50 protein-coding genes (2 of these 50 running past the window's edge) are annotated in these 56,197 nt (G+C 71.1%); 19 read left to right on the forward strand and 31 right to left on the reverse strand.

The window, feature by feature from the left end:
• On the forward strand, positions 1–169 hold the final stretch of the coding sequence (gene pdxR, locus ACWEVP_RS13795; RefSeq protein ID WP_452062879.1) for a MocR-like pyridoxine biosynthesis transcription factor PdxR. Its footprint begins 1,202 nt before the window's first position; only the last 169 of its 1,371 coding nucleotides appear in the window; its start codon lies off the left edge, out of view; its stop codon occupies positions 167–169.
• Positions 170–577: 408 nt separating this feature from the next.
• Here the strand turns inward: pdxR and ACWEVP_RS13800 are convergent, their stop codons facing one another.
• The 3 genes from ACWEVP_RS13800 to ACWEVP_RS13810 all read right to left on the reverse strand — a co-directional run bounded on the left by ACWEVP_RS13800 (position 578) and on the right by ACWEVP_RS13810 (position 3,837).
• Positions 578–1,303, reverse strand: coding sequence for a peptidylprolyl isomerase (locus ACWEVP_RS13800; protein ID WP_452062880.1), 726 nt, complete (start codon positions 1,301–1,303; stop codon positions 578–580).
• A gap of 380 nt (positions 1,304–1,683) precedes the next feature.
• Positions 1,684–2,649 carry a methylmalonyl Co-A mutase-associated GTPase MeaB gene (gene meaB / locus ACWEVP_RS13805; RefSeq protein ID WP_452062881.1) on the reverse strand — a complete coding sequence of 322 codons (966 nt, stop codon included), beginning with the start codon at positions 2,647–2,649 and terminating at the stop codon, positions 1,684–1,686.
• Positions 2,650–3,837 (reverse strand): acetyl-CoA C-acetyltransferase, encoded by a 1,188-nt coding sequence (locus tag ACWEVP_RS13810; RefSeq protein ID WP_452062948.1) that lies wholly within the window; start codon positions 3,835–3,837, stop codon positions 2,650–2,652.
• A gap of 137 nt (positions 3,838–3,974) precedes the next feature.
• On the opposite strand from ACWEVP_RS13810, the gene mce reads away from it, so the two are divergent.
• Positions 3,975–4,430 carry a methylmalonyl-CoA epimerase gene (mce, locus tag ACWEVP_RS13815; protein WP_364457701.1) on the forward strand — a complete coding sequence of 152 codons (456 nt, stop codon included), beginning with the start codon at positions 3,975–3,977 and terminating at the stop codon, positions 4,428–4,430.
• Between the two features lie 625 nt (positions 4,431–5,055).
• On the opposite strand, the gene ACWEVP_RS13820 is transcribed toward mce, so the two are convergent.
• Together ACWEVP_RS13820 and ACWEVP_RS13825 are read right to left on the reverse strand one after the other, a co-directional pair.
• Positions 5,056–5,628: a TetR/AcrR family transcriptional regulator gene (locus tag ACWEVP_RS13820; RefSeq protein WP_452062882.1), complete on the reverse strand. Its 573-nt coding sequence runs from the start codon at positions 5,626–5,628 to the stop codon at positions 5,056–5,058.
• Between the two features lie 17 nt (positions 5,629–5,645).
• Positions 5,646–6,014, reverse strand: a complete 369-nt coding sequence (locus tag ACWEVP_RS13825) for an SPW repeat protein (protein WP_452062883.1) — start codon at positions 6,012–6,014, stop codon at positions 5,646–5,648.
• A 202-nt stretch (positions 6,015–6,216) separates the two neighbouring features.
• On the opposite strand from ACWEVP_RS13825, the gene ccrA reads away from it, so the two are divergent.
• The 4 genes from ccrA (at position 6,217) to ACWEVP_RS13845 (ending at position 10,568) form a co-directional block, all read left to right on the forward strand.
• Positions 6,217–7,557: a crotonyl-CoA carboxylase/reductase gene (gene ccrA, locus ACWEVP_RS13830; protein WP_452062884.1), complete on the forward strand. Its 1,341-nt coding sequence runs from the start codon at positions 6,217–6,219 to the stop codon at positions 7,555–7,557.
• Positions 7,558–7,699: 142 nt separating this feature from the next.
• On the forward strand, positions 7,700–8,905 hold the full coding sequence (locus ACWEVP_RS13835) for a chromosome segregation protein (protein ID WP_452062885.1): 1,206 nt from the start codon (positions 7,700–7,702) through the stop codon (positions 8,903–8,905).
• A 93-nt stretch (positions 8,906–8,998) separates the two neighbouring features.
• Entirely contained in the window at positions 8,999–9,451 is a 453-nt protein-coding gene (locus ACWEVP_RS13840; RefSeq protein ID WP_364457711.1) for a universal stress protein, read from the forward strand.
• A gap of 4 nt (positions 9,452–9,455) precedes the next feature.
• Positions 9,456–10,568 carry an adenylate/guanylate cyclase domain-containing protein gene (locus ACWEVP_RS13845; RefSeq protein ID WP_452062886.1) on the forward strand — a complete coding sequence of 371 codons (1,113 nt, stop codon included), beginning with the start codon at positions 9,456–9,458 and terminating at the stop codon, positions 10,566–10,568.
• On the opposite strand, the gene paaE is transcribed toward ACWEVP_RS13845, so the two are convergent.
• Genes paaE through paaZ form a run of 6 tightly spaced genes read right to left on the reverse strand, consistent with a single transcriptional unit; the run spans position 10,569 to position 16,271 of the window.
• Positions 10,569–11,618 (reverse strand): 1,2-phenylacetyl-CoA epoxidase subunit PaaE, encoded by a 1,050-nt coding sequence (paaE, locus tag ACWEVP_RS13850; RefSeq protein ID WP_452062887.1) that lies wholly within the window; start codon positions 11,616–11,618, stop codon positions 10,569–10,571.
• 1 nt (position 11,619) lies between these two features.
• On the reverse strand, positions 11,620–12,108 hold the full coding sequence (paaD, locus tag ACWEVP_RS13855) for a 1,2-phenylacetyl-CoA epoxidase subunit PaaD (RefSeq protein WP_452062888.1): 489 nt from the start codon (positions 12,106–12,108) through the stop codon (positions 11,620–11,622).
• Entirely contained in the window at positions 12,102–12,959 is an 858-nt protein-coding gene (gene paaC / locus ACWEVP_RS13860) for a 1,2-phenylacetyl-CoA epoxidase subunit PaaC (protein ID WP_452062889.1), read from the reverse strand. The genes paaD and paaC overlap by 7 nt, the downstream gene beginning before the upstream one ends.
• Positions 12,956–13,270, reverse strand: coding sequence for a 1,2-phenylacetyl-CoA epoxidase subunit PaaB (gene paaB / locus ACWEVP_RS13865; RefSeq protein ID WP_452062949.1), 315 nt, complete (start codon positions 13,268–13,270; stop codon positions 12,956–12,958). Before paaB ends, paaC begins: the two co-directional genes overlap by 4 nt.
• A 38-nt stretch (positions 13,271–13,308) precedes the next feature.
• Positions 13,309–14,244: a 1,2-phenylacetyl-CoA epoxidase subunit PaaA gene (paaA, locus tag ACWEVP_RS13870; protein ID WP_452062890.1), complete on the reverse strand. Its 936-nt coding sequence runs from the start codon at positions 14,242–14,244 to the stop codon at positions 13,309–13,311.
• A complete protein-coding gene (paaZ, locus tag ACWEVP_RS13875; protein WP_452062891.1) occupies positions 14,241–16,271 on the reverse strand; it encodes a phenylacetic acid degradation bifunctional protein PaaZ in 2,031 nt (676 codons plus the stop codon). Before paaZ ends, paaA begins: the two co-directional genes overlap by 4 nt.
• 169 nt (positions 16,272–16,440) lie before the next feature.
• On the opposite strand from paaZ, the gene paaI reads away from it, so the two are divergent.
• From paaI to ACWEVP_RS13890, 3 genes are read left to right on the forward strand one after another with little or no spacing between them, the layout of a single operon-like run.
• Positions 16,441–16,857, forward strand: coding sequence for a hydroxyphenylacetyl-CoA thioesterase PaaI (gene paaI, locus ACWEVP_RS13880; protein WP_452062892.1), 417 nt, complete (start codon positions 16,441–16,443; stop codon positions 16,855–16,857).
• On the forward strand, positions 16,854–18,131 hold the full coding sequence (gene paaK, locus ACWEVP_RS13885) for a phenylacetate--CoA ligase PaaK (RefSeq protein ID WP_452062893.1): 1,278 nt from the start codon (positions 16,854–16,856) through the stop codon (positions 18,129–18,131). Before paaI ends, paaK begins: the two co-directional genes overlap by 4 nt.
• The gene (locus tag ACWEVP_RS13890; RefSeq protein ID WP_086675234.1) at positions 18,128–18,721 is read left to right on the forward strand and encodes a TetR/AcrR family transcriptional regulator; all 594 of its coding nucleotides are present in this window, start codon (positions 18,128–18,130) and stop codon (positions 18,719–18,721) included. Before paaK ends, ACWEVP_RS13890 begins: the two co-directional genes overlap by 4 nt.
• Before the next feature lie 30 nt (positions 18,722–18,751).
• Here ACWEVP_RS13890 and ACWEVP_RS13895 read toward each other — a convergent pair whose 3' ends face one another.
• Positions 18,752–19,063 carry a hypothetical protein gene (locus ACWEVP_RS13895; RefSeq protein WP_452062894.1) on the reverse strand — a complete coding sequence of 104 codons (312 nt, stop codon included), beginning with the start codon at positions 19,061–19,063 and terminating at the stop codon, positions 18,752–18,754.
• Positions 19,064–19,234: 171 nt separating this feature from the next.
• Between ACWEVP_RS13895 and ACWEVP_RS13900 the strand changes: the two genes are divergently transcribed.
• Positions 19,235–19,906 (forward strand): TetR/AcrR family transcriptional regulator, encoded by a 672-nt coding sequence (locus ACWEVP_RS13900; RefSeq protein ID WP_452062895.1) that lies wholly within the window; start codon positions 19,235–19,237, stop codon positions 19,904–19,906.
• Here ACWEVP_RS13900 and ACWEVP_RS13905 read toward each other — a convergent pair.
• Positions 19,827–20,882 (reverse strand): AraC family transcriptional regulator, encoded by a 1,056-nt coding sequence (locus ACWEVP_RS13905; protein WP_452062896.1) that lies wholly within the window; start codon positions 20,880–20,882, stop codon positions 19,827–19,829. The genes ACWEVP_RS13900 and ACWEVP_RS13905 overlap by 80 nt on opposite strands.
• Before the next feature lie 79 nt (positions 20,883–20,961).
• Between ACWEVP_RS13905 and ACWEVP_RS13910 the strand changes: the two genes are divergently transcribed.
• The 3 genes from ACWEVP_RS13910 (at position 20,962) to ACWEVP_RS13920 (ending at position 25,250) form a co-directional block, all read left to right on the forward strand.
• Positions 20,962–22,056: a winged helix DNA-binding domain-containing protein gene (locus tag ACWEVP_RS13910; RefSeq protein ID WP_452062897.1), complete on the forward strand. Its 1,095-nt coding sequence runs from the start codon at positions 20,962–20,964 to the stop codon at positions 22,054–22,056.
• Positions 22,057–22,131: 75 nt separating this feature from the next.
• Positions 22,132–23,592 (forward strand): flavin-containing monooxygenase, encoded by a 1,461-nt coding sequence (locus tag ACWEVP_RS13915; RefSeq protein WP_452062898.1) that lies wholly within the window; start codon positions 22,132–22,134, stop codon positions 23,590–23,592.
• Positions 23,592–25,250: a GMC oxidoreductase gene (locus ACWEVP_RS13920; RefSeq protein WP_452062899.1), complete on the forward strand. Its 1,659-nt coding sequence runs from the start codon at positions 23,592–23,594 to the stop codon at positions 25,248–25,250. Before ACWEVP_RS13915 ends, ACWEVP_RS13920 begins: the two co-directional genes overlap by 1 nt.
• Before the next feature lie 56 nt (positions 25,251–25,306).
• On the opposite strand, the gene ACWEVP_RS13925 is transcribed toward ACWEVP_RS13920, so the two are convergent.
• A complete protein-coding gene (locus ACWEVP_RS13925; RefSeq protein WP_452062900.1) occupies positions 25,307–26,785 on the reverse strand; it encodes a chitinase in 1,479 nt (492 codons plus the stop codon).
• A gap of 145 nt (positions 26,786–26,930) precedes the next feature.
• Between ACWEVP_RS13925 and ACWEVP_RS13930 the strand changes: the two genes are divergently transcribed.
• Entirely contained in the window at positions 26,931–29,297 is a 2,367-nt protein-coding gene (locus tag ACWEVP_RS13930; RefSeq protein WP_452062901.1) for a Tex family protein, read from the forward strand.
• A gap of 52 nt (positions 29,298–29,349) precedes the next feature.
• Here the strand turns inward: ACWEVP_RS13930 and ACWEVP_RS13935 are convergent, their stop codons facing one another.
• The 3 genes from ACWEVP_RS13935 to ACWEVP_RS13945 are packed head-to-tail and all read right to left on the reverse strand — an operon-like array spanning position 29,350 to position 32,251.
• Positions 29,350–29,751 (reverse strand): hypothetical protein, encoded by a 402-nt coding sequence (locus ACWEVP_RS13935; protein WP_452062902.1) that lies wholly within the window; start codon positions 29,749–29,751, stop codon positions 29,350–29,352.
• Positions 29,748–30,512 (reverse strand): 2-keto-4-pentenoate hydratase, encoded by a 765-nt coding sequence (locus ACWEVP_RS13940; protein ID WP_452062903.1) that lies wholly within the window; start codon positions 30,510–30,512, stop codon positions 29,748–29,750. The genes ACWEVP_RS13935 and ACWEVP_RS13940 overlap by 4 nt, the downstream gene beginning before the upstream one ends.
• 32 nt (positions 30,513–30,544) lie before the next feature.
• Positions 30,545–32,251 carry an acyl-CoA dehydrogenase gene (locus ACWEVP_RS13945; protein ID WP_452062904.1) on the reverse strand — a complete coding sequence of 569 codons (1,707 nt, stop codon included), beginning with the start codon at positions 32,249–32,251 and terminating at the stop codon, positions 30,545–30,547.
• A 234-nt stretch (positions 32,252–32,485) separates the two neighbouring features.
• Between ACWEVP_RS13945 and ACWEVP_RS13950 the strand changes: the two genes are divergently transcribed.
• Positions 32,486–34,087, forward strand: a complete 1,602-nt coding sequence (locus ACWEVP_RS13950) for a DEAD/DEAH box helicase (protein WP_452062905.1) — start codon at positions 32,486–32,488, stop codon at positions 34,085–34,087.
• Positions 34,088–34,150: 63 nt separating this feature from the next.
• Here ACWEVP_RS13950 and ACWEVP_RS13955 read toward each other — a convergent pair whose 3' ends face one another.
• The 4 genes from ACWEVP_RS13955 to ACWEVP_RS13970 all read right to left on the reverse strand — a co-directional run bounded on the left by ACWEVP_RS13955 (position 34,151) and on the right by ACWEVP_RS13970 (position 37,937).
• Entirely contained in the window at positions 34,151–35,092 is a 942-nt protein-coding gene (locus ACWEVP_RS13955) for an acyl-ACP desaturase (protein WP_452062906.1), read from the reverse strand.
• Between the two features lie 101 nt (positions 35,093–35,193).
• Positions 35,194–36,078 carry an ABC transporter permease gene (locus ACWEVP_RS13960; protein ID WP_452062907.1) on the reverse strand — a complete coding sequence of 295 codons (885 nt, stop codon included), beginning with the start codon at positions 36,076–36,078 and terminating at the stop codon, positions 35,194–35,196.
• Positions 36,065–36,856: an ABC transporter ATP-binding protein gene (locus tag ACWEVP_RS13965; RefSeq protein ID WP_452062908.1), complete on the reverse strand. Its 792-nt coding sequence runs from the start codon at positions 36,854–36,856 to the stop codon at positions 36,065–36,067. The genes ACWEVP_RS13960 and ACWEVP_RS13965 overlap by 14 nt, the downstream gene beginning before the upstream one ends.
• A gap of 19 nt (positions 36,857–36,875) precedes the next feature.
• Positions 36,876–37,937 (reverse strand): ABC transporter substrate-binding protein, encoded by a 1,062-nt coding sequence (locus tag ACWEVP_RS13970; RefSeq protein WP_452062909.1) that lies wholly within the window; start codon positions 37,935–37,937, stop codon positions 36,876–36,878.
• 281 nt (positions 37,938–38,218) lie between these two features.
• Here ACWEVP_RS13970 and ACWEVP_RS13975 point away from each other — a divergent pair, with 281 nt between their 5' ends.
• Positions 38,219–38,608 (forward strand): hypothetical protein, encoded by a 390-nt coding sequence (locus tag ACWEVP_RS13975; protein WP_452062910.1) that lies wholly within the window; start codon positions 38,219–38,221, stop codon positions 38,606–38,608.
• 486 nt (positions 38,609–39,094) lie between these two features.
• Here the strand turns inward: ACWEVP_RS13975 and ACWEVP_RS13980 are convergent, their stop codons facing one another.
• From ACWEVP_RS13980 to ACWEVP_RS13990, 3 genes are read right to left on the reverse strand one after another with little or no spacing between them, the layout of a single operon-like run.
• On the reverse strand, positions 39,095–40,081 hold the full coding sequence (locus tag ACWEVP_RS13980) for an S-adenosylmethionine:tRNA ribosyltransferase-isomerase (protein WP_452062911.1): 987 nt from the start codon (positions 40,079–40,081) through the stop codon (positions 39,095–39,097).
• Positions 40,078–40,749, reverse strand: a complete 672-nt coding sequence (locus ACWEVP_RS13985) for an SDR family NAD(P)-dependent oxidoreductase (protein WP_452062912.1) — start codon at positions 40,747–40,749, stop codon at positions 40,078–40,080. Before ACWEVP_RS13985 ends, ACWEVP_RS13980 begins: the two co-directional genes overlap by 4 nt.
• 44 nt (positions 40,750–40,793) lie before the next feature.
• Positions 40,794–42,155, reverse strand: a complete 1,362-nt coding sequence (locus ACWEVP_RS13990) for a purine-cytosine permease family protein (protein ID WP_452062913.1) — start codon at positions 42,153–42,155, stop codon at positions 40,794–40,796.
• A gap of 172 nt (positions 42,156–42,327) precedes the next feature.
• On the opposite strand from ACWEVP_RS13990, the gene ACWEVP_RS13995 reads away from it, so the two are divergent.
• Entirely contained in the window at positions 42,328–43,854 is a 1,527-nt protein-coding gene (locus ACWEVP_RS13995) for a sensor histidine kinase (RefSeq protein ID WP_452062950.1), read from the forward strand.
• Positions 43,855–43,903: 49 nt separating this feature from the next.
• On the opposite strand, the gene ACWEVP_RS14000 is transcribed toward ACWEVP_RS13995, so the two are convergent.
• Both ACWEVP_RS14000 and ACWEVP_RS14005 read right to left on the reverse strand, forming a co-directional pair.
• Positions 43,904–45,835: a S53 family peptidase gene (locus tag ACWEVP_RS14000; protein ID WP_452062914.1), complete on the reverse strand. Its 1,932-nt coding sequence runs from the start codon at positions 45,833–45,835 to the stop codon at positions 43,904–43,906.
• 304 nt (positions 45,836–46,139) lie between these two features.
• Positions 46,140–47,270, reverse strand: coding sequence for an ROK family protein (locus ACWEVP_RS14005; RefSeq protein WP_452062915.1), 1,131 nt, complete (start codon positions 47,268–47,270; stop codon positions 46,140–46,142).
• A gap of 59 nt (positions 47,271–47,329) precedes the next feature.
• Here ACWEVP_RS14005 and ACWEVP_RS14010 point away from each other — a divergent pair, with 59 nt between their 5' ends.
• Positions 47,330–48,562: an MGH1-like glycoside hydrolase domain-containing protein gene (locus ACWEVP_RS14010; protein WP_452062916.1), complete on the forward strand. Its 1,233-nt coding sequence runs from the start codon at positions 47,330–47,332 to the stop codon at positions 48,560–48,562.
• Here ACWEVP_RS14010 and ACWEVP_RS14015 read toward each other — a convergent pair.
• A complete protein-coding gene (locus tag ACWEVP_RS14015; protein WP_452062917.1) occupies positions 48,541–50,313 on the reverse strand; it encodes a discoidin domain-containing protein in 1,773 nt (590 codons plus the stop codon). The genes ACWEVP_RS14010 and ACWEVP_RS14015 overlap by 22 nt on opposite strands.
• Before the next feature lie 392 nt (positions 50,314–50,705).
• Between ACWEVP_RS14015 and ACWEVP_RS14020 the strand changes: the two genes are divergently transcribed.
• Positions 50,706–51,893 (forward strand): glycoside hydrolase family 88/105 protein, encoded by a 1,188-nt coding sequence (locus ACWEVP_RS14020; RefSeq protein WP_452062918.1) that lies wholly within the window; start codon positions 50,706–50,708, stop codon positions 51,891–51,893.
• Between the two features lie 55 nt (positions 51,894–51,948).
• On the opposite strand, the gene ACWEVP_RS14025 is transcribed toward ACWEVP_RS14020, so the two are convergent.
• From ACWEVP_RS14025 to ACWEVP_RS14040, 4 genes are all read right to left on the reverse strand, one after another.
• Entirely contained in the window at positions 51,949–53,430 is a 1,482-nt protein-coding gene (locus tag ACWEVP_RS14025) for a glycoside hydrolase family 28 protein (protein WP_452062919.1), read from the reverse strand.
• A gap of 300 nt (positions 53,431–53,730) precedes the next feature.
• Positions 53,731–54,357 carry a TetR family transcriptional regulator gene (locus ACWEVP_RS14030; protein ID WP_452062920.1) on the reverse strand — a complete coding sequence of 209 codons (627 nt, stop codon included), beginning with the start codon at positions 54,355–54,357 and terminating at the stop codon, positions 53,731–53,733.
• 24 nt (positions 54,358–54,381) lie between these two features.
• A complete protein-coding gene (locus tag ACWEVP_RS14035) occupies positions 54,382–55,953 on the reverse strand; it encodes an alkaline phosphatase D family protein (protein WP_452062921.1) in 1,572 nt (523 codons plus the stop codon).
• A gap of 26 nt (positions 55,954–55,979) precedes the next feature.
• Positions 55,980–56,197, reverse strand: the final stretch of a protein-coding gene (locus tag ACWEVP_RS14040; RefSeq protein ID WP_452062922.1) for an SH3 domain-containing protein. The gene runs 439 nt beyond the window's last position; 218 of the gene's 657 nt are visible here — the last part of the coding sequence; the start codon falls outside the window, past its right edge; the stop codon is at positions 55,980–55,982.

A 56,197-nucleotide genomic window follows, 5' to 3' on the forward strand; every position in this document is an offset into this window, starting at 1 on the left:
GCTGGCGGCGTGCCGCCGGAGGGCGATCGGCATCGAGGGGCTGAGTGGGTACTGGATGGATCCGGGCCGCCCGGGAGGCTTGATCGTGGGTTACGCGGCGACACCGAAGCACGCGTTCGCGGGCGCGACCCAGACGCTGGTGGAAGCGCTGTGGGAGATCACCGCTTGACCGCGGGCGGGCAGTGAGCCACCCAAGCCGCCGCTGCAGGTGCCACCTTCCAGCGCCGGCTACCTCTTCGGCCGCCTACCCGCGCTCACCACCGCGCCAACCCCGACCCCGGCCGTCTGCGGGCCACCCTGCCGAGCCGCCTCACTCCCAGCCGCCCGCACGCCACCCCGCCAAGCTGCCCTCCCCAGGCCGCACCCCGCCAAACCGCCTCACCCGCGGCCGTCCGCGGGCCACCCTGCCGAGCCGCCCCACCCCCAGCCGCCCGCACGCCACCCCGCCAAACCACCCTCCCCAGGCCGCACTCCGCCAAGCCGCCCCACCCCCAGCCGTCAGCGAACCGCGCCGCCAAGCCACCCCGTCCCCGGCCGTCCGCGGGCCACCCCTTCCGGAGCGGCCCGCGGGCAACCGTCAGAACCAGCAGCCGGGCCGGACCCGGATCAGCTCGGTTCGCAGCACCGGCGTCCCGTCGACCGGCGCGGGGTCCTCCGCCGTCGGCTGGATCCCGCCCGCGGCCACATTGTCGAGTGTCTTCAGCCCTTCGGCCCCGACCGTGCCGAACACCGTGTAGTTCGGCCGCAGCGCGGAATCGCCGTACACGACGAAGAACTGCGAACCGTTCGTGTCCGGGCCCGCGTTGGCCATCGCCAGCAACCCGCGCGCGTACACCCGCCGCGCGCCGGTCGGGTCGGTCGGTGCCGGCGGCAGGTCCACCGGCAGCTCGTCCTTGTACTTGTACCCCGGCCCGCCCTCGCCGGTCGCGCTCGGGTCGCCGCACTGCAGGACCTTCAACGTCGGGTAAGCGGTCAGCCGGTGGCACACCGTGTGGTCGTAGAACCGGTGCCGCGCCAGGTGCAGGAAGCTCTGCACGGTGCACGGCGCCTTCGCGCGGTCGAGGGTCAGCGGCAGCGCGCCCTGGCTGGTCGGGACGGCGACGTCGACCTTCCCGCGGCTCGGTGTGTGCCGCGGATCGGGCGGCAACGGCACCGGCCGAGCGGCCGGCTCGTCCGGCGTCTCGGTGTACTGGCACGGCCCGTGCGTCGTCTTCGGCGGCGGCGCGTCGGCCGCGGCGGCGACGCCGTTGCCCGCCACGAACAACGCGCCGGCCGCCAGCGCGGTGACGAGTGACTTCTTCATCCTGCACGCCCTCCCAGTGATCGCCCGGTTCCGGAGCGTTCCGCAGTCTAGGGCCCGGCACCGACAGGAATAACCGGCGAAAGTCGCCCATGTCAGCCCATCGGGTGAATCGAGCGGGCGGCCCCCGGAAATTGTCGGCCCCCCGGCGCACGATGGGGATCACGCGGCGAACCCGTCGCGACGAGAAGGGGGAAGTCATGGCTCACCGTCGAAGAACCGTTGTGGTGGCTGCGTTTTCGACGCTGCTCGGGATCGCGGTGGCGTTCCGGAAGCGGCGACAGCCTCCGCAGGTTGCCTGCGACAGTCCCGCCGATGAGCCCTCGCCCGGCGCAACCTCGACCCGGCAGCCCCACAGCCCGCAGGCCCCGCCCGGCGGGACCTCAACTCCGCAGGTCGGCGATCAGCTCATCCGCGGCGGCGAACGGGTCGAGCTCCCGCGCCACCACCCGCTCGGCCACCCCGGCCAGCCGCCCGCCGCCGCGCAGATCCGCCAGCTCGGCCCGCAACCGCCGCAGCGCGATGGCCTCGACTTCGTCGCGTGCCCGCGCGATCCGGCGCCGGGCCAGCTCGTCGTGGGCCACCAGCCAGTCGTGGTGCGCGGCCAGCGCCGCCACCACCTCGTCGACACCTTCGCCCTTCGCCGCGACAGTCCGCACGATCGGCTGGCGCCAGCTCGCGCCCCGGATCTCGCGGCGTGCCAGCGAAATCATCTGCTTGAGGTCGTGCACCGTCGCGTCGGCACCTTCGCGGTCGGCCTTGTTCACGACGAAGACGTCCGCGATCTCCAACACCCCGGCTTTCGCGGCCTGGATCCCGTCGCCCATCCCCGGCGCGAGCAGCACCACCGTGGTGTCGGCCAGCTTCACGACGTCCACTTCGGACTGTCCGACGCCGACGGTCTCGATCAGCACGACGTCGAAGCCGGCGGCGTCGAGCACACGCACCGCCTGCGGGGTCGCCCACGACAGCCCGCCGAGGTGCCCGCGGGTGGCCATCGAGCGGATGAACACGCCGGGGTCGGTGGCGTGCTCGGTCATCCGGATCCGGTCTCCGAGCAGCGCTCCGCCCGAAAACGGCGAAGACGGGTCGATGGCGAGGACCCCGACCCGCTTGCCCTCCGCGCGCAGCGCGGTGAGCAGCGCCGACGTCGAGGTCGACTTGCCGACGCCCGGCGGGCCGGTGAGCCCGACGACCCGGGCTCGCCCGGTGTGCGGGGTCAGCGCCCGCGCGATCTCGGCGACGCGGGGGTGGGCGTCTTCGACGAGAGACAGCAGCCGCGCGACGGCACGGGGTTGCCCGTCCCGTGCGCGGCCGACCAGGTCGTCGAGGTCGAGTGCACCGGCCACTTACGCGGAGGGCACCCGCAGCAGGAGGGCGTCGCCCTGGCCGCCGCCACCGCACAGGGCGGCCGCGCCGAGCCCGCCACCGCGGCGGCGCAGCTCGTGGATGAGGTGCACGGCGAGCCGGGCACCGGAGGCGCCGATCGGGTGGCCGAGGGCGATGGCGCCGCCGTTGACGTTGACCTTCTCCGGGTCGAGGCCGAGCTTCTCCGTCGAGACCAGCCCGACGGCGGCGAAGGCCTCGTTGATCTCGACGAGGTCGAGCGCGTCGGCGGTGAGGTTCGCCTTCGCGAGGGCGGCGAGGATGGCGTTCGACGGCTGCTCGTGCAGGCTGGCGTCCGGCCCGGCGACGACACCGTGCGCGCCGATCTCGGCGAGCGGCGTGAGGCCGAGCTCCTCGGCCTTGGCCTTACTGGCCACGACGACCGCGGCGGCGCCGTCGGAGATCTGCGAGGCCGAGCCCGCGGTGATCGTGCCGTCGGAGGCGAAGGCGGGGCGCAGCTTCGCGAGGCCGTCGGCGGTGGTGTCGGCGCGGACGCCCTCGTCGGTGTCGAAGACCACCGGGTCGCCCTTGCGCTGCGGGATGGAGACCGGCGCGATCTCGTCGGCGAAGTAGCCGTTCTTGATCGCCTCGGCGGCACGCTGGTGCGAGCGGGCGGAGAACGCATCCTGCTGCTCGCGGGTGACGCCGTAGCGGGAGTTGTACTTCTCCGTCGAGGCGCCCATGGCGACCTGGTCGAAGGCGCAGAAGAGCCCGTCGTAGGCCATGTGGTCGACGAGCGTCGTGTCGCCGTACTTGAAGCCGGAGCGGGACTTGGCCAGCAGGTGCGGCGCCTGGGTCATCGACTCCTGGCCGCCGGCGACGACGAGGTCGAACTCGCCGGCCCGGATGAGCTGGTCGGCGAGCGCGATGGCGTCGAGGCCGGAGAGGCAGACCTTGTTGATCGTCAACGCGGGCACGCTCATCGGGATGCCCGCGGCGACCGCGGCCTGGCGGGCCGGGATCTGGCCGGCGCCGGCGGTGAGCACCTGGCCCATGATCGTGTACTGCACCGCGTCCGGGGCGACCCCGGCGCGTTCGAGGGCCGCCTTGATCGCGACCCCGCCGAGCTGTGCCCCCGTGAAGTCCTTGAGGGAGCCGAGCAGGCGCCCGATCGGCGTACGGGCGGCACCCAGGATCACGGAACCGGACACGGCGTCCTCCAAGCTTCGGCGCATGGGCAGTTTTTCCGACCATACCCGGAGGGCGGGCATCTTGATGGAGCCAGTGTGAGGCGGGGCACGCGAACAATCGGGGTCGACGCCGGCGGGGAGCGCCCTATCCTGCCTCCATGAATGACGCCCTGCGGCCGTTCGTGACGGCCATCGACCACGTCGGCATCGCGGTCCCGGACCTGGACGCGGCCATCGAGTTCCACCGCACGCACTTCGGCCTGGAAGTGGCGCACGAGGAGGTGAACGAAGAGCAGGGGGTGCGCGAGGCGATGCTGCGCGCGCCGGGAACGGCGGGCACGGAGACGCAGATCCAGCTGCTGGCACCGCTGCGCGACGACTCGGCGATCGGCAAGTTCCTGGCGAAGAGCGGCCCGGGCCTGCAGCAGCTGGCGTACCGCGTGTCCGATGTGGACGCGGCGGCGGCCGCCCTGCGCGAGCAGGGCCTGCGCCTGCTGTACGAGGCGGCGAAGCGCGGAACGTCCAACAGCCGGGTGAACTTCGTCCACCCGAAGGACGCGGGCGGAGTCCTGGTCGAACTGGTGGAGCCGGCGAAGGACGGCACCGCGCACTGACGCGAACCGTCCGGGCGCAACAACTCCGGTCCGCGCGAACCGCACGCCGGTGACAACCGAACAAGACGAGGCGGCGGGGGGGGGGAGGGCGGGGCGGGGCCCACAGGCAAGCCGACTGGGCGCTCCTCCTGGCCGCGCACCGATCAGACGCCGTTCCGCCGGCGCCGGCGGCACCCACGCCACTGCGCGCCCCAGTAAGGCGAGCCGCCCCGCGCCCCTCCATGCCGCAAGGCGAGCCGCACCCGCGCCCTTCCATGTCGGCAAGGCAAGCCACACCCGCCGCGCCGCGCACTTGGCAAGGCCCATCAAGCGCGAACCACCCCGGCCGCACGCCGGCAAGGCCGCGCACTCCAGAGCCGTGCAACCCCGCCCCGTTTCGCCGACGCCAGCGTCACCCACGCCACTGCGCGCGCCAGCGAAGCGAGCCGCACCCGCGCCCCTCCGTACCGGCAAGGCGAGCCACACCCGCCGCGCCACGCACTCGACAAGGTGAGCCACACCCGCCGCGCCGCGCACCCGGCAAGGCCCATCGAGCACGAACCACCCCAGCCGCACGCTGGCAAGGCCGCGCACCCCAAAGCCGTGCAACCCCGCCCCGTTCCGCCGACGCCAGCGCCGGCGGCACCTAAGCCGGCGCGGTCTTCGAGGCGAGAGCGTCGGCGATGAACGTCAGCTCGCCGTCGAATTCGGCGGGCAGGTCGTCGTCCGAATGGCGGGCCGTCGCGTGGCGGTGGCTGACCGCGCGGGCCAGCAGCCCCGATGCCCGCTCGACGTCCGCGGACGGCACCGCGCCGCCCGTCGCCGCCAGGATCACCGCGCGGACCTGGCGCACCAGCACCTGGAAGCGTTCGTGGAGGGCGTCGCGGACGACGTGGTGGGTGTCGGCTTCGCGCCACAGCAGGTGCGAGAGACCGAGCGACCGGCTGAAGCCGTGGTCGAGTTCGCGGACCAGGCGCCGCAGGCTGCCCGCCAGATCTCCGGGGACGACGACCACGGCCGGCTCGATGCGCTCGTCGGGCAGCCGCTCGACGAGCGCGGTGAGCAGGTCCGCCTTGTGCCGGAAGTAGTAGTGCACCAGCCCCTTCGGCACCCCGGCCCGCTCCGCGATGCGGGAGGTCGGGGTGGCGTCGAAGCCGGACTCGGCGAAGAGCGCCTCGGCGGCGCAGAGGATGCGCTCCCTCGCCGAATCCTCGGTCATGCGTGCCTCCTGCGGCGTCAGTGCTGGCCGGCGGTGCGGTGCGCGGCGTTCGCGACCGGCATCGCTGCCGCTCCGGCGACTACCGTCAGCACCCCGGCGATCCAGGACGTCCAGGAAGCGCCGTTGAACTCGGTGTACCCCATCACCCACGGCGCGATGAACAGCAGCACGCCGAGCGCGATCTGGATGCCTTCGCCGTAGACCATGCCCGGCATCGCCAGCGAGACCAGGCCGTCGAGTGCGATCAAGGCGCCCAGGACGACCATCGTCCACATCGCGGTCGTGTCCGTGCTCAGCCAAAGGGGTGAAAGAGCGGCGACCACCCCGATGACGACCTCGGCCCAATCGTGGGGCCGGGTCCACGCGCGCGTAGAGACTTCACTCATTCGTGCTCACCTCCGTAGGTGAAACTGCTGGTCGGGTGGGTGTACCCACCGCCGATGATCCGCTTGACTGGCCGGCCGGTCAAGACTGGTCGGTCACAGTTCGACGTGTAATCGTGCTGTCCGTCTCGTACAGTTGTGGGCCCGTGTTACCCGCGAGTAATTTCTGCCGCCAACGCACCCCACGTCTCCCGCGGAGGAACCGATGACGCAGCTCGGCGAGATCCAGCAGGCCATCCTGAACGGCGAGTCCGCCGCGGTCGGGTCCTTGCCCGTGCCCGAGAGCTACCGCGGGGTGACCGTGCACGCCGACGAGGTCGACATGTTCGAGGGCCTCGAAAGCCGGGACAAGGACCCGCGCAAGTCGCTGCACGTCGACGACGTCCCCGTCCCCGAGCTGGGCCCGGGCGAGGCGCTGGTCGCCGTGATGGCCAGCGCCATCAACTACAACACCGTGTGGACGTCGATCTTCGAACCGATCCCCACGTTCAAGTTCCTGAAGAAGTACGGGAAGCTCTCGCCGCTGGCCAAGCGGCACGACCTGCCCTACCACGTGGTCGGCTCGGACCTGTCCGGCGTCGTGCTGCGGACCGGCGTCGGCGTGCACAACTGGAAGCCGGGCGACGAGGTCGTCGCGCACTGCCTGAACGTCGAGCTCGAAGGCCCGGACGGGCACAACGACACGATGCTCGACACCGAGCAGCGGATCTGGGGCTTCGAGACGAACTTCGGCGGGCTCGCCGAGGTCGCGCTGGTCAAGGCCAACCAGCTGATGCCGAAGCCGGACCACCTGACCTGGGAGGAAGCCGCCTCCCCCGGGCTGGTCAACTCGACCGCCTACCGCCAGCTCGTCTCGCGCAACGGCGCGGACATGAAGCAGGGTGACGTCGTCCTGATCTGGGGCGCTTCCGGTGGCCTCGGCTCCTACGCGACGCAGTACGCGCTGAACGGCGGCGCGATCCCCGTCTGCGTCGTCTCCAGCCCGGAGAAGGCCGCGATCTGCCGCAAGCTCGGCGCCGAGCTGATCATCGACCGCAGCGCCGAGGACTACAAGTTCTGGAAGTCCGACACCGAGCAGGACCCGAAGGAGTGGCAGCGCTTCGGCGCGAAGATCCGCGAGCTGACTGGCGGCGACGACCCGGACATCGTGTTCGAGCACCCGGGCCGGGAGACGTTCGGCGCGTCCGTCTACGCCGCGCGCAAGGGCGGCACGATCGTCACCTGCGCCTCGACGTCGGGGTACATGCACCAGTACGACAACCGCTACCTGTGGATGAACCTCAAGCGGATCATCGGCTCGCACTTCGCGAACTACCGCGAGTCCTGGGAGGCCAACCGCCTGATCGCGAAGGGCCTGATCCACCCGACGCTGTCGAAGACGTACTCGCTCGAAGAGACCGGGCAGGCCGCCCTCGACGTCCACCGCAACGCCCACCAGGGCAAGGTCGGCGTGCTCGCGCTCGCTCCGCAGGAAGGCCTCGGCGTCCGCGACGAAGAGAAGCGTGCGAAGCACATCGAGGGGATCAACGCCTTCCGCGGCGCCTGAGTTCGCCGGGCCGGCCCCGGTGGCGGAAACCGCCGGGGTCCGGCCCGATCGGGCCAGTTCCTCCCGCCGCACCACACGGCTCGTTCGGCGCACCGCACGGGTGCTCACCCTTCCGTGACCCGGCTGCGACTACGGTAGGCCCATGAGCCTTGGCGATGAACGGGAGCTTGTGCCGCTGGGAGCCGGCTTCGACGTGGCGAAGCGCGGGTACAGCCGAGCGCAGGTCGACGAGCACCTCGAACGGCTGGACGCCGACCTCAAGATGCTCACCGCCGACCGGGACGCGGCCATCGCGCAGGCCGGCGACCTGGCCCGGCAGCTGGAGATCGCGCGCGGCGAGATCGCGGACCTGCGCGGGCAGGTCGACCGGCTCGCCCAGCCGCCGACGAGCGTCGAAGGCCTCTCCGAACGGCTGCAGCGGATGCTGCGCCTCGCGCAGGACGAGTCCGCCGACACGCGGGCCCGCGCCGAGGCCGAGGCCGGGCACATCCGGGCCAAGGCCGAGACGGACGCGAGCGCCATGCGTGCGCGGTACGAGCAGCTGCTCACCGAGCTCGACCTGCGCCGCAAGGAGATGGAGGCGGAGCACCGCAAGGTGCTCGAGGACGCCCGCGCCGAGGCCAAGAAGATCACCGACGAGGCCGAGGCCGAGCGCAAGCGGCTCGACACCGAGTCCTCCGACCGCCGCACGAAGGTCGAAGAGGACTTCGAGATCGCGATGGCCTCGCGCCGCACCGAGGCGATGCGCGTGCTGGCCGAGCAGGAGGCCGCGAGCAAGGCCGAGGCCGCCCGCCGCGTCCAGGAGGCGACGCAGGACGCCGCCGACATCCGCGCGAAGGTCCTCGAAGAGGAAAAGGCCGCGAAGGCGGACATCGAACGCCGTCAGCGCGAGTCCGTAGCGGAGGCGAACAAGCGCCGTCAGGACTCGATCACCGAGGCGAACGCCCGGCTCGCGGAGGCCGCCGACGAGGCGCGGCGCCGCGTGACGACGGCGACCGAGGAGTCGAACCGGCGGATCACCCAGGCCAACGAGCGCGTCGACGCGCTGCGGAAGGTGCGCGGCGGGCTGGCCGAGCAGGTCCGCGCGGCGCGGGCGGTGCTGGCCGAGGCGCACACCGTCCTCGGCGACGAGGTCAAGGTCCCCGCGGACGTCACCGCCGATCTGAAGGCCGAAGACCTCAAGGCGGCCGACACCGGGAAGACGGCGCCGGTGGGTGACGTCGAGGAGACGATCCGGATCAAGGCGTCCGACGTCCCGAAGCCGAAGCAGGCCCCCAAGCCGGCTCCCAAGCCCGCGCCGAAGCCGGCTCCGCGGGCGAGCGGAGCGCAGAAAGCGACTGGCGAGTAACCTTCCACCCGACACGGGCGCGGACGAGCCTGCGCGGTCGGTACCGACCGGTTATCGTCCCTGCTCACGCGGGAAAACGTGGAGGTTTTGCGCATGGGTGCGGCATATCGGACCGTGGTGGTGGGCACGGACGGCTCGGAGTCCTCGTTCGCGGCGGTGGACCGCGCGGCGGCGGTGGCCGGCGATGCGGGCGCCACGCTCGTCATCGCGTGTGCGTACTACCCGGCCAGCAAGTCCGACGTCGACAAGGCCCAGGACGTCCTCGGCGACGAGGCGTACCAGGTCGTCGGCTCGGCCCCGGCCGAGGACACGCTGCAGTCGGCGCGGGACCGCGCCACGAAGGCGGGCGCGGAGAAGATCGACACGGTCGCGGTCAAGGGCGACCCGGTCGACTCGCTGCGCAAGGTCGTGCACGAGCGCGAGGCCGACCTGCTGGTGGTCGGCAACCGCGGGCTGAACACGATCGCCGGCCGGATCCTGGGCTCGGTGCCGTCGGAGGTGGCGCGCAAGTCCGGTGTGGACGTGCTGATCGTCCACACGACCTGAGCCGGTGACCGAACCGAGCGAGGAGCTCCAGCAGCGGCTCGAGCGCGTCCTGCTCGGCGGCAGGCGGAAGTACACCCGGCTGGAAGTGGCCGAAAAGGCCGGCGTGCCCGACGAACGGTCACGCCGGCTCTGGCGCGCGCTGGGGTTCGCGACGGTCCGCGACGACGAGGTCGTCTTCACCGACGCCGACGTCGAGGCGATGCGGACGGCGGACCAGCTGGTCCAGTCGGGACTGATCGACCCGAGCATCGAGGTGTCGGTGACGCGCGCGCTCGGCCAGCACCTGTCGCGGCTGGCCGAGTGGCAGGTCGACATGCTGTGGCAGCTGATCGAGGAGCAGCCGGAGCTGGGGCGCAGCGAGCGCCAGGTGACGCGCCTGGTCGACCGGCTGCTGCCGGAGCTCGAGCGGGTCCAGAACTTCGTCTGGCGCCGTCACCTGGCGGCGTACGCGGGCCGGGCGTTCGCGGCCGCGGGCGACAACGTGGAGGCGCGCACCGAGGTGGTCGGGTTCGTCGACATGGTGGGCTACACGCGCCTGACGCGCCAGATCGACGAGGAGGAGCTGAGCCGGGTCCTGGACGCGTTCGAGACCCTGGCGACGGAGGTGATCGCCGAGCACCACGGCCGCGTGGTGAAGATGATCGGCGACGAGGTCCTGTTCGTCGCCGATTCGGCGGTCGACGCGGCGGAGATCGCGCTGACGCTGACGGAGCGCACGTCGGCGGACGAAACCCTGCCGGCGGTCCGGGCGGGAATGGCGTCGGGCCGGATCCTGTCCCGCTTCGGCGACGTGTACGGCTCGGTGGTCAACCTGGCGGCCCGCCTGACGTCGGTGGCCCGCCCGGGGACGATCCTGGTGGACCGGGAGCTGGCTTCGGAGCTTTCGGAGGAGAAGGCGTACGAGCTGAGAATGCGCCGTCCGGTGACGGTCCGCGGGTACAACCGCCTGCGCCCGGCAGCGCTTCGGCGGGCGAGTGAGGCGCCGAGCGGGATGTTCGCGAGTTCGCAGCAGCTGGCGGCGGAGATGCTGGGGTTGACGGACCCGACAGCCCCGCAGGTCACGGAGGAGGAGCCGGAGTCACGCCCCCGCCGCCGTCGGCGAGGGCGTATCCGCTGATCAGGCGTCGAAGTCGACGGTGACTTCCTCCGAGACCGGGTACGACTGGCACGTCAGCACGAACCCCGCCTCGACCTCCGACTCCTCCAGTGCGAAGTTACGCCGCAGGTCCACCTTTCCCTCCGTCACCCGCGCCCGGCAGGTTCCGCACACTCCGCCCTTGCACGCGAACGGCAGGTCCGGGCGGAACTTCTGGGCTCCGTCCAGCACCGACGACGTCCGCGGCAGGGTCATCGTCGACGAACGGCCGTCCAGGACCACCTTCACCTCGGACGACTCCCCCGCCACCGCGGGGTCGAGGTGCTCCACCGGGGCCGGTGGCGTGTCCACGTAGAACAGCTCCTGGTGGATCCGCGCGCGGGGCACGTCCAGCGATGCCAGCAGCTCCTGGGCACCGGACACCATCTCGAACGGGCCGCACAGCCACCAATGGTCCACTGAGGACACCGGGACCAACGACGAAAACAGCGCACGCAGCTTGGGCACGTCCAGGCGGCCCGTGAACAGCTCCGCCTCGCGGGGCTCGCGCGACAGCACGTGGATCAGCTCCAAGCGCGAGGGCGCCCGGTCCTTCAGGTCCGCCAGCTCGTCCGCGAACATCACCGTGTCCGTGCGGCGGTTGCCGTACAGCACCGTCACCGTCGCGTCCGGTGTGTCCAGCAGCGAGGACACGATCGACAGCACCGGCGTGATGCCCGAGCCCGCCGCGATCAGCACGTGGTGACCACCCGCGGATAGGTCCGGCGTGAACGATCCCGTCGGGGTGGCCACCTCGATCGTGTCGCCCGGGCGAACCTCGTTGACCAGCCACGACGAGAACAAGCCGTCCGGGACCAGGCGGACGCCCACCCGCGGCGCCGCTCCCGCCGGGGCGCAGATCGAGTACGACCGGCGCTCGTCGCGGCCCTCGATCGACCGTCGCAACGTCAGCGACTGGCCCGGCTTGAACGCGAATTCCGACGCCAACGACGACGGCACGTCGAACGTCACCGCGACCGCGTCGTCGCACAACCGCGTGACGCCCGCGACCTTCAGGGGATGGAACGCCACCTCAGATCTCCTTGACGTGTTCGAACGGCTCGGAACACGAACGGCAGCGCCGCAGCGCCTTGCACGCCGTCGCGCCGAAGCGGGACTGCTCCTCGGTGTCCGAAGATCCGCACAGCGGGCAGGAAATCCGCGAGACCGGCGCCGACAGCGTCAGCGGGATCGGACCCGACCGCCGCGGCGCCGCACCCGGGGGCGCGATCCCGGCCGCGGCCAGCTTCTCCCGGCCCGACGAGGAAATCCAGTCCGACGTCCACGCCGGCGTCAGCTGCGTCCGGATCTCGACCTCCGCGTAGCCCGCCGACACCAGCGCGTGCTCCAGGTCGTCGCGCATGGTGTCCATCGCCGGGCAGCCCGTGTACGTCGGGGTGATCGCCACGACCACGCGACCGTCCTCTTCGGACACCGACCGCAGCACGCCCAGGTCGGCCAGGGTCAGCATCGGCAGCTCGGGGTCGGTGACCGTGGCCGCGACCGCTTCCGCCGTCACCATTTCGCGTCCGGCATCGCCCGGGCCACGCTCTGCAGCTCCGCCAGGAGGTACCCGAAAGACTCGGTGTGGACGCCGTCGCGGCCCGTCCGGCCCGAGACGCCGGCCAGCTCACCGGAAGCCGGCCGCACCAAACCAGCCGCGGACAGCGCCTGGTCCAGGACGAGATCGAACTCCGGCCGCAGCGAAGCCGCGTCCACCAGCTCAAGCGGATGCATGCGGAACAGCTCCCCGACGTACGGCCAGACCGCGTCGAGGCCCTCCTGCATCCGCTCGTGCGACAGCGGCGTCCCGTCGCCGAGGCGGACCAGCCACTGCGCCGCGTAGTCGCGGTGGTAGGTCACCTCCTTGACGCCCTTGTCCGCGATGGCCGCCAGCACCGGGTCCACTGAGGACACCAGCCGCTGCAGCAGCGCCAGCCGCCACGTCGAGAACACGAACAGCCGCGCGATCAGGTGCCCGAAGTGGCCGCCGCCCAGCTCCGCGAGCCGGACGTTGCGGAACTCGTTCTCCGCCCGCAGGAAAGCGAACGAGTCCTCGGTGCGCCCCGAACCGTCGGCCTTGCCGGCTCGCGCGAGCAGCAGCCGTGCCTGGCCGAGCAGGTCGAGGGCGATGTTCGCGATGGCGACCTCGTCCTCCAGCTCGGGCGCGTTCGTGCACCACTCCTGCAGCCGGTGGGAGAAGATCAGCGCGTCGTCGCCCAGCATCAGGCAGTAGGCGGCCAGCCGCGCACCGTCCACACCGGACGGCACCGACGTGTCCACTCCGGACAGCGGGTCCTCGAAGCCGGTGCCGAACGCCCAGCGGGCGTCGTTCTCCTCGGTCAGCGACTCGTAGACGTTGTCGAAACTCATATGTGCGGCACCTCCTCGGGGATGTCGTAGAACGTCGGGTGCCGGTAGACCTTGTCGCCGCTGGGCGCGAAGAACGGGTCCTTCTCGTCCGGCGACGACGCCGTGATGTCCGAAGCGCGAACGACCCAGATCGACACGCCCTCGTTGCGGCGGGTGTAGAGGTCACGCGCGTGGTGCAGCGCCATCTGGTCGTCGGCCGCGTGCAGCGACCCGACGTGGACGTGGTTCAGCCCGCGCTTGCCGCGCACGAACACCTCGTACAGCGGCCAGTCGTGCTTGACCGGGCCGGGTTCGGCCGGGACGCCTTCCAGCGGGACGGCGCCGTGGCCGCCTTCGGCAGTCAGGTCGCTCACTTGCGCTCCTCGTTCTTCTTCGCGTGCGCCACCGCGGCCTCACGCACCCACGCGCCTTCGTCGTGGGCGCGGCGCCGGTGCTCGATCCGTGACGCGTTGCACGGGCCGTTGCCCTTCAACACGTTCTTGAACTCGTCCCAGTCGACGGCACCGAAGTCGTAGTGCCCGCGCTCGGAGTTCCACTTCAGGTCGGGGTCCGGGAACGTGACGCCCAGCGCTTCGGCCTGCGGCACCGACATGTCGACGAACCGCTGCCGCAGCTCGTCGTTGGTGTGGCGCTTGATCTTCCACGCCATCGACTGCGCGGTGTTCGGCGAATCGGCGTCCGGCGGGCCGAACATCATCAGCGACGGCCACCACCAGCGGTTCACGGCCTCCTGGACCATCTCCCGCTGCTGTTGTGTCCCGCGCATCATGGTCATCAGCAGCTCGTAGCCCTGCCGCTGGTGGAAGGACTCCTCCTTGCAGATCCGGATCATCGCCCGCGCGTACGGCCCGTACGACGACCGGCACAGCGGTACCTGGTTGCAGATCGCCGCGCCGTCGACCAGCCAGCCGATCACGCCGACGTCGGCGAAGGTCAGTGTCGGGTAGTTGAAGATCGACGAGTACTTCTGCTTGCCGGTGATGAGCTTGTCGGTCAGGTCCGCGCGGTCCGCGCCCAGCGTCGCCGCCGCGGAGTACAGGTAGAGCCCGTGGCCGGCCTCGTCCTGGACCTTGGCCAGCAGGATCGCCTTGCGCCGCAGCGACGGCGCCCGCGTGATCCAGTTGCCCTCGGGCTGCATGCCGATGATCTCCGAGTGCGCGTGCTGCGCGATCTGCCGGATCATCGTCTTGCGGTAGCCCTCGGGCACCCAGTCGCGCGGTTCGATGCGCTGGTCGCGCTCGATGGTGTGCTCGAAGTGCTCTTCGAGCGAAACGGTGGCGGTCACGGCTGCTCCTTCGACACGAGCGTCAGGACGTCGTACTTCGCGACGGACTCGCCCTCGGCGTTGGTGACGTCGGCGTCCCAGCGGACCTCGCCGTACTCCTGGTCGATCCGCGGGGTGATCTGCTTGGCGGTCAACGTCACCGTCAGCGAGTCGCCGACCTTGACCGGGGTCAGGAAGCGCAGGTTCTCCAGGCCGTAGTTGGCCAGCACCGGGCCCGGCTCGGGCGAGACGAACAGCCCGGCCGCGAACGAGACGACCAGGTAGCCGTGCGCGACGATCCCGCCGAACAGCGGGTTCGCGGCTGCCGCCTCCGGGTCGGTGTGGGCGTAGAAGGTGTCGCCGGTGAACTCGGCGAAGTGGTCGACGTCTTCCTGGGTGACCGTGCGCGGGCCGGCGACGACCGAGTCGCCGATCTTCAGCTCGGCCAGGGACTTGCGGAACGGGTGGACGTCACCTTCGGTCCGTGGGGCGCCGGTGACCCAGCGGCCGGTCACCGAAGACAGCACGGCGGGCGAGCCCTGCACGGCGGTGCGCTGCATGTGGTGCAGCACGCCGCGGATGCCGCCCATCTCCTCGCCGCCGCCCGCCCGGCCGGGGCCGCCGTGGACCAGCTGCGGCATCGGCGAGCCGTGGCCCGTGGACTCCTTCGCGTCGTCGGCGTCGAGCACCAGCAGGCGGCCGTGGAACGGCGCCGCGCCGAGGACGACCTCGCGCACGAACTCCTTGTCCGCGCTGACCACGGACCCGGCGAGACTGCCGCCACCGCGCGCGGCGAAGTCGACGACCTGCTCGGTGGACGTGTACGGCATGAGCGTCGAGACCGGGCCGAACGCCTCGACCTCGTGCGGCTCGGTGCGCTCGGGGTCGGCCTTGAGCAGCACCGGGGAGATGAAGGCGCCACGCTCGGCGTCCGCGTCGACGACGTCGACCTGCTCCGGGTCGCCGAAGACGACGCTGCCGGCGTCCAGCAGCGCCTTCAGCGACCGCCGGACCTCCTCGCGCTGCTCCAGGCTGGCCAGCGCGCCCATCCGGACGCCTTCGGACGCCGGGTTGCCGACGGTCACCTTCGCGAGCCGCTCGGACGCCGCCGCGGCGACGTCGTCGAGCAGCTCGGCGGGGACGAACGCGCGCCGGATCGCGGTGCACTTCTGGCCCGCCTTGACCGTCATCTCCGTGGTCAGCTGCTTGACGAACAGGTCGAACTCGGTGGTGCCGCGCACCGCGTCCGGACCGAGGATCGAGCAGTTCAGCGAGTCGGCCTCGGCGTTGAACCGGACGGCGTTGCGCACGATCGCCGGGTGCGCCCGCAGCTTCTGCGCCGTCGACGCCGAACCGGTGAAGGACACCAGGTCCTGCGCGGTGACGTGGTCCAGCAGATCGCCGACGCTGCCGGCGACGAACTGCAGCGAGCCCTCGGGCAGGATCCCGGACTCGATGATCAGCTCGACCAGCCGCGCGGTCAGGTACGCCGTCGAGCTGGCCGGCTTGACCAGGCTCGGGACACCGGCGAGGAACGCGGGCGCGAACTTCTCGAGCGGTCCCCACACCGGGAAGTTGAACGCGTTGATCTGCACCGCGACCCCCCGCAGCGGGGTCGCGATGTGCTGGGCGACGAACGTGCCCCCGCGCGACAGCGGCTCGACGTTGCCTTCGACGTAGACAGTGTCGTTCGGCAGCTCCCGCTTGCCCTTCGAGGCGTAGCTGAACAGGACGCCGATGCCGCCGTCGATGTCGAACTTCGAGTCACCGAGCGTGGCGCCGGTGCGCGCCGAGAGCGCGTACAGCTCTTCGCGGTGCTCGCGCAGGTGCGAAGCCAGGGCCTTCAGCAGGGCGGCGCGCTGGTGGAACGTCAGCTCGCGCAGCGCCGGACCGCCGACGCGGCGGCCGTGCTCCAGCGCCCCCGCGAAGTCGACACCCTTCGACGAGATCCGGGCGACCTCCTCGCCCGTGGCCGCGTCGTGCAGCGGGACGCCTTCGTCCGCCGCCGTGTGCCACTCCCCGGAGACGTAGGTGCGCAGCAATGCCATCAGGTCCGACCTCTCCCGCCGAATTACCTACCGGACGTTCAGTAATCGCCATGGTAACCGCAGGCCGGGGAGATCGGAAGGGGCGACGCTTGACACGGCCCCGGCCACTGCCTTTACTGAGCGACACCGCGGGGTGACCGTCCATTCGGTCAGTGAGGACGGAGGGTGCATGACCAACGCCGCGCACACCATGTTCGCCGCCGACAAGGCGTCGCGCGCGCTGGGCATCGAGCTCGCCGAAGCGAGCGACGGCCGGGCCGTGGCGACCATGACGATCACGCGCGCGATGGTCAACGGGCACGACATCGCCCACGGCGGGTACGTCTTCCTGCTCGCCGACACCGCGTTCGCCTGCGCGTGCAACACCCACGGCCCGGTGACGGTCGCCGCGGGCGCCGAAATCTCCTTCGTCGCGGCCGGCCGGCTCGGCGACCACCTGGTCGCCACGGCCACCGAGCGCACCCGCTACGGCCGCAACGGCATCTACGACGTCACCGTGCACCGGGAGACCCCCGAAGGGCCCGAGGTCGTCGCCGAATTCCGCGGCCGCAGCCGCGCCATCTCCGCGAAACGGGACCGACCATGATCGAGACGGACATCGGCGCGGACGAGCTGGCCGCCCTCCAGCTGGAACGTCTGCAGTGGACGCTCCGGCACGCGTACGCGAACGTGCCCGCCTACACGCGGAAGTTCGACGAGGCCGGCGTCCACCCGGACGACTGCAAGGAACTGGCCGACCTGGCCAAGTTCCCGTTCACGACCAAGCAGGACCTGCGGGAGAACTACCCGTTCGGGATGTTCGCCGTGCCGCAGGACCAGGTGCGGCGCATCCACGCCTCGAGCGGCACGACCGGCAAGGCGACCGTCGTCGGGTACACCGAGCAGGACATCGACACGTGGGCGACGGTGATGGCCCGGTCGATCCACGCGGCGGGCGGCCGGCCGGGGCACAAGGTACACGTCGCCTACGGGTACGGCCTGTTCACCGGCGGGCTCGGCGCGCACTACGGCGCCGAGAAGCTGGGCTGCACGGTGATCCCGGCGTCCGGCGGCATGACCGCGCGGCAGGTGCAGCTGATCACCGACTTCAAGCCCGAGATCATCATGGTCACGCCGTCGTACATGCTGACCCTGCTCGACGAGTTCGAGCGCCAGGGCGTCGACCCTCGTGCGTCGTCCCTGAAGGTGGGCATCTTCGGCGCCGAGCCGTGGACCGAGCAGATGCGCGCGGAGATCGAGGAGCGGTTCGCGCTCGACGCCGTCGACATCTACGGGCTTTCGGAGGTGATGGGGCCGGGCGTCGCGCAGGAGTGCGTCGAGACGAAGGACGGCCTGCACATCTGGGAGGACCACTTCTACCCCGAGGTCATCGACCCGTACTCCGAAGAAGTGCTGGGCAGCGGGGAAACCGGCGAGCTGCTGTTCACGTCGCTGACCAAGCAGGCGCTGCCGATCATCCGCTACCGCACCCGCGACCTCACGGCGCTGTCACCGGGCACCGCGCGGCCGGCGTTCCGGCGGATGGCCAAGGTCACCGGCCGCACCGACGACCTGATCATCCTGCGCGGGGTCAACGTCTTCCCGACGCAGATCGAGGAGATCGTGCTGCGGACCGACGGGCTGAGCCCGCACTTCCAGCTCGTCCGGTCCACGCGCGGGCGGCTCGACCACCTGACCGTGCGGGTGGAGGCGCGGCACGACGCCTCTTCCGGCGTCCGGGAGGAGGCGGCTTCTTCGCTGGTCAGCGGGGTCAAGGACGGCGTCGGCGTGACGGTGTCGGTGGAGGTCGTCGACCCGGACACCCTGGAGCGGTCCATGGGCAAGATGCGCCGGATCATCGACCAGCGGGAGCGGCCGTGACGGCCCCGCGCCGCGGCCGCCCCGGCTACGACCTGGAGTCGTTGCTGCAGGTGGCGGTGAAGCTGTTCAACGAGCGCGGCTACGACGGCACGAGCATGGAGGACCTCTCCCGCAAGCTCGGCATCACGAAGTCCGCGATCTACCACCACGTGCCGAGCAAGGAGGAACTGCTGCGGCTGTCGGTGGACCGGGCGCTGGACGGGCTGTTCGAGGTGGCCGCGTCGACCGACCAGCTGGACGGGCGCGCGATCGACCGGCTGGAGCACCTGGTGCGCGGCAGCGTGCTGGTCCTGGCCGACCGGCTGCCGTTCGTGACGCTGCTGCTGCGCGTGCGCGGCAACACGAAGGTGGAACGGGCGGCGCTGGCGCGGCGCCGCGAGTTCGACCGCCTGGTGACGGACTTGGTGAAGCAGGCGGAGGCGGAGGGCGACATCCGGCCCGACGTCGACCCGTCGGTGACCGCGCGGCTGATCTTCGGGATGGTGAACTCGCTGATCGAGTGGTACAAACCGCGCCGCGGCTCGGCGGCGACCGAAGTGGCGGACGCGGTGTGCAAGGTGGCCTTCGAGGGCCTGCGCACCACCTCCTGAGGGTGAAACCGGGTTCACCCTCACGAGCGGTCAGTCGCCGGCGGTCTGGGGCGGGCGCCCCGCTTGCCAAAGCAATGCGTCGCGCAGCTGCTCGATCAACCGCTCGTCGTCCGCTTCGGACGGGTCCACCCCCAGCGGGATCCAGCGCTCGGAAACCTTCGCACCCTCGTCGTACCCCGTGATCACGATTCCGGAGTACGACAGGGATCCCTCGTCCGCGCAGTCGCCGTCCGGGAGGGGTTCGTCCGGCTCGAAGCTCTCGTCGAAGCTGACGTGGCGATGCTGCAGGCGGACGCTCACCCAGCGTCCGGCCGGCCGGATCGGCGCGTCTTCTTCGGTCATCTGCTCCTGCCCCCGGTCGCGGGTCCCTGCCGTCTCGTCGCATCCGGACGCCGCGGAGTTACCGGCGGGTTGTTCCGGTTGCGTAACGACGGTGTCCCACGCGAAACAGACCTTTTGACGAAGGGTCAACTACTTGTTGACAGCGTGCCGATCCCCGGCGAGGCTGGGCGGATGACCAGTGGGACCCGGCCGCGGCGGCGCCGCCTCGAACCGGCCGAACGGCGGGCGGAGATCCTCGCCGCCGCGCGGCACCTGTTCGGCGCCGGCAGCTACGCGTCGGTGTCCACTTCGGACATCGCCGAGGCCGCCGGGGTGGCGCGCCCGCTGATCAACCACTACTTCGGCGGCAAGCGCGAGCTCTACCTGGAAGTGGTGCGGCAGCTGATGATCGTGCCCGCGCCGGTCACCGAAGCCCTGCCGGACACCACGATGGAGGAGCGGCTGGCGATCGGCGTCGAACGCTGGATCGACGTCGTGGACCGCAACCGCGACGCCTGGCTGACCGTCATCGGCCCGGAATCGGCGGGCCGCGACCCGGAGATCGAGCGGATCATGCTGGAGGCCGACGAGGTCGCCGCCGACCGCGTCCTGGAAGCCGCGCTGATGAGCGACGTGACCGAAGGGCGGGACGAGCTGCGGGCGATGATCCGGTCGTTCGGCGGGATGCTGCGGGCCGCGTCGCGCGAATGGCTGATCCGCGGCACGCTCGACCGCGCGGCGCTGCGCACCTTCCTCACCGACTCGATCCTCAACCTGCTGAAGCTCACCTACCCGGCGGTGCTTGCCGGGCGGCCCGGAACCGGCGGGCGAACGCCGCCGGGGTCATCCCGGTCCAGCGTTTGAACGCGTAGATGAAGCTCGACGCCTCGGCGTACCCGAGCCGGTAGGCGACGTCCTCGACGGACAGGACACCGGTGTCGAGCAGTTCTTCGGCCAGTGTCTGGCGGACCTCGTCGACGAGCGCGCGGTAGCTGGTGCCGGCTTCGGTCAGCCGCCGCCGCAGCGTGCGCGTGCTGAGCGCCAGCTGGCCGGCGATCTCGTCCATCCCGGCGTCGACGCCGCCGAGCCGCACCAGGCGCTCGCGGACCTGCTGCGAGATGCCCGAACGCCGGCGTTTGCGCCCGACGAGCTCTTCGCACTGCGCGGCGCACAGGGCGACGGTCTGCTCGTTGGCCTGCGGCAGCGGCAGGGCCAGCAGCGCCGGGTCGAGCGTCGCGCGGCAGGCGTCCGCGCCGAACCGCGGCACCACCCCGAACGCGGCCCGGTACGGCTCCACCGTGGACGGCCCGTGCCGGAAGCTCAGGTCTTCCAGGGTGATTTCCGGCAGCAGGTCGTGCATGACCGAAAAGATCGCGGCCAGGTCGCGCAGCACGAGGAACCGGGCGACGTCGGCGGGCACGCGGCTGTCGTCGAGCTCCAGCGTCAGCTTGCCGGCCGCCAGCTCGACGTGCGGGATGCAGAAGGCGAAGCTGAGGTCGAAGTAGCGCAGCGCGAACAGCATCGCGTCACGCAGCGTCGGGCTGCTGATGCACGCGAACCCGAAGATGCCGAAGGTGCTGACGCGGTAGCGGCGCCCGAGCTCCAGCGCCGTCGCGTCCGAGCCGTCCAGCTCGGCCAGCGCGCGGACGACGGCCAGCTCCTGCCGCGCGTCGACCTGCACCGAGGGGTCGGCGAGCAGCTCCGGCGAGAGCGTCGTCGCGGCCAGGAGCTTCCCGGCGGGCAGCCCGCGGTCGGCGGCGAACCGGGTCATCAGCTCGATGCTCGCGGTGCCGCGCGGGAAGTCCCAGTCCCCGACGGCGGGCGCGGCGAGCTCGGCCATGGCCGGAAGTATGGATGACGGCCGTTCGCGGGTCGAATCGAGGACCGGAACTGTCCGGGGTGATCGTTAGGGTGACGGCGTGGAGACCTTGAGCAGGCGGGCCCTGAACCGCGCGACGCTGGAGCGCCAGCTGCTGCTGCGCCGCGCGAAGACGACCCCGCTGGAGGCCGTGGCGCACCTGGCCGGGCTGCAGGCGCAGGCGCCGTTCCCGCCGTACTTCGCGCTGTGGTCGCGGCTGCACGCGTTTCGGCCTGCCGACCTCGCGGAACTGCTGGAGAGCAGGCAGGTCGTGCGGATCGCGCTGATGCGCGGCACGGTCCACCTGGTGACGGCGGCGGACGCGCTGGCGTGGCGGCCCGTCGTCCAGGCGCTCTACGAGCGTGACCTGAAGACGAACACCCAGCACGCGCAGGCACTGGCCGGGCTGGACCACGCCGCGATCGCCGCCGCGGCGCGTGAGCTGCTTTCGCGCTCGCCGTTGCCGAGCACGGCGCTGGGTGCGGCGCTGGCGGAGAAGTGGGACGTCCCCGCGGCGTCCCTGACGCACCTGGCGCGGGCCCGCCTGCCGCTGGTGCAGACCCCGCCGCGGGCGATCTGGGGCAAGGCCGGGCAGACGACGTACGCGTGCCTCGACGAGTGGGTCGGCGAGCCGCTCCCGGCGCCTTCGCCCGCCTCGCTCATCGCGCGGTACCTGCGCGCGTTCGGGCCGGCGTCGGTGGCGGACGTGCAGGCGTGGGCGGGCATCACCCGGCTGGGCGAGGTGGCCGCGTCGATGGACCTGCGGCGGTACCGCGACCCGGACGGCCGCGAACTGCTCGACCTGCCGGAGCTGACGGTGCCGGACGAGGACGTGCCGGCGCCGCCGCGGCTGCTCGGGCCGTTCGACCAGATGATCCTGTCGTTCGCGGACCGGACGCGGGTGATCTCCGACGCCTACCGCAAGCGCGTGATCACCCAGAACGGCCTGGTCAAGGGCACCCTGCTGGTCGGCGGCCAGGTGCGCGGGTTCTGGGAGCTGCGGAAGGAGCGGAAGACGGCGCTCGTCGAGCTGTCGCCGTTCGAGAAGCTGCCGAAACGCGATCTGGGGGCGTTGGAGAGCGCGGCCGGGCGGCTGGCGGAGTGGGCGGAACCGGCCGCGGAGACGCGGGAGGTGCGGATCCACCCACCGGAGTGAGCCTGGCCGGAATTCTCGATTGAGTGACCGTTCGTGGCCTGTTGTCACAGGCCTCCGCTGCGTAGCTTTTTCCGCATGAGTAGTTCGGCGAAGGGGCCGTCGGTGCTGATCGTGGGCACCGGGTTCGGCGGTATCGGGACGGCGGTCGAGCTGAAGCGCGCCGGGTTCACCGACTTCACGATCCTGGAGAGCGCGGCCGAGGCCGGCGGCGTCTGGCGGGACAACACCTACCCCGGCGCCGCGTGCGACATCCCGTCACCGCTGTACTCGTACTCCTTCGAGCCGAACCCGCGGTGGCCGAAGCGGTTCTCGCACCAGCCGGACATCCTGGCCTACCTGCGCGGCGTCATCGCCAAGTACGGCCTCGAGCCGCACATCCGGTACCGGACCGAGGTCACCGGGGCGGCGTTCGACGCCGACCACGGCGTCTGGCGCGTCGAAACGCCGGACCGGACCTACGAGGCCACCGTCTTCGTCCCCGCCGTCGGGCAGCTGTCGCGCCCGGTGCTGCCGGACATCCCCGGCCGCGAGAGCTTCGCCGGCGACGCCTTCCACTCCGCGCGGTGGGACCACGGCGTCGAGCTGACCGGCAAGCGCGTCGCCGTCATCGGCACCGGGGCCAGCGCCGTCCAGTTCGTGCCCGAGCTGCGGAAGTACGCGAAGCACGTCACGGTCTTCCAGCGCACGCCGCCGTACGTCATGGCGAAGTCCGACCCGTCCTACCGGCGGTGGCAGCACTGGCTGTTCGAGCACCTGCCGCCCACGCAGCTGCTCGGCCGGCTGCGGATCTTCCTGCTCGCCGAATACGCCACCTACGCGATGACGAAGCACCCCGTGCTGGCGAAGATGTTCGAGCTGCGGACCGCGCAGCTGCGGCGCCGCCACATCAAGGACCCCGAGCTGCGCGCGAAGCTGACACCGGCCTATCCCCTGGGCTGCAAGCGGATCCTGTTCACCAACGACTACCTGCCCGCGCTGGCGCAGCCGAACGTCGACGTCGAGACGCGGCGGATTTCGTCGATCACGCCACGCGGCGTGCGCGTCGAGGACGGGACGGAGGTCGAGGCGGACGTCCTGGTGTACGGCACCGGGTTCGCCGCGACGGAGTTCCTCGGCCGGATGAAGGTCACCGGCCTCGACGGCCGGTCGCTGCGGGACGAGTGGGCCGGCGGCGCGCGGGCGTACCTGGGCATGGCCGTGCCCGGGTTCCCGAACATGTTCTGCGTCTACGGGCCCAACACCAACCTGGGCGCCGGGTCCATCATCTACATGATCGAGCGCCAGGCGCGCTACATCCGGCAGGCGGTGGAACAGCTCGCGCGGCCCGGTGTGTCCTATGTGGATGTCCGGGCGGACGTCGAGCAGCGCTACGACCGGGAGGTCCAGCGGCGGCTGGGCCACAGCGTCTGGAGCGCGTGCACCAGCTGGTACCGCCAGGCCGACGGCCGGGTGACGACCAACTGGCCGGGTCTGGTCACCGAGTACGACCGCCGGACCCGGCGGCTGGACGTGGGTGACTACCGGGTGGTGGCGTGATGGACTACGACGTCCTGGTGATCGGGTCCGGGTTCGGCGGCAGCGTCACGGCGCTGCGGCTGACCGAGAAGGGTTACCGCGTCGGCGTGCTGGAGAGCGGCCGCCGGTTCGCCGACGACGAGTTCGCGAAGACGTCGTGGCGGCTGCGGAAGTACCTGTGGGCGCCCGCGCTGGGCTGTTTCGGCATCCAGCGGCTGACGTTGCTCAAGAACACGTTCGTGATGAGCGGCTCCGGCGTCGGCGGCGGTTCGCTGGTGTACGCGAACACGCTGTACGAACCGCCGGACAAGTTCTACGAGGACCCGCAGTGGGCGCACATCACGGACTGGAAGTCCGAGCTGGCGCCGTACTACGACCAGGCGAAGCGGATGCTGGGCGTGGTCGAGAACCCGGCGACGACGGCCGCGGACCGGGTGCTGTCCGAAGTGGCCGACGACATGGGTATCGGGCACACGTACCGCCGCACGCCCGTCGGAGTCTATTTCGGACAGTCCGGAGTGGACCCGTTCTTCGGCGGCGCCGGCCCCGCGCGCTCGTCCTGCACGCTGTGCGGCGAATGCATGACCGGATGCCGGGTCGGGGCGAAGAACACGACGGTGAAGAACTACCTGTACCTGGCGGAGCGGGCCGGGGCGGTCGTGCACCCGTTGACCACGGCGGTTTCGGTGCGGCCGATTCCCGGCGGCTACGCGGTGGACACGCGCCGGACGGGCGGCTTCTCGCGCCGGACGTTCACGGCGTCGGAGGTGGTCTTCTCGGCGGCGGCGTTGGGGACGCAGCGGCTGCTGCACCGGATGCGGGACACCGGGACCTTGCCCGGGTTGTCGCCTCGGCTGGGACTGCTGGCCCGGACGAACTCGGAAGCCGTGCTGGCGGCGCGGTCGTTGCGGGCGGACACGGACTACTCGCGCGGGGTCGCGATCACGTCGTCGATCCACCCGGACGCCGTGACGCACGTGGAGCCGGTGCGCTACGGGCGCGGCAGCAACGTGATGGGGTTGCTGGCGACGGTGCTGGTCGACGGTTCGCCGGGCCGCCGCCGGTGGGTGCTGGGCTTGCGCGAGCTGTGGCGTTCCCGGCGCAACCTGCTGCGGATCCACAACCCGCGGCGGTGGTCGGAGCGGATGATCGGGCTGCTGGTGATGCAGACCCTGGACAACTCCGTGACGACGTACACGAAGCGGGGGTTGTTCGGCCGCCGGATGACGACTCGTCAGGGGGCGGGGCAGCCGTCGCCATCGTGGATCCCGGCGGGCCACGAGGTGACGCGCCGGGTGGCGGAGAAGATCGGCGGTTTGCCGCAAGGCGCGTGGACGGATATGGCGAACATCCCGATCACGGGCCACTTCATCGGCGGCTGCACGATCGGGGATTCGGCTTCCTCGGGAGTGATCGATCCCTACCAGCGGGTGTACGGGTATCCGGGGCTGCACGTGGTGGACGGGTCGGCGATCACGGCGAACCTGGGGGTGAACCCGTCGCTGACGATCACGGCGCAGGCCGAGCGGGCAATGGCGTTCTGGCCGAACCGGGGTGAGGTGGACCCGCGGCCTTCGTTGGGCTCGCCGTACCAGCGCGTGGCACCGGTGGTGCCTTCGAAGCCGGTGGTGCCGTCCGACGCGCCGGGAGCGTTGAGGCTGCCGATCACGCCGGTGTAGCGCGTGAAGAGGCCCTCCCGGCCGCACGGGGCGGGAGGGCCTTCCTCAGCGCACGATCACGGCAAGCCCGCGAGGCCCGCCGAGACCGTGTTCGCGAACCCGTACCCGTTCGACGCGTCCCAGTTGATCGACCACGTCATCGCGCCGCGGATCGACGGGTACGTCGTCGACGGCTTGAACGAACCACAGGACGTTCCGCGGGCCAGGCAGTTCAGCGCCGAGACCGTGTTGGCCGGTGCCTGGTAGCCGCCGCCCGCCGCCTGCGACGACGCCGGCAGGCCGAGCCCGACCTGTTCGGCGCGCAGGCCGCCCTGGAGCTGGATGCAGGCCAGCGCCGTCAGGAAGTCGACCGTTCCCTGTGCGTACACGCTTCCGTTGCAGCCCAGCATCGTGCCCGAGTTGTAGTACTGCATGTTGACGACCGTCAGGATGTCCTTGATCCCCAGCGCCAGCTGGAAGTAGCCACCCTGCGTGCTCTGCATGTCGATCGTCTGCGGCGCCATCGTGATGACCTTGCCGCCGCCGTTGTAGATGCTGCGCAGCGCCTGGCCCATGTAGGTGGCGTTGATGCCGTTCTCGAGGTCGATGTCGACGCCGTCGAAGCCGTAGTTCGCGATCAGCGACTTCACGCTGTTCGCGAAGTTGTTCGCCGACGTCGAGTCGCCGACGCTGATCGTGCCGTTCTGGCCGCCGACCGAAATGATCACCTTCTGGCCGCGCGCCTGCACCGTCTTCACGTCCGCCTTGAACTGCGCGTCCGTGTAGCCGCCGAGCTGCGACGACAGCCCCGGGTCCAGCGTGAAGCTCACCGCGCCCGGCGTTCCCGTCGCGTCGGCGAACGACACCGCGATGATGTTGTACTTCGTCGGCACGTCGGCCAGCTTCAGCGCCTTGGCGCCGTTGTAGAAGTTCTGCCAGTAGCCGGTCAGCACGTGCTTCGGCAGGTCACCCTGGGTCGGCGGCGGCGTGGTCGTCGTCGGCGGGGTGGTCGTGGTGGTCGGCGGCGTGGTGGGCGTCGTCGGCGTGGTGGGCGTCGTCGGGGGCGGCGTGCCCGGGCCGTCGAGGCTGACGTCGTCGGCGTAGTACGTCGGCTGGCCGTACCAGCCGTGCAGGTACACCGTCAGCGACGTGCTCGAGCCGGTCGTGAAGCTCAGCGACAGCTGCTGGTAGCCGCTCGTGCCCGGCGTCCACGTGCTGGTCGTCGCCGAGCCGGAAACGCCCAGGTAGACGTAGCTGCCCTGGACCCACGCCGAGAGCTTGTACGCCGTGTTCGCCGAGACGGTGAGCGTCTGCGAGCACTGCGCGTTGTCCGACGACGTCGGCGTCGCGCTCAGCGCGCGGCTGCCGCTGTGCACCGGGGTGCTCACCGCGGTCGGCGTGGCGGTGCACGTCCAGCCCGCGGTGCCGGACTCGAAGCCCGGGTTGGCCAGGATGTTCGCCGCCGCGGCGTTGCCGGCGAGGACGAACGTCACGCCGAGACTCAGCGCGACCACGGAAAGTAACGAAAGCAGGGCTAGCCGGACCTTGGGGACCACGGGCGACCTCCACGACGGTGGTGAGGCAGGTCACCACAAAATGGACTAGACCAATCTGAATGTCAAGGAGCCCCATCCGAAAGTCGGGGTGGCGGAAACGGCAGAATGAGACGATCGGAACCAGGCGAAGCAGGAGCGTGTTGCAGTGAGCGTGTCGGTCGAGCAGAAGATCGCCGAAGAACTGGGCGTGCGCGAAGGACAGGTCAAGGCCGCCGTCGAGCTGCTCGACGGCGGGTCGACCGTGCCGTTCATCGCCCGCTACCGCAAGGAAGTCACCGGCATGCTCGACGACGCGCAGCTGCGCACGCTCGAAGAGCGGCTGCGCTACCTGCGGGAACTCGACGAGCGCCGGCTCGCCGTCCTCGAGTCCATCCGGAGCCAGGGCAAGCTCGACGACGCCCTCGAGGCGTCGATCCTCGCCGCGGACACGAAGTCGCGGCTGGAGGACATCTACCTCCCGTACAAGCCGAAGCGCCGCACGAAGGCCATGATCGCGCGCGAAGCGGGTCTCGAGCCGCTGGCCGACGGCCTGCTGAACGACCCGAACACGGATCCGCAGGCCGCCGCGGCGGTGTTCGTCGACGCGGACAAGGGCGTCGCGGACGCGCAGGCGGCCCTCGACGGCGCCCGCGCGATCCTCGTCGAGCGCTTCGCCGAGGACGCCGACCTCATCGGTGACCTGCGGGAAAAGATGTGGGGCCAGGGCCACCTGGTCGCCAAGGTCCGGTCCGGCAAGGAGGAGGAAGGCGCGAAGTTCGCCGACTACTTCGACTTCTCCGAGCCCTACACCAAGCTCCCCTCGCACCGCATCCTCGCGATGCTGCGCGGCGAGAAGGAGGAGGTCCTCGACCTCACCATGGCGCCGGACGAGCCCACCGACGAGCCGCAGGTCGGGCCGACGGAGTACGAGCAGCGCATCGCCGCGAAGTTCGGCATCACCCAGCAGGGCCGGCCGGCCGACAAGTGGCTCGGCGACACCGTGCGCTGGGCGTGGCGCACCAAGATCCTCCTGCACCTGGGCATCGACCTGCGGATGCGGCTGCGCCAGGCGGCCGAGGACGACGCCGTGCGCGTCTTCGCGTCGAACCTGCGCGACCTGCTGCTCGCGGCGCCGGCCGGCACCCGCGCGACGATGGGCCTCGACCCGGGCTTCCGCACCGGCGTCAAGGTGGCCGTAGTGGACGCGACCGGCAAGGTCGTCGACACCCACGTCATCTACCCGCACCAGCCGGCCAACAAGTGGGACCAGTCGATCGCCGAGCTCGCGGCCCTGTGCGCGCGGCACAAGGTGGACCTGATCTCGATCGGCAACGGCACGGCGTCGCGCGAGACCGACAAGCTCGCCCAGGAGCTGATCAAGAAGCACCCGGAACTGAAGCTGACGAAGGCCGTCGTGTCCGAGGCGGGCGCGTCGGTGTACTCGGCGTCGGCGTTCGCATCGCAGGAACTGCCGAACATGGACGTCTCGCTGCGCGGCGCGGTCTCGATCGCGCGCCGGCTGCAGGACCCCCTCGCCGAGCTGGTGAAGATCGACCCGAAGTCGATCGGCGTCGGGCAGTACCAGCACGACCTGTCCGAGGTCTCGCTGTCGCGCTCGCTGGACGCGGTGGTCGAGGACTGCGTGAACGCGGTCGGCGTCGACGTCAACACCGCGTCCGCTCCCCTGCTGACCCGGGTCTCGGGCATCACGACCGGGCTCGCCGAGAACATCGTCGCGCACCGCGACACGAACGGGCCGTTCCGCTCCCGGATGGCGCTGAAGGAGGTCGCGCGGCTGGGCCCGAAGGCGTTCGAGCAGTGCGCGGGCTTCCTGCGCATCCCGGACGGCGACGACCCGCTGGACTCGTCGTCGGTGCACCCGGAGGCGTACCCGGTGGTCCGGCGGATCCTGTCGAAGACGGGCACGGACCTGCGGTCCCTGATCGGCAACACGCGGACGCTGTCGTCGTTGAAGCCGGCGGACTTCGTCGACGACACGTTCGGTCTCCCGACCGTGACGGACATCCTGGCCGAGCTGGACAAGCCGGGCCGCGACCCGCGCCCGGCCTTCAAGACCGCGACGTTCGCCGAGGGCGTGGACAAGATCGGTGACCTGAAGCCGGGCATGCGGCTCGAGGGTGTCGTGACGAACGTGGCGGCGTTCGGCGCGTTCATCGACGTCGGGGTGCACCAGGACGGGCTGGCGCACGTTTCGGCGCTGTCGAAGAACTTCGTGAAGGATCCGCGGGAGGTCGTGAAGCCCGGGGACATCGTGAAGGTGAAGGTCCTGGACGTCGACGTGCCGCGGAAGCGGATTTCGCTGACGCTGCGGCTGGACGACGAGCCGGGCGCGCCCGCCGGGAACCGCGGCGGTGGCGGCGGCCGGGACCGCGGCCAGCAGGGCGGCGGCGGCCAGCGCCGGGGCGGCTCCGGTGGCGGGGATCGGCGTGGCGGCGGCCGGGACCGCGGCGGCAACTCCGCGGCGAGCGGCTCCATGGCGGATGCGCTGCGGCGGGCCGGTTTCGGCAAGTAGGACTCCGGTGACGGCGGGTCATCCTCGGGGTGACCCGCCGTCGCCAGGCGGCTCACCGCAGTGCGAGCAGGCCCATCGCGAACAGCGCCACCGGGACCACCGCCGCGGCCGCGCTGATCAGCCAGTGGCCGCCGCGCCGGCCCGCCGGTGGCACCAGCCCGCGTACCAAGGCCGCCTCCACCACCGCGGCCAGCAGGAACCCGAAGCCCACGCTGAAGATCGCCGCCGCGCCGACCACGAACAAGCCCGCCGTCGAGGCCGCGCCCAGTGGGGCCGCCACTTCCCAGCGCACCAGTCCCGCTGCTGCCGCCAGTGCCGCCAGCAGCAGGACGAACGCCACCAGGAAACCGATCCGCGCCGTCGTCTGGTGCTGGGCTCGGGCGAACACCCACAATCCCGCGTCGAGCGCCACGACGAGCACGGCGAGCAGCACGAACCCGGCGCGGAACGTCATCCCGCGAACCGCGCCTCGACGCTGCCCAGCGCCCCGAAGTCGGCGACGACGTGGCCACCGGCGTGGATCGGGCACGGCGGGGTCGCCGTCCCGGTCGTCACGACGTCGCCCGGGCGCAGCGACCGGCCGTGGCGGCTCAGCTCCATCGCCAGCCAGTGCAGCGCCAGCCGCGGGTCGCCGAGCACCAGGCTGCCGCTGCCGCGCGAGAACTCCTCGCCGTCGGCGTGCAGGACGACTCCCTGCCGCGGCAGGTCGAGGTCGCGCCAGCCCGGCACCGGCCGTCCTTCGACGAACCGGCCCGCGCAGGCGACGTCGGCCAGCAGCTGCGGGCCACCCGCGTGCTGGTGGTCGGTGTAGCGGCTGTCCGGCAGTTCGAGCGCCAGGAACATCGTGTCGACGGCGTCGAGCACCGCGGTCAGCGACGGCGACGACCCCGGATCGGCCTTGAGCCGGAACGCGAACTCGGGTTCGGCGACGCCCATGGTCATGGTGTCGGCGGGCACCGGCTCGCCCTCGGCGTGGCGGAACCGCTCGAACATCACGCCGGGCAGCGGGCCGGGGACGTCGAGGTACTGCCGCGCGTACGCGGTGGTCGCGGCGATCTTCCAGCCCGACACCGGTCCGGCCAGCTCGGCGAGCGCGGCCTGGGCCGCCATGCCTTCGGCCGCGTCGCGCGGGCGGGCGTCCCCGGGCAGCCCGTCGAGGCGCTTCCCGGTCTGCCACGCGTCCCAGATCAGCTCCGCCGCCCGCTCTCGGTTCACCTTCGTGATCTTGCCAAGCGGGCGGCTCCGCGTCACGGGTTCATCGAGTAAACCCCGGACAGCGCGCGGACCCGCGCCCAGACGTTCTCGAAGCGCCCGGCGTCCACCACCGGCTTGCGCAGCGCGGCCAGCGCGATCGCCTGCTGGGCGTCGGTCGAGCTCGCCTTGCCGTTCAGGTCCACCGCCGCCGCGCTGAAGTCCTGGACCAGCACGGCGAAGATCTGGTCGACGACCTCTTCGTCCAGGCCGGTGATCCGCGCCTGCTCCAGGACCAGCTGCCCGTACACGATGAGCGTGAACAGCTCGGTCAGCGCCAGCCCGAAGTCGAGGTCGGCCTGCTGGGCCTCGTCCGGCGCCGCCTCGGTGAGCAGCTTGACCAGGTACCCCGCCTGCTCGGTGAACAGCGCGACGTTCGGGATGTCCGCGGACTCGGCGTAGGCGGTCTTCCAGTCGTGGAACCGGATCTTCGACAGGCCGCGCGCGGGGCCCTGGCGGAACAGGAACTCGTCGTCCGCGGCGTCGGTGCGGGTGCCGACCGGCGCGTACTCCTGCGGCGCGAACAGGTACGCGGGCATGAACTTCGCGATCAGCGCGAGGTTCACCGCCACCGTGCCCTCGAGCTTCGGGAGGCCGTCGATGTCGTTCTTCGACATGGCGAGGTAGGTGTCGGCTTCGAAGCCCTTGGCCGCGACGACGTCGGCGACCAGGCCGATCACCTTCTGCGCCTCGGTCGTCACCTTCATCTTGGTGATCGGGTTGAACAGCAGGTAGCGCCGGTCGTCCGGGTTCGCGCTGCGGAAGTAGTCGACGGCGCGGTCGGAGAACAGCTTCATCGCCGTCAGCCGCGCGTAGGCCTCGACGAACTCGCGGCGCACGTGCGGGAAGTCGGTGACCGGCTTGCCGTACAGGACGCGGTTGTGGGCGTGCGTGACGGCCTCGTACAGCGAGTGCGTCGCCATGCCGATGCCGCCGAAGCAGAGGTTGAACTTGCCGATGTTGACGGTGTTCAGCGCGGCGCTGAAGGCGTCGGCGCCGACGTGCAGGATGTCCTCGGCGCGCACCGGGTAGTCCTCGAGCCGGAACTCCGCGACGTACATCTGCGACGGCACCACGTTCTTGACCACGTGGTAGTTCGGGTGCTCGGAGTCGGCGTAGAAGAAGACGTACTGGTCGGGGCCTTCGACACCGTCGATCCGGCCGAAGACCGACACCGTGCGCGCGCAGTTGCCGTTGCCGATGTAGTACTTCGAGCCCGTCGCGCGGTAGCCGTCGCCGTCCTTGGTGAGCACCATGTCGGAGGAGTAGATGTCGGCGCCGTGGTCCTTTTCGGACAGTCCGAACGCGCCGACGCCGCCGGCGTCGAGGGCGTCCGCCGCGCGCTTGCGGGCAGCGGAGTTGCCGCTCTGCCACACCGGGCCGAGGCCGAGGATCGTGACCTGCCAGGGGTACCAGTAGTTCAGGCCGTAGAAGCCGAGGATTTCCGACAGCGCGGCGACGCGGCTGGTGTCCCAGCGCTTGTCGGGATTGCCGTCCGCGTTCGCCGAGGGCGTCAGGAACGTCGAGAACAGGCCTTCCTTGCCCGCGAACTCGAGGAAGTCCGCGTAGAAGGTGCGGTTGTGGTAGTCCTCGGTCAGCTTCGCCTTGCCGCGCTGCTCGAACCAGTCGATGGTGGCGCGCAGCAGGCGCCGCGTCTCGGCGTCGAAGTGCGCCGGGTCGTATTCGCGCGGGTTCAGCAGCATGGTCGTCCTCCTCGATTACCGACCGGTAACTTAGCAAGCCCCCCAGGTGCGGGCAATCTCACTAGGGGTACGTCACTCCCGTTCGGTACACTGATCTTGCGGGCCGCTCAGTTCTGCCTCGGCCCGCTGCTGTTGTCGACTACCACGCGCCGCGGCCGAACAACCGGTCTGCGCCGGGCAGGACAACCCTTCTCAGGTTACGGAGACCAGGGCACTCGCGTGCCCGCACGACTTATGAGCACTTTCGCTGAACTGGGCCTGCCGACCCCGCTCGTGGCCGCACTGGCCACGCAGGGCGTCACCGAGCCCTTCCCCATCCAGGCGGCGACCCTGCCGCACACCCTCGCCGGGCGTGACGTGCTCGGCCGCGGCCGGACCGGCTCCGGCAAGACGTACGGCTTCGTGCTGCCCGTGCTGGCCCGCCTCGCCGCGGGCCCGACGCGGCGCAAGCCGGGCCGCCCCCGCGCGCTGATCCTGGCGCCGACCCGCGAGCTCGCGACACAGATCGAGGCGTCGATCCTGCCGCTGGCCAAGCCGCTGGGCCTGAAGGCCACGACGATCTTCGGCGGTGTCTCGGCGAACCCGCAGATCACGCGGCTGCGCGACGGCGTCGACATCGTCGTCGCCTGCCCCGGCCGGCTCGCCGACCACATGCGCTCCGGGCACGTGAAGCTCGACGCCGTCGAGATCACCGTCCTGGACGAGGCCGACCACATGGCCGACCTGGGCTTCCTGCCCGAGGTGCGGCGGATCATGGACGCGACGCCGTCGCGCGGGCAGCGGCTGCTGTTCTCGGCGACGCTGGACAACGGCGTGGACGTGCTGGTCAAGCGGTTCATGGACGACCCGGTGCTGCACAGCGTCGACTCGGCGCAGTCGCCGGTGGCGACGATGGAGCACCACGTCCTGCACCTCGAGGAGACCCACCGGCTGCCGGTGCTGGTCGACCTGACCGCGGCGCCGGGCCGAACGCTCGTGTTCACGCGGACGAAGAGCCGCGCGAAGGCGCTGACGCGCAAGCTCAACGCTTCGGGCGTCCCGGCGGTGGAGCTGCACGGCAACCTGGGCCAGAACGCGCGGACGCGCAACCTCGAGGCGTTCTCTTCGGGCACGGCCCGCACCCTCGTGGCGACGGACATCGCGGCGCGGGGTATCCACGTCGACGACGTCCGCCTGGTCATCCACGCGGACCCGCCGGTGGAGCACAAGGCGTACCTGCACCGCTCGGGCCGCACGGCGCGCGCGGGGGCGTCGGGCACGGTCGTGACGCTGATGACGGACGCGCAGGTCCGCGACGTGCGCGACCTGACGCGCAAGGCCGGCATCAAGCCGACGACCACCCAGCTCGGCCCGGGTCACCCGCTGCTGGCGGAGCTGGCACCGGGCGAGCGGACGTTCTCCAAGGCGCCCGCGGTGGACAACCGGCCGAAGAAGGTGACGGCTTCGGGCGCGGCCCCGGCTGCGGGCCGCGGCCGTCGTGGTGCGGCGCCGAAGGAGAACCGGGGAGGTCAGCGGGCTCGCGAGGCCGCTCAGTCGCGACGCGAGGAGCAGCCGCGCACCGGCCGTTCCGGTGGTGCTTCGGGTGGCTCGGCCGGCGCTGGTGGCTCGCGCCGCTCGGGAGCCGCGGCTTCGGGTGGCGGCCGCCGCTCGGGTGCTCCGGCTTCGGGCGGATCCCGCCGCTCCGACGCCCCGGCTTCGGGCGGATCCCGGCGGTCGGGCGGCGCCACCGCCGGCGGCGGCCGCCGGTCGGGCACCCCGGCGACGGGCAACCGCTCGGGCGGCGCGGCGGCGTTCTCCTCGGGCACCCGCGCTGGATCGCGCCGCACCGGCCGCTGATCCTCCGGCTCGACGCAAGGCCGCTCCGGAATCGCTCCGGGGCGGCCTTCTCCCTCCCCCCTGTCAGACCGCCGGGATTCCCCGCGCGGCGGCCCGGGCGGCCGCGGCGTCACGCCGCTCCTCGAACCGCACCGCCTGCGAATTCAACGTCTCCAAGAACTTCGCCAGCTCCTCGCGGGCCGTCTCGCCGACCTCGCCGAAGCCCGTCCGGTCGAACACCTTCCAGTACCGCAGCAGCGGCTGGACGACGTCGTCGTGGTGGATGCGCAGGTCGTAGATGCCCGCCTTGGCGATCAGTGCCGCCTTGCGGGCGAAGCTCGGGATCACCGCGCCCGGCATCGCGAAGTCCAGCACCTCGTCGGTGATCGCGCGCATCGTCGCGTCCGGGGCGATCTCGAACGCCGCCTTCACCAGGTTGCGGTAGAAGACCATGTGCAGGTTCTCGTCCGTGGACACCCGGGTCAGCAGCTTCTCCGCCAGCGGGTCCTGGGTGTAGCGGCCGGTGTTGCGGTGCGACAGCCGCGTCGCCAGCTCCTGGAACGACACGTACGCGCACACCCGCAGCAGCGGCTTGTCCTCGGTCTCGTAGCCCGCCTGCATGGTCGCCATCCGCATCCGCTCGAGCTCCACCGGGTCGACCGCCCGCGTCACGAGCAGGTAGTCGCGGATGCAGATGCCGTGCCTGCCCTCCTCGGCCGTCCAGCGGTGCACCCACGTGCCCCACGCGCCGTCGCGGCCGAAGGCGCGCTCGATCTCGCGGTGGTAGCTCGGCAGGTTGTCCTCGGTCAGCAGGTTGACCTCGAGCGCCGTCCGCGCGATCGGCGTCACCCGCGACTGCTCCGGGTCCCACGCCTCACCGCCCAGGTCGGCGAAGTTGCGGCCTTCGCTCCACGGCACGTATTCGTGCGGCATCCACTCCTGGGCGGCGGCGAGGTGGCGGTTGAGGTTCTCCTCGACCGTCCCCTCGAGCTCGTACATCAGCGCGGTGCTCTCGGAGACGGTCATGCGCACGTCCTTCCCGGGTCGGGGCTACGCGACCGTAAGTTACGGTGCCGTAGGTACCGTCAACGAACACCGGCCGGGCATCGTTCCGTGAGCGGCGCCACTCAGAGGGACGAGGTCAGCCCGCGAGCCCGCAGCACCGCACGCTCCAGCGGGCGGAACACCAGCAGCTCGATCCCGATCCCGACCAGCAGGATCAGGAAAATCGCCGCGATCACCGTCTCGATGCTGTTCAGCGACGACCCCTGGTTCAGGTACGCGCCGAGCCCCACGCCCAGCTGCGGTGACAACGCGATCAGCTCGGCCGCCATCAGCGAGCGCCACGAGAACGCCCAGCCCTGCTTCAACCCCGCCAGGAACCCCGGCAGCGCCGCCGGCAGCAGGATGTGGCGCGCCGAGGACAGCCGGTTCGCGCCCATCACCTGGCCCACCCTCGGCAGGATCGGCGGGATCTGGTCGATGCCCGACACCAGGCCGTTCGCGATCGACGGCACCGAGCCCAGCAGCACCACGAAGTAGATCGCCGCGTCGTTGATCCCGAACCACAGGATCGCCGCCGGGACCCACGCCACCGACGGCAGGCTCTGCAATCCTGTCAGCAGCGGCCCGAGCGCCGCCCGGACCACGCGGACCTTCGCCACCAGCAGGCCGAGCGGCGTGCCGATCACCACCCCGGCGACGAAGCCGAGCGCCGCGCGGTGCACCGACGTCCAGACGAACCCGAACACCTGTCCGTCGACGACGATGCCCCAGAACTCGTTCCACACCGCGATCGGCGCGGGCAGCTGCGCCTCCGACCAGAACGCCGCCGCCCAGAGGATCTGCCAGACGACGATCAGCAGGACCAGCGCCAGCACCGGGGGCAGGAACCCCCAGGCGAAGCGTTTCCAGAACCCCGGACGGCGGTCCCCGACCGGGGCGTCGAGCGAGTCCAGCCCCGCTCCGACCGCGTCGATGTCCTCGACGCCCGCCCGGTCAAGCTGCGGCATGGGTACTGATCACCTCTCGCAGGTGCCCGGTGATTTCTTCGGTCAGCTCCTCGGCGTCGGCCAGCGGCACGTCGGTCCACTCGCGCACGACCCTGCCCGGCCGCGACGACAGGAGCACGACGCGCTGCCCGAGCCGCACGGCTTCGCGCACGTCGTGGGTCACGAACAGCACGGACGTGCCGGTGCTGCGGTAGACGCGCAGCAGCTCGCCCTGCAGGACGTCGCGGGTGATGGCGTCGAGCGCGGCGAACGGCTCGTCCATCAGCAGCAGCGCCTGCTCCGGGTCGCCGCCGACGCGCAGGGTCGCGGCCAGCGCGCGAGCCAGTGCGACGCGCTGGCGCATCCCGCCGGACAGCTCGTGCGGCCGCTTGCCGCCCGCGCCGTTCAGCCGTACGAGCTCCAGCAGCTCGGCGGCCTTTTCGCGGCGCTCGGCGCGCCCGAAGCCGGCCAGCCGCAGCGGCAGTTCCACGTTGCGGGCCGCGGTCAGCCACGGCATCAGCGCGGCCTCCTGGAACATGACCGCGGGCCGCGAGGTGTTCAGCGTGATCTCCCCCGCCGACGGCGCGTCGAGCCCCGCCACCAGGTTCAGCAGCGTGCTCTTGCCGCAGCCGGACGCGCCGAGGAGGCAGACGAACTCGCCGGGCGCGACCGCGAGGTCGACGCCGTCGAGAGCGACGACCGCCCGGCCGGCCGGGCCGAAGGTCTTGCGGACGCCGTCGAGCCGGACCGCGGTCGCGCCGGTGAAGCTGCTCCGGCCGGTCGGGAGGGTCGTGGTCATCGCTGGCTGCCTCTCGGAGTCACTTGGCGAGTTCGGGCGCGTTCACGGCGGGCTGGTTCTTCTCCTTGAGCACCTCGTTCAGCGGGCCGAAGTCGGCGAAGCCCTTCAGCGCGACGGCCGACTTGACCACGCCCGCCGTCACCGAGTCCTGCGCGAGCTGCGGGAACTCGGCCGGGATCGGGTCGGTGCTCAGCTCGATGTTCGAGAACGCGCGGTCGATGACGCCCTGGCTCAGGCTACTGCCGGCGAACTCCTTGAGCGCGCCGTTGACGACGGTCTTCGCGTCCGCCGGGTTGGCCTTGGCCCAGTCGATCGCGGTCAGCTGGCCCTTGAGGACCGCCTTGACGGTGTCCGGGTGCTGCTGCAGGAACTCGCTGCGCACGATGACGACGGTGGTCGGGAAGCGGCCGCCGGGCCACAGGTCCTTCTCGTCGACGAGGACCTTCGCGCCGGCGTCGAGGACCAGCCGCGACGACCACGGCTCCGGCAGCCAGCCGCCGTCGAGCTCGCCCTTCTTGAAGGCGTCGAGCGTCTTCGAGTTGTCGAGGTTGGTGATCTTGACCTGGCCGGTCAGCTGCTTGCCGGCCAGGAACTTCTTGAGCGCGACGTCCTGCGTGTTGGCCAGCTGCGGCGTGGCGATGGTCTTGCCCTTGAGCCCGTCGACGCCGGCGATGTCCGGCTTGACGACGAGCTGCGCGCCGCCCGAGACGGCGCCGGAGATCAGCTGGATGGTGCCCTTGGACTTGGTGAAGGCGTTGATCGCCGGGCCGGAGCCGATGAAGGCGATGTCGAGCGAGCCGCCGAGCAGCGCGTTGACCTCTTCGGGGCCGGCGTTGAAGGTCTGGGTGGTGAGCTTGGTGGAGCCGAGCTCGTTCTTGAAGAAGTCCTTCTTGACGCCGATCAGCGCGGGCGCGTGGGTGACGTTCGGGAAGAAGCCGAGCCGCACCTCGCCGGCGGCCCCCTGGTTCGCGGCGGGGGCGGCGGTGGTGTCCGCGGCGCGGGAACAACCCGCGAGCACGCCCACGACGGTCAGGGCGGCCAGCGCCGAGGCCAGGAAGCGGGTTCTGCGGTGGGTGCGCACGTCGGCGTCGCCTTTCGGGGTTCGGTGTCGGGGCGAGGTTCGCACGGTCACCCACTGGGGCGCATAGCCATCCGCATCCCGGGAAATCTTGTGAGATTCCTTGACATCGGTGGCTGGGGAGCCGTATGGGCCGCCGTCCTCGTCCTTTGGTGCCGGACGAGCATGCGGTAAACGCGCGGTTCGTGGTGATGTTCCCGGCATCTGGACGTTTCTTCCCGGCGCGGGCAACCTGCCGCGTCACCCGGACGTGGTACGAGTGACCGACCGAAACGGGAGGAAACATGACGAGCCGACGGGGCCAGGGAGCCACCGGCGTCCGCGTGGCGCTGGTCGTGCTGTTCATCGGGATGGGCCAGGCGACGTTCGAGTGGTTCAAGTCACTCGGCATGGACGCGGTGACGAGCCTGGTGGTGTGGGCGATCCCGGTGCTGACGGGAGCGGTGGTGACGCTGGTGCTGTGGGTGGCGTCGGACCGCGCTTTCGCGCTGGCGAACTGGCTGCCGGTGGCGGTGAGCATCCCGGTGTACCTGGGTGGGACGTTCGGGCTGGCCACGGGCTCGGCGAGCTTGCCGGCTTCGGTGGTGACCGGAGTCGGGCTCGGGATCGCGGTGGTGGCGATCACGGGTTTGCTGCGCGCGCGACGGCGGTCCGGGGACGCTGTGCGGCGCTAGACCGGGTGGGCTTCGGCGAGGTTGTCCACAGGGTGGGGAGGGTGTGGACAACCTCGCCGGGGTTGGGGGTTTTTCCGGCTTTTCGTCGGGGGGTCTCGATACGCTGGGCTTGGGATGGTCCCCCTGGGAGGGCGGGACCTGACTTGGGGGGGGGACCGGCCTGGGGGACCTGCACGGCGAGAGCCACCCAGCCAGACCCGCCCAGCGAGAGCCACCCCGCGAGATCCGCCCAGCCAGAGCCGCCCAGCCAGACCCAACCAGCGAGACCTCCCCGGCGAGACTCACCCCGCGAGACCCGCCCAGCGAGAGCCGCCCAGCGGGAGCCGCCCAGCGGGAGCCGCCCCGCAAGAGCCACCCAGCGGGAGTTTGACCGCGGCGGGAGCAGGCGCTCGACTTGCCACCGGCAGCAGCCAAACCCGCACCCGATCAACCACCTCGAGCTCACCGCAGCGGAACCGGCACCCGAGCCACCGGCCCCGCCCCCGATCAGCGGCGCAGCAACAACGACACGTCACCGAACTCGTGCCACAGGTACCGGCGCTCCACCGCCGCGTCGTACGCGCGCTGGACCAGCTCCCTGCCCGCCACCGCCTCCAGCAACAGCAAGTGCGATGCGTCCGGGGCGTGCAGCCCCGTCACGATGCCGTCCACCACCCGGGCCGGGCGGTCCGGGCCCAGCACCAGGTCCGTCCACCCGGACGCCGCCCCGTCCGCCGCCGACTCCACTGCTCGCGCCGCCGTTGTTCCCACCGCGATCACCCGGCCTCCCCGGGACCGGACCCACGACACCAGCGCCGCCGTTGCCGGCGGTACCCGGTACCTCTCCGCCTGCGGTGGCTCGCCCGCCTCCGGGGACGACACCCCCGTGTGCAGCACCAGCGGCGCGAACAGCACCCCGTCCGTGACCAGCCGCGTCACCAGTGACTCGGTGAACGGCCGCGCCGCCGAGGGCATCTCCGCGCTGCCCGGCTCGCGGGCGAACACCGTCTGGTAGTCCCGCAGCGGCCACGCCCGCGGCACGTACCCGTAGCGGATCGGGCGGCCCGCCGCCGCGAGGAGATCCGGTACCTCGACCGTCACCTTCGCCCGCCACAACCGCGGGGAGTCCGAAGACAGCAACGTCAGCGACGCGCCGCCCGGCAGCGACACCCGCTCCCCCGCCCGGCCGTCCAGCAGCGGGCCGTGCGGAGCGCGCAGTTCGACGATCCACGAGCCGTCGTCGAGGGCGGTCGAAAAGTGGACCGCGACCGGCTGTCCGTCGCGGACCGCGTCCACCGCCGCCGGCAGCGTCGCCGACGTGTTCACCACCAGCAGGTCACCGGCGGACAGGAACGAGCCCAGCGACGAGAACACCGAATGGTGGACTCCCGCGGGCGACGCCACCAGCAGGCGGACCCCGTCGCGCGCGACGCCGCGGGCCTCCGGCGGGGCCGACGCCGACAGCTCCGCAGGCAGGTCGAACCGGATGTTCATGCCGGCACCAGGAGGTCGGCCGCCCGGTAGCGGCCGCTCGGGGGGCGTTCGTCCAGCAGCCGCAGGAACGCCGGGACCGCCGACGACGGCAGCGGCCGGTCCGAGATGTCTTCGCCCGGGAACGCCCGCTGGTGCATCGCCGTGCGCAGGTCGCCCGGGTCGACCGCGTACACCGCCAGCTCCGGGTTCTCCACGCCCAGCACCGCCGTCACCTGGTCGAGCGCCGCCTTCGCCGAGCCGTAGCCGCCCCAGCCCTCGTACGCTTCGACGGCCGCGTCCGAGCTGATGTCGATGATCGTGCCCCGCGCCGAGGTCAACGCGGGCAGCAGCAGCTGCGTCAACGCCAGCGGCGCGAAAACGTTGACGCGGTAGACGTTTTCCAGCTCCGCCAGGGGATAGCCCGAAAGCGGCGGCAGCGGGCTGACGCCCAGCGAACTGGCGTTGTTGACAAGCAGGTCCAAAGACGGGCAGGCGTCGGCGAGCGACGCGCGGTGATGGGGGTCGGCGACGTCGCCGGGGACGGCCGTGAAGCCGATTTCCGCGGCGGCGGCCGCAAGCGCGGCCGCGTCCCGGCCGTCGCCGACGACCGTCCACTTGCGACTCACCAGCGCGGCGGCGAGGGCGCGGCCCAGGCCCGCGGATGCTCCGGTGACGAGTGCGGTTGGCATGGTTCCTCCTTCGAGGGGTACCACACCATCGTTGAACCTCTACCTTACTGGAGGTCAACGCGGCGCCGCAGCAGGAAGTACGCTGCCAGCGAAACGACGAGCCCGACGTAGTACGCGAGGTCCGCGCCGTGCAGCGCCGCCGCGACCGGTCCGGTGTAGAGGGACGTGTTCATGAACGGCACGGCCGCGCCGAAGCCCACCACGAACGCCACCAGCGCCGCCCAGGGCCGCACCGACGTCGACGCCAGCACGTCCACGCGCCGTCCACCGCGGGTGCGCGCGAGCCAGTCCGGGACCACGACGCCGAGGAACGGCGGGATCCAGTAGCTCACGAACAGCAGGACGTTCTCGAACTTCGCCGACAGGTCGCCGCTGTGCATCCAGAGGATCAGCGCGAACGCCAGCACCGTGACGACCACCGCCGACACCGGGCGCCGCAGCCGGACACCGACCGTCTGCAGGGCCAGCGAGCCGCTGTAGTCGTTCATCGCGTTCGACGACACCGCCGCGAGCGCGATCACCGCCAGTGCGACCGCGCCGAGGAACCCGCCGCCGAGCAGGTGCGCGACGCCCGCCGCCGTCTGGTCGCCCAGCGACGAACCCAGCGCGAGCCCGAGGCCCTCGCCGATCGCGTACGACACCACCAGGCCGAGCAGCGTCGCCCGGAACACCGACCGGGACGACGTCGAAACGGGCAGGTACCGGCTGAAGTCCGACGCGTACGGCGCCCAGGAGATCGCCAGCGACAACGTGATCGTCGTGAACAGCACGATCCCGCCCGCGAGGTCGGCCCCCGAAGCCGTGTTCGCGGTGGCGATCGGGTGTCCGGAAAGGACCTTCACGGCCAGCGCGGCGAACGCGAGCACCAGCAGCACGCTCATCACCGCCTGCACGCGGTGGATCAGGGCGTAGCCGAACACGCCGAGCGCGCACTGCAGCACCAGCACGATCAGCACCGCGGCCCAGAACGGCAGCCCGGTCAGCTCGGCGAGCGCTTCGCCGCCGAACAGGCCGACCAGCGCGTCCCAGGCGATCGAGCCGAGCCACTGGACGAGCCCCGGGAGCACCACTCCGCCGCCGAAGGGCAGCCGGGCCAGGGGCAGCTGGCCGGTGCCGGTGCGCGGCCCCCACGTCGACAGGTACGCCACCGGCAGCGACCCCAGCACGGTGCCGGCGAGCATCGCGGCCAGGCCCGTCCAGAACCCGAGGCCGAGCGACGCGGCGAGCGTGCCGGTGAACACCGCCGTCATCGTCAGGTTCGGCGCGAACCACACGCTGAACAGCCGCCACGGGCGGCCGAACCGGTTGCCCTCCGGAACCGGCTTGATGCCGTGGGTTTCGATCGCCAGGTCACGGCCGCCGGCGGGCATCCGCCCGCCGAAGACCTCGGCACCCAGTCCGCTCATCCGCTGCCTCCTGTCCGCAGATCACCCTAAAGCGCGCCCGCGTGGTGTAACGCGACGGCCCGAACGGGCGAATCACGGTTAGCCGCTGCCGGACCGCTCCACACACCAGCCAGAATCGCCGGGGAGCGGACACCGGGAGGCTCGCGTGGTGCAGCACCCGCGGACGCTGGCGATGACCGGCCTGCTGGCCGCCGGTTTCGCGCTCGGCGTCACGGCGTTGGCACTGAAAGCGGGCGAGGGCAGCCACTCCGCGCTCGACACCGCGCTCAGCACCGCGACCGGGTTCCTGTTCCTGCTCGCCGGCGCCGTCGCGCACGTGCGGCGCCCGGCCAACCCGATCGGCGTGCTCATCGCGCTCGCCGGGGTCGCGGTGTTCCTCGAAGACCTGCAGTTCACGCGGAGCCCGGTGCTGTACACGATCGCCGTGCCGCTGCGCGCCGCGTCCAGCCCGGTGATCGCCCACCTCGTGCTCGCGTTCCCGCACGGCAGGCTCCGGTCGCGGTGGGAACGGCTGCTCGTCGCCGCGGCCTACCTGGTGGTGTTCGCGCTGGGCGTGCTCGGGCTCCTGGTCAGCGACGACCCGCGCGACCTGCTGGCCGTCTCGGCCGATCCGGCGAGCGGCGTGTTCGCCGACCGCGTGCTGGAGCTCGCGGCCACGGTGATCAGCGCCGGGGTGATCGTCGTGCTGCTGTACCGGTGGCTGACCGGGCAGCTGCCGCAGCGGCGGCTGTTGTCGCCGGTGATCGCGATCGCGTTGTTCGGCGCGCTCGCGTCCGGCGCCGGCACCGCGCTCGGCGACGGGCACCCGCTGTCGGCGCCGCTGCTGCAGGTCTACCGGGTGCTGTTCTGCCTGTGGCCGCTGGCGTTCCTGGCCGGTGTGCTGCGCGCCCGCGTCGGCAACGCCGAGATGATCCGGCTGCTGCTGGAGCGCGACGGCACCGGCCTGGCGGCGCTGGTGCAGGACGACGAGGTGTGGAAGGACAGCCGCTCGATCGACGCGCTCAACGCGGCCGCGGGCCTGGTGCTCGACAACCAGCGGCTCACCGCGGAGCTGGAGCAGCGGCTGGCCGAGGTGCGGGCGTCGCGGGCCCGGCTCGTCGCGGCCGGCGACGAAGAACGCCGCCGCCTGGAGCGCGACCTGCACGACGGCGCCCAGCAGCGGCTGGTCAGCGTCGTGCTGCTGCTGCGGATGGCGGGCCGCCGGTACGGCGCGGCGCTGCCCACCGAGGTCCGGGCGCTGCTGTCCGGCACGGTCGACGAGCTGCAGACGGCGATCACCGAGCTGCGCGAGCTGGCGCGCGGCATCCGGCCGGCGATCCTGACGGAGGCGGGGCTGGTCGCGGCGGTCCGGTCGCTGGCCGACCGCATCCCGATGGAGGTGGCCCTGACGGTCGGCACGGTGCCCCGGCTGGACTCGGCGGTCGAGGCGACGGCCTACTTCGTGACGTCGGAGGCGTTGACGAACGCGCTGAAGCACGCGCAGACCGACCACGTGAACGTGCGGATCGCGGTCGAGGGCGACGAGCTGCGGGTGGCGGTCACCGACACCGGCGCCGGCGGTGCGGACATCGAGGGCGGCACCGGCCTGGCCGGCCTGCGGGACCGCGTCCAGGCGCTGGGCGGTGAACTCGCCGTGGTCAGCGGCGACGGCGGCACCGCGGTGAGCGCGGTCATCCCCCTGGTCGCCGAAACGCCGTGAAGGCCCCCTCACCGGGCGGAGCCGGCGAAGGGGCCTTCACGGAGCGGGACTAGACGAGCAGCAGGAACAGCAGCCCGTTGGGCGTGCCGAGACCCGTCACGTCGTCGTAGCCGGGGGTGGTGTGGATCGTCAGACCCTGGTAGTCGAGCGTGCGCACCGAGGTGAGCAGCCCGCCCGAAGCGTCGACCGAGTTCGCGTAGTCGACGCGCTCCACGGCGGCGTCCACGTGCTTCACGTCGCTGATCGCCGCGGTGCGGGAGGTCAGCTTGTAGATCACGGGGTTGATGAAGCCGTGGTGGAAGTGGTCGAAGCTGTCGGCCACCGCCATGATGCCGGCGAACACCGGCGACGCGAGGCTCGTGCCGCCGATCCGGTACTGGTCGTAGTAGGCGCCGTCCGGGAAGGTCTGCGTCTGGCCGACCAGGAAGCCGGTGTTCGGGTCACCGATCGCGGAGATGTCCGGGACGACCCGGCCCTTCTTGTGACCGGTCTGGTTCTTCGTCGACAGCGCGTCCGGCACGACGCCCTTCTGGTAGAAGGGCTGCTCGAACAGGCGGCTGGTGCCGCCGCCGGAACCGCTGGTGTAGTTGGCCGGACCGTAGACACCGTTGGTCAGCAGCGACTTGCTGGTCTCCCAGCCGGTCTCGAAGATCCGCTTGCCGTCCTTGCCGATCGCGATGGACGTGCCGCCGACCGCGGTGATCCACGGCGCGGAGGCGGAGAAGTCCGGCGACGGCGTGCCGAGGCGCGCGACCTCGTCACCGTTGTCTCCCGAGGAGAAGTAGACGCCGATGCCCTCGAGCACCGCCTGCAGCGAGATCTGGTTGAAGACCTTGACCTCGTCGGCCGGGATGTCTTCGCCGGTGTCGCCGTAGGAGTTCGACACGATGTCGGCCTTGTGGCCGGCGATCACGTAGTTCAGCGCCACGTCGAGGGCGTTGTCCTCGCAGGACTCGCCGCCGACGTAGAGGATGTCGGCGCCCGGCGCGAGACCGTGGGCGGCCTCGACGTCGAGGGTCTCCTCGCCGTACCAGCCCGCCGCGTCGCACTGGTCCGGCGGCTCGAGGACCGGGTTCGCCGGGAAGACGTGCTGCTTGAACTGGCTCTGCTTCAGCGGGTGCGCCGGGTCGTTCTTCTTGGCGTACGTGCTCGCGTCGGCGTAGATCGTCGGCGAGGCGAACGCGTCCACGATCGCGATCGTGGTGCCCTTGCCGTCCGCGCCGACCTTGTCGACGCCGTAGGCCGACCGCAGCTGCGCCGGGGTGTACCCGCAGGGGGCGTAGGGCAGGTGCTGGCCGTTGTAGGCGGGATCGGTGGTGTCGATCTTCTCGCCGTAATAGGCGCTGCACGGCCGCGCGTTGCGGAACCCGGGGCCGGGCGGGACGTCGGCCGGCGTCGCGGAGCCGGTCGCGTGGTCGGGCTTGAACAGGTTGGTGGCCTGGTCGACGCCGACGACGCCGAGGACGTCGTTCGCCAGGTTCGCCGGCACCGACAGGTTCTTGTCGGCGGCGCGGAGGGTCTGGCCCTTGACCTTGTACTTGGCCAGCTTGACGTCGAACGCCTTCTGCGTCTGGTCGGCGGTGCCGGTGGCCTCGACGTACGCGCGGTTCGACGGCACGTCGCCGATGCTGAAGCCGTTGCCGGTCAGCCACGCCTTGACGGCGTTGACCGTCGCGTCGCTGGCGGCGAACCGGTCACGCACCTGGTCGGGGCTGAGGTACTGGCGGTAGGTCTTGCTGTCCGGGTCGGACACGGCCTGCGCCAGCGCTTCGGCTCCGGCGTTGTCGCGCTGGTTCAGGTAGACCCGGAAACTCAGCTTCGACGCGGGCGCCGTGTCGGCGACCTTCGCCTGCGCGCTCGCCCACAACGGGTGCGACTGCGGAATGTCCTGACGCCCCTGCGCGGACGCCGTGGCCGGCAGGGCGCCGGTCAGGCCACCCACCACCGCGAGCGAAAGGAGCAGGGTGGAGCTTCTTCGCACAGAAATCTCCCTCTTCGAAAGCGGCCCCCAGGAAATGGGCCTGGAACACCGGACGAGACTAGATCGGTGTTCCGCTCGCGGGGAAGTACTTGCGGAACCGTTATCTGGTCGCGAATTCACCCGTCTCGACGCGTGGTACGGAAATCCGATTTGTCGGCCGGAAAACGCGAGGAATGCGGTTGTATGCGAGGTAAGTCCGATTCGTATTCCGTATCGCGGACCACGTGCGTTCACCCCGTGCCACCTACCAAAGTAGGTTGCTCCGTCCACACCGGACAGTCCGGGGGTGGCGGTAGTTCGGCCGTCAGAGGCGCTTGTCCACAGCCGCCGGGGAGAACTGCGCGTCCACGACCATCGCCACGGCGCCACCGATCGCCTCGCCGCGCCCGCCGATTTCGACGCGCAGGTTCCGCGTCGAGCGCGGCAGCGCCCGCCGGTAGAGCACCTCCCGGACGCCGGCGACGAAGTGCGGCTCGGCCAGGTCCCCGGCCACCACGAGGACGCCGGGGTTGACGACGCAGACCAGCGTCGCGAGCACTTCGCCCACCTGCCGCCCGGCCTCCTCGGCGAGGCGGACCGCGGCCGGTTCGCCGGCCAGGACGCGTTCGCGGACACCCGATCCCGACGTCGTCGGCAGGCCCAGTTCGGTCAGCCGCGCGGCGAGCGCGCCGCCGCCGGCGACCGCCGCGAGACAGCCGGCCGAGCCGCACAGGCAGCGCGCCCCGGGGTGGTCCGGCAGGCGGACGTGCCCGATGTCGCCCGCGCCGCCGTCGATGCCCCGGTAGACCTCGCCGCCGATGACCAGGCCCGCGCCGATCCCGGTGGAGACCTTGACGACCACGAGCGCCGCGGAGTCCGGGTAGCGGGCGCGGTGCTCGCCGAGCGCCATCAGGTTGGCGTCGTTGTCGACGAGCACGGGGGTCTCGAAGCGCGGCCCGAGGTGCGCGTCGATGGGGTAGCCGTCCCAGCCGGGCATGATCGGCGGCTGGGTGACGTACGCGCGGCCGGGTTCGACCGGGCCGGGCACGGAGACGCCGATGCCGCACACCGGACGGCCCACCTCGGCCAGCATCGACTCGAACCACTCCGCGATCCGGTCGAGCACCGGCTCCGGGCCGTCGGCCACCCGCAGCTCTCCCTCGCGGTGGGCCAGCCGCCGTCCCGCCAGGTCGGTGACCGCCGCCTCCGCGTGCATCGTGTCGATGCTCGCCGCCAGGACGACCGCGTGCCCGTCGTCGAAGCGCAGCTGCCTCGCCGGGCGGCCGCCGGTCGAGTCTTCGTGGCCGCCCTCGGCCAGCAGGCCCGCCCCGAGCAGCTGGTCCAGCCGGGCGGTGAGCGTCGTGCGCGACAGTCCCGTGCTGGTCAGGAGCGCTTTCCGGGTCGTCGCCCGCTCGCTCCGCACCAGCTGCAGCAGCTCCCCCGCACTCGTCGGCATCCCACCCCTTCCGGACTTTTGTCCATTGACAATACACAAGTCGGAGATAGATTGGACATATGGATGTAACACGAGCCTCGGCGATCCTGGACGGCAACTGGCTCGGCTCGTCGACCGTGCCGTCACGCTCGCTCTACCCGCACCAGTGGAGCTGGGACTCGGCGTTCATCGCGATCGGCCTGCGCCACTCCGCGCCCGAGCGGGCCCGGCGCGAGCTGCTGACGCTCTTCTCCGCGCAGTGGCGCGACGGCCGCGTCCCGCACATCCTCTTCAACCCCGACACGCCGCCCGAGGCGTACTTCCCCGGCCCGTCGTTCTGGCGGGCCGGGCGCACGTCGGGGCTCATCCAGCCGCCGGTGCACGCGCGCGCGGTGCTGGCGGTGCACGAGGCCGACCCCGACCCCACGTTCCTCGCCACGCTCTACCCGAAGCTGCGGGCCTGGCACGAATACCTGCGAACGCACCGGGACGCCGGCGGGCGCGGGCTGGTGGCGATCGTGCACCCGTGGGAGTCCGGGATGGACAACAGCCCGGCCTGGGACGGCCCGCTCGCCCGCGTCACGCCGTCGACCGGGTTCGTCCGCCGCGACCTGGAGCACGGCGCCGCCGCCGACCGCCCGAGCGACGAGGACTACGGCCGGTACGTCCGGCTCGCGACGGACTACCGGGACCACGGCTACGAAGGGTTCGGCGAGTTCGTCGTCGAAGACCCGGGCTTCAACGCGCTGCTGGCCGACGCCGAGCTGGCGCTGGCCGAGATCGCCGACGCACTGGGCCTGCCCGCGGCCGCCGCCGCGCACCGCGAGTCCGCCGCGCGCGTCGCGAAGGCGATGCAGGAAACGCTGTGGGACGACGACTTCTTCTTCGCCCGTGACGTCCGGACGGGCGCCCGGCTGCCGGAGTACACGTGCGCGGGCCTGCTGCCCCTGCTGCTGCCCGACCTGGCCGTCGCCCCCGCGCTGCTGGCGACGGCCACCGGGCCGCGGTTCCGGCTCGGGCACGTGCACGGCGTCCCGAGCCACGACCTGACCTCACCGGCGTTCGACCCGGGCCGCTACTGGCGCGGCCCGTCGTGGGCGAACGTCGGCTGGCTGGTCCGGCTCGGGCTGCTGCACCACGGTGAGCACGCGCTGGCTTCACGACTGCGGGACGACCTCGTCGAAACCGCGCTGCGGACGGACTTCGCCGAGTACGTGGACCCGCTGACCGGCGCCGGGCACGGTGCCCGGTCGTTCGGCTGGACCGCCGCGCTGACCCTGGACCTGCAGGCTCAGCCCGCCGCGGTGGCGTAGTCCGAGCCCACCCAGGTCTCGTCGATCCGCAGGCGCTTGTACCGCGTGCTGTCGCTCGACGCCGCGTACGTGCTCGTCACCTGCAGGCGGACGTAGCGCGCCGTCACCGCGGACAGGTCGACGAACTGGACTCCGCGGTGGCTCGGGAGCGTCCCGGACTTCACCGCGCTGCCCCAGTTCTTGCCGTCGGCCGAGACGTACACCTTGTACGCCTTGATCCGCGCCGACTGCTCGCTGTCGGACCGGGCGTAGCTGACCGAGTCCTCGCGCTGGTTCAGGCCGAGGTACTGGACCTTCTTCGCCGACCCGAGGTCGTAGTCCAGGTTCACCGGCAGGGTCTTGCCGTTGTCGAAGTACGTCAGGTAGCTGCCGTCGCTCGCCGCCTGTCCACTGTGGCCACTGCTGGCCGCGCTCGCCTTGAGCGTCACGGTTTTCGGGTCGTACGTGCCCGTGCGGCCGGCCGTCTCGACCTTGAAGACCGTGTCGTAGGTGTCCCACCCGGACAGTCCCGTCAGCGTCAGGCTGCCGCCGCCCTGGCCGAAGGAGATCGCCGCGCCGGTGCGCAGGTTCGTCACCTTCGAGACGCGGTAGCCGTTGTCGCGGATCTTCAGCGTGCTGCCCGACGGCTTGGTCAGGACGTGCACGTACTGCGTCGCGCCCTTGATGGTGATGACGCCGTGCGCACCGTCGTTCCAGAAGCCGGGCTGCATGCCGCCGTACATGTACCCGGCGCCTTCGGTGCCGCCGAGCGACTCCCAGATCGCGTCGAGGTACCCGGACGCGAAGTTGTTGAACGCCTCCTGGTTCGACGGGAACTTCCCGTTCACCATCGCCGTCTCGGCCATCAGGGACTTGATCGACGACCCCGAGTTGGTCACCAGACGTCCGATGTTCAGTGCCTTGTTCACCGACGAGTTGGAGCCGCCGTACCACCACGAGCCGGAGTCCGGCAGCTTGAAGCACGCCTCGGTCAGGCGCGGCATCGCCGTGTAGGTCGCCTGCGGGTAGTCGTAGGCCGGTGTCATGCCGGTCTTCTGCTCGTTGCTGATCGTGTCCATGATCGGGGTGTCTTCGTTGTTGTTGCTCAGCAGGTAGTCCGGCCGCTGCTGGTAGATCTGCTCGTACAGGTCGTGCGACTCCCAGTAGGCGTTGTCGTTGTCGATCCAGAACCCGCCGAGGTCCGGGTAGTTCTTCATGACCTCGAAGAAGTTGTCGTAGCTGAACTGGCCGAAGCCGTCCTGGCTGTCGAGGTTCACGGTCTTGCCCTTGTACTTCGAGTAGCCGGCCGAGTCGAGCCACTCGTGACCGCCCTCGTCGTGCCACTGGGCATCGTTGGTCATGTAGAGGATGACCTTGAGCCCCTGCGGTTTCGCCGCCGCGATCAGCTCGCCGAGGAAGTCCCGCTTGGTGGTGCAGCTGCCGGGGATCTTCGACGGCCACGCCCGCGAATAGCCGAGCCGGCTGTGGAACGACGCCAGCACGAGGTACGACGCGTGCAGCTTCTTGGCTTCGGTGACCCAGTAGGCGGGACTCCACCCGCCGTCGGTGATCGCCTTTTCCCAGGCGCTGCAACTGGTGTAGCCGGGTGACGTGCGCATGCCCCAGTGCAGGAACAGGCCCGCCTGGCTGTCGCGCAGCCACTGCTGGGACGGCTTCTGCAGATCGGCCGACGCGGGCGCGGCGGCGAGCCCGGCCACCACCAGCAGCGAAGCGCACGCGGCGAAGACCCGGCGCAGGAACTTGGCTGACATGAACGACCTCCAGTGGTCTGGTCCACCCGGTGGTGTACTCCTGGTTCGAAGGTGCGGTCAATACTGAGATCCGACCTTTTCCCGGCGTCCCAGCGGCCGGTACATCGTGACTACGGCCGTTCGGGTTAAATATCTGATATATGACATGAGAGATCCGATCTCTCTTGACTCGCCCTCCCCGAGGCGAGTAGATGTTTCCCCAGAGAGCGCTTTCGCTCTCCCCCACCGCTCCGGCGACCAGGGCAGCACGCCGCGCCCCCACCCAGAGCCGGTCGGGATGCCGACGGACGGCGGATCGGCATCCCGGCCACCTGCTCCGCGGGGGCACCTTCACCGAAGGTGCCCCCGCGGAACTGCCCGCTCACCGGGGCCCGTGCACGAAAGGACAACGAATGTCCGAGCACCCCCTTCGCCCGACCCGGCGCGCGGTCCTGGCCGGCACCCTGGGCGCGCTGGGCGCCCTCGCCGCGGCGGGTCCCGTCGCGCGCGCGGCGGACCGGCTTCCCCCGATCGGCGGTGCGGGCGCGCCGCCGGACTGGTCCCGCGCCGTCATCGACTCGACGATGAAGCGCTACTCACCGGACAAGATCGGCGGCTGGGGCTACACCCTCGGGTTGTACCTCTACGGCCAGTACCTCTTCTACAAGCGCACCGGCGAGAAGAAGTACCTCGACTACATCGTCGCGTGGTACGACCGCTTCATCACCGACAGCGGGATCTCGAACAGCTTCACCAACCTGGACTCGATGCGCTCGTGCCAGCTGCTGCCGCTGCTGTTCGCCGAAACCGGCCGCAAGAAGTACAAGACGGCGGCCGACCAGCTGCGCAAGCGCTTCCCGGCCTACCCGCGCACGTCCGACGGCGGGATGTTCCACGCCACCAGCAAGGTCGGCCAGCTGTGGGGCGACGGTGTCTACATGGCCCAGCCGTTCCTCGCGCTGTACGGCGCGGCGTTCAACGACGGGGGTTACTGCTTCGAGGAGTCGGCGAAGAACCTCGTCGTCTACTTCAGCCACCTGCGCGAACCGGCGAAGGGCCTGCTGTACCACGCCTACGACGAGGACGGCTCCGAGTCGTGGGCGTCCGGTACCGGCCACCACTCGAAGTACCACTGGGCCCGCGCGATCGGCTGGTTCGGGATGGCGGCGATCGACATCCTCGAGGTGCTGCCGGCGAACCACCCGCGGCGGCCCGCGCTGATCGAGATCGTCCAGTTCCTGGCGGCGGGCTACCAGCGCTACCAGGACGCCGCGACCGGCCGGTGGTACCAGGTCGTCGACCGCGGCGGGGACTCGAAGAACTGGCTGGAGACGTCGGCGTCGTCGATGTACACGTTCACGATGGCCCGCGGCGTGCAGCGCGGCTACCTGCCGTCGAGCTACCAGGCGGTGGCGGACCGCGGGTACGCCGGCGTGCTGAAGAAAGTGTCCGTCGGCTCGGACGGGCTGACGACCATCACCGACATCTGCGAGGGCACGAACGTCGGCGATCTGTCCTACTACTACGCCCGGGCCCGCAAGACGAACGACTTCCACGGCCTGGGCGCGTTCCTGATCATGAACGAGCAGTACTCGCACTGACCACGCAGGCGCGCCGCAGGAGGGGCCCCGGCTTCCGAGCCGGGGCCCCTTCGTTTCAGCAGTTCGAGCTGGACCCCGAGGTGTTCACCCGCAGGGCCGAACCCGACGTCGTCGCCGAGTCCTTGACGCAGTAGCCGGTCACCGTCTGGAAGCCGACGTCGAACGGGCTCTTGCTCCCCTTCTCCGCCGTGAAGTGGTCGAACGTCACGTCGGAGCTGTTGTTCACGATGCTCGCCGGGCGGCCGTCGTCCTTGGCGAACCCGACCGAGCTGTCCGCGAACCTGATGCCCGACGCGTAGTGCACGTACCAGCCGTACGACGGCCGAGTCCCGATGCTCTTCGGGTTGTAGTCCGTCGCCGTGTTGCTCGGCACCCCCGTGCCCATCGTTCCGTTGCCGCCCGGGACGTTCAGGTGCACTCCGGTGAACGTCACGCCGGAGACGCGGTGGGAGCTGTCCGCGCCCCAGATCGTCGGGCTGAAGTTCGTGCCCGTGTGCGTTCCGGTGACGTTGTCGAAGGTGATGCCGCTGATCGAGCCGACGCCCGGCTTGTTCCCGCACCGCTTGCGGGTGCCGATCTTCATCATGATCGGCGAGTACGTGCCGGACATCGTGATGTTGCGGTAGTGCACGTCGGAAATCTTCGCGCCGTCCATCGAAACGATGCCGAGGCCCGATTTGTGCGCGCCGGTGATCGTGATGTCGGAGAACTGGTACCCGGTGAAGTCACCGCACGTCTCGGACCCGAACATCAGCGCGTTGCAGCAAACGGCCGACAGCTTCGCGCCCGCCACCGTCACGTTTCCGTTCGGCAGTTTCGCGCCGAGCGCGTAGTCGCTCTTGAACACGAGTGCGTCGTCGTTCGCCGCGATGGTCGCGTCGGTGATCGTGACGTTCGTCGTGCTGATGATGTTCCAGCCGTCGCGGTCGCTCGCCGTGTCGATCGTCAGGTGGTCGGAGACGACGTTCGTGCAGCCGTTGATCAGCGCCGCGAAGTGCCCGCCGCGGCGCAGCTTGATCCCGGACAGCGTGAGCCCGTCACAACGGGTGAGCGACAGGATCTTGTCGGCCTCGCCGGACTTCGGGTTGCCGGTGATGAGGTTGCCGCCGCCGTCGATCGTGCCGGCACCGGTGAACCCGATGTTCGTCAGCTTGTCGCCGAAGAACATCGCGTTGTGGAAGTGGCTGTGGCCGTAGTCCTGGTAGTCGTCGTTCGGGTTGGACTCGGGCTTATCGTAACTGTCCGCGCTCGACCCGGAGATCGTCGCGCCCGCGTCGAGCTGGATCGTCACGTTGCTCTTCAAGTGGACGGTGTTGGCCGATTTGTAGGTGCCGGAGGTGAACCGGACCGTGCCGCCACCCGCGGCGTTCGCGGCCGTGATCGCCTTGTCGATGGCACCGGAATCGTTCGTCGACCCGTTTCCCTTGGCGCCGTAGTCCTTGACGTCGTAAACGCCGCCGGGCGCGGCGGTGGTGACGCCGGCACCGGCCACCACCAGTCCCGCCACCGCGCACGAGATCAGCAGGAATCTTTTCACGGGGAACCGCCTTGTCATGGATTCGAGAAATGCTCGGCATGACGGCGGAGCACTCAGCCTACGAGCGCCGCGAGCGGGGTGTCAAGATCACCGGGAAAGCGTTTCCGCGAGGCCCGCGGGGACCCGCGCCACCCCCAGCCGGACGCGGGTCCCCCCGGTGTTCGTGTGGACGAAAAGCGGTGGGGACGCCGGACGGGCGCCGGTGTCCTTCCGGGATTTCCGCAGTCTACCTTCACCGGGCCCGGCGAAAACGTGCATTCGTCATGGTCGGGACCATGAATCCGGCATGACCCGGGTGGCTCAGGCGAACCCTAGCCCGGACGTCAGCAGGTGGAACGCCCGTTCGGCCGCCGCGACGGCTTCCGGGTGCCGCCGGGCCGCCGGGACGCCGGCCGCGACCGCGTCCATGTTCGCCGTCGCGAGGGTCCGGCGGACCGCCGAGATCTGCGCCGCGGCCAGCGCGGAGTCGAGCGGGGCGACGCCGGCTTCGGCCAGCGCGGCGGCCAGCGCCACCTCCCCCGCCGACGTGAACCCCGCCAGCCGCGCCACCAGCGCTGGCGTGCCCGTGACCAGCCGGAACACCGCGAGCACCGCGGGTTCGTCGCAGAGTCCCGTGACCGGCGAACGCTCGTCGAGCCCCCGCAGGAACGCCTCCCGCAGGGCCGACAGCGCGCCCTGTCCCGGCCGGCGCGCGCGGACGACGTCCGCGGCGTCGGTCTCGTGGTCGGCGAACCGGTGCAGCACCAGGTCCTCCTTCGTCGGGAAATAGGCGAAGAGGGTCCGCTTGGACACCTCGGCCACCCGCGCCACCTCGGCGACCCCGACGGCGTCGAACCCGCGCTCGAGGAAGAGCCCGATCGCCGCCGCCGAGATCGCCGCCCGCGTGCGGAGCTTCTTGCGCTCCCGCAGGCCCAGTTCTTCGGTCACGTCACGCAGCGTAGCGCCCCCGCCTCAGACCTGCTGGAGCCCAGGCGTCCCCGCTTGCACTACGTAGCTGCGGTCGTTCTTGATCACGACCGACGCCGGGTCGTAGACGCTGGTGTCGGACGTCGTCATGAAGTCCGCCCGCGTCTGCGACGGCGTGGTCGTGACGCGGACGTAGCCGCGCTCGCCCTTGCAGTACTTGACGTGCGGGTTGTTCGCGTACCAGGTCGAGCTCGGCGCGGTCGCGGTGTCGCTGTTGCTCGTGACCGACGTCGTGACCAGCTCGGAGCCGATGATTGGGTCGCTGTGGTCGAAGTAGTCCAGCCGCAGGTCGGCCGCCCAGTGCCGGTGGACGTCGCCGGTGAGCACGACCGGGTTGGCGACCTTGCGGTCGACCCAGCCCTGCTGGATGCGGTTCCGGGACGCCTCGTAGCCCTGCCAGGAGTCGGGGCTTTCGCAGGTGGCCTTGTTGCCGTCGCCGTCGCGGGTGGCGAAGAAGACCTGCTGGCCGAGGAAGTCCCACGTGGCCGGGTGCGATTCGAACTGCTTGAGCAGCCAGGCTTCCTCGGTGCTGCCGAGGATGCTGCGCGAGGTGCTGCGCATGTCCGTGCAGGCCGGGCCGGCGTCACCGGACGGGTCGGCGACCTGGGCGCTGCGGTATTGCCGCGTGTCGAGCATGTGGAAGCGGGCCAGGTTGCCCCAGAGGAACTGGCGGTACAGCTGGATCGACGAGCCGTTCGGCTTGGCCGTGGAGCGGATCGGGGTGTTCTCGTAGAAGGCCTGGAACCCGGCGGCCTTGCGCGCGGCCGAAGCCGGCGAAGTGGTGCCGTTCCAGTTGTTCATCACCTCGTGGTCGTCGAACACCACGATCCACGGCGCGATCGCGTGCGCGGCCTGCAGGTCGGCGTCGGTCTTGTGCTGGGCGTGCCGGGCGCGGTACTGCGCGAGCGTGGTCACGTCCTCGGTGAAGGCCAGGCTGCGCGGGTTGCGTTCCTGCGCGGTGCGGCCCGACTTCTTCTCGTAGATGTAGTCGCCGAGGAACAGCACCAGGTCCGGGTCGTCGGCCACGATCCCCTTGTACGCGTGGTAGTAGCCCTCCTCCCAGTGCTGGCAGGAGCTGAAGCAGTACTTGAGCTGGTTGACCGCGGCCCCGGCGGCGGGCGCGGTGCGCGTCCGCCCGACCGGCGAGAGGTAGCCGCCGGCCTTGAAGCGGTAGAAGTACTCCCGCGCGGGCTGCAGGCCCACGGGTTCGATGTGGACGCTGTGCGCGGCCGACCGGACCGCATCCACCGAGCCGCTCTGCACGATCGAGGTGAACGCCTGGTCGTTCGCGATCTCCCAGCCGACCGGGTAGGTCGCGTCCGGCATGCCGCCGAAACCGTCGGGGTTGAGCGGCGCCGGCGCGAGTCTCGTCCACAGCACCACGCTGTCGGGGAGCGGATCGCCGGAGGCGACGCCGAGCTGGAAGGGGTCGTGGATCGTCGGGGCGGCCGCGGCCGTGCGGGCGTTCGCCCAGGACGGCAGCGCGGCCGACGCCGCGGTGGCGGTGACCGCGGCGAGCCCGCCGAGCAGCACCTTGCGCCGGGTGAGGTCGACCATGTCGGAATGCCTTTCGGGAGACGCGGTCAGGCCGCGAAGTCGGTGATGCCGTCGCTGCAGGACAGCAGCGCGGGCTTGGCGGTGGTGTAGTTGGCGACGCAGACCTTGTAGAAGACCCAGCCGCCGTGCGGGACGCTCACGGCCTTGTCCACCGAGGAGCCCTCGCCGCCGGAGTTCCAGACGTAGAACGGCCCGGCGCCGCCCTTGAGCCAGTAGGCGACGACGGCGGAGTAGCCGTCGGCGT

Source organism: Amycolatopsis sp. NPDC003865, from assembly GCF_053605345.1.

Coding starts and splice junctions, on each gene's coding strand:
- ACWEVP_RS13800 (WP_452062880.1), bottom strand. CDS start 1,303: ATGAAGAAGTCACTCGTCACCGCGCTGGCGGCCGGCGCGTTGTTCGTG.
- mce (WP_364457701.1), top strand. CDS start 3,975: ATGAATGACGCCCTGCGGCCGTTCGTGACGGCCATCGACCACGTCGGC.
- ACWEVP_RS13820 (WP_452062882.1), bottom strand. CDS start 5,628: ATGACCGAGGATTCGGCGAGGGAGCGCATCCTCTGCGCCGCCGAGGCG.
- ACWEVP_RS13825 (WP_452062883.1), bottom strand. CDS start 6,014: ATGAGTGAAGTCTCTACGCGCGCGTGGACCCGGCCCCACGATTGGGCC.
- ccrA (WP_452062884.1), top strand. CDS start 6,217: ATGACGCAGCTCGGCGAGATCCAGCAGGCCATCCTGAACGGCGAGTCC.
- ACWEVP_RS13835 (WP_452062885.1), top strand. CDS start 7,700: ATGAGCCTTGGCGATGAACGGGAGCTTGTGCCGCTGGGAGCCGGCTTC.
- ACWEVP_RS13840 (WP_364457711.1), top strand. CDS start 8,999: ATGGGTGCGGCATATCGGACCGTGGTGGTGGGCACGGACGGCTCGGAG.
- paaD (WP_452062888.1), bottom strand. CDS start 12,108: ATGGTGACGGCGGAAGCGGTCGCGGCCACGGTCACCGACCCCGAGCTG.
- paaC (WP_452062889.1), bottom strand. CDS start 12,959: ATGAGTTTCGACAACGTCTACGAGTCGCTGACCGAGGAGAACGACGCC.
- paaZ (WP_452062891.1), bottom strand. CDS start 16,271: ATGGCATTGCTGCGCACCTACGTCTCCGGGGAGTGGCACACGGCGGCG.
- paaI (WP_452062892.1), top strand. CDS start 16,441: ATGACCAACGCCGCGCACACCATGTTCGCCGCCGACAAGGCGTCGCGC.
- paaK (WP_452062893.1), top strand. CDS start 16,854: ATGATCGAGACGGACATCGGCGCGGACGAGCTGGCCGCCCTCCAGCTG.
- ACWEVP_RS13895 (WP_452062894.1), bottom strand. CDS start 19,063: ATGACCGAAGAAGACGCGCCGATCCGGCCGGCCGGACGCTGGGTGAGC.
- ACWEVP_RS13900 (WP_452062895.1), top strand. CDS start 19,235: ATGACCAGTGGGACCCGGCCGCGGCGGCGCCGCCTCGAACCGGCCGAA.
- ACWEVP_RS13905 (WP_452062896.1), bottom strand. CDS start 20,882: ATGGCCGAGCTCGCCGCGCCCGCCGTCGGGGACTGGGACTTCCCGCGC.
- ACWEVP_RS13915 (WP_452062898.1), top strand. CDS start 22,132: ATGAGTAGTTCGGCGAAGGGGCCGTCGGTGCTGATCGTGGGCACCGGG.
- ACWEVP_RS13920 (WP_452062899.1), top strand. CDS start 23,592: ATGGACTACGACGTCCTGGTGATCGGGTCCGGGTTCGGCGGCAGCGTC.
- ACWEVP_RS13935 (WP_452062902.1), bottom strand. CDS start 29,751: ATGACGTTCCGCGCCGGGTTCGTGCTGCTCGCCGTGCTCGTCGTGGCG.
- ACWEVP_RS13945 (WP_452062904.1), bottom strand. CDS start 32,251: ATGCTGCTGAACCCGCGCGAATACGACCCGGCGCACTTCGACGCCGAG.
- ACWEVP_RS13950 (WP_452062905.1), top strand. CDS start 32,486: ATGAGCACTTTCGCTGAACTGGGCCTGCCGACCCCGCTCGTGGCCGCA.
- ACWEVP_RS13955 (WP_452062906.1), bottom strand. CDS start 35,092: ATGACCGTCTCCGAGAGCACCGCGCTGATGTACGAGCTCGAGGGGACG.
- ACWEVP_RS13960 (WP_452062907.1), bottom strand. CDS start 36,078: ATGCCGCAGCTTGACCGGGCGGGCGTCGAGGACATCGACGCGGTCGGA.
- ACWEVP_RS13965 (WP_452062908.1), bottom strand. CDS start 36,856: ATGACCACGACCCTCCCGACCGGCCGGAGCAGCTTCACCGGCGCGACC.
- ACWEVP_RS13975 (WP_452062910.1), top strand. CDS start 38,219: ATGACGAGCCGACGGGGCCAGGGAGCCACCGGCGTCCGCGTGGCGCTG.
- ACWEVP_RS13980 (WP_452062911.1), bottom strand. CDS start 40,081: ATGAACATCCGGTTCGACCTGCCTGCGGAGCTGTCGGCGTCGGCCCCG.
- ACWEVP_RS13985 (WP_452062912.1), bottom strand. CDS start 40,749: ATGCCAACCGCACTCGTCACCGGAGCATCCGCGGGCCTGGGCCGCGCC.
- ACWEVP_RS13990 (WP_452062913.1), bottom strand. CDS start 42,155: ATGAGCGGACTGGGTGCCGAGGTCTTCGGCGGGCGGATGCCCGCCGGC.
- ACWEVP_RS13995 (WP_452062950.1), top strand. CDS start 42,328: ATGACCGGCCTGCTGGCCGCCGGTTTCGCGCTCGGCGTCACGGCGTTG.
- ACWEVP_RS14005 (WP_452062915.1), bottom strand. CDS start 47,270: ATGCCGACGAGTGCGGGGGAGCTGCTGCAGCTGGTGCGGAGCGAGCGG.
- ACWEVP_RS14010 (WP_452062916.1), top strand. CDS start 47,330: ATGGATGTAACACGAGCCTCGGCGATCCTGGACGGCAACTGGCTCGGC.
- ACWEVP_RS14015 (WP_452062917.1), bottom strand. CDS start 50,313: ATGTCAGCCAAGTTCCTGCGCCGGGTCTTCGCCGCGTGCGCTTCGCTG.
- ACWEVP_RS14020 (WP_452062918.1), top strand. CDS start 50,706: ATGTCCGAGCACCCCCTTCGCCCGACCCGGCGCGCGGTCCTGGCCGGC.
- ACWEVP_RS14035 (WP_452062921.1), bottom strand. CDS start 55,953: ATGGTCGACCTCACCCGGCGCAAGGTGCTGCTCGGCGGGCTCGCCGCG.